General features: G+C 71.1%; 52 protein-coding genes (2 of these 52 running past the window's edge). 23 read left to right on the forward strand and 29 right to left on the reverse strand.

Translation table 11 applies throughout. The features are described 5' to 3' along the window. Positions 1-245: the 5' end (the start) of an NADP-dependent oxidoreductase gene (locus tag GGQ91_RS21565; RefSeq protein ID WP_182592816.1), read on the reverse strand. Its footprint begins 775 nt before the window's first position; only the first 245 of its 1,020 coding nucleotides appear in the window; it begins with the start codon at positions 243-245; its stop codon lies beyond the left edge, outside the window. Positions 246-369: 124 nt separating this feature from the next. Between GGQ91_RS21565 and GGQ91_RS21570 the strand changes: the two genes are divergently transcribed. Both GGQ91_RS21570 and GGQ91_RS21575 read left to right on the forward strand, forming a co-directional pair. Continuing rightward, positions 370-768 carry a DUF4174 domain-containing protein gene (locus GGQ91_RS21570; RefSeq protein WP_075380813.1) on the forward strand — a complete coding sequence of 133 codons (399 nt, stop codon included), beginning with the start codon at positions 370-372 and terminating at the stop codon, positions 766-768. Between the two features lie 137 nt (positions 769-905). Further along, positions 906-1,082 carry a hypothetical protein gene (locus GGQ91_RS21575; protein WP_164706367.1) on the forward strand — a complete coding sequence of 59 codons (177 nt, stop codon included), beginning with the start codon at positions 906-908 and terminating at the stop codon, positions 1,080-1,082. A 12-nt stretch (positions 1,083-1,094) separates the two neighbouring features. Here the strand turns inward: GGQ91_RS21575 and GGQ91_RS21580 are convergent, their stop codons facing one another. The 3 genes from GGQ91_RS21580 to GGQ91_RS21590 all read right to left on the reverse strand — a co-directional run bounded on the left by GGQ91_RS21580 (position 1,095) and on the right by GGQ91_RS21590 (position 2,973). Beyond that, positions 1,095-1,469 carry a hypothetical protein gene (locus GGQ91_RS21580; protein WP_139231556.1) on the reverse strand — a complete coding sequence of 125 codons (375 nt, stop codon included), beginning with the start codon at positions 1,467-1,469 and terminating at the stop codon, positions 1,095-1,097. Between the two features lie 110 nt (positions 1,470-1,579). Continuing rightward, complete coding sequence (locus GGQ91_RS21585) at positions 1,580-1,975, reverse strand: hypothetical protein (RefSeq protein WP_043385158.1); 396 nt, start codon at positions 1,973-1,975, stop codon at positions 1,580-1,582. 68 nt (positions 1,976-2,043) lie between these two features. Beyond that, positions 2,044-2,973: a protein-methionine-sulfoxide reductase heme-binding subunit MsrQ gene (locus tag GGQ91_RS21590; RefSeq protein WP_052083662.1), complete on the reverse strand. Its 930-nt coding sequence runs from the start codon at positions 2,971-2,973 to the stop codon at positions 2,044-2,046. A gap of 209 nt (positions 2,974-3,182) precedes the next feature. On the opposite strand from GGQ91_RS21590, the gene GGQ91_RS21595 reads away from it, so the two are divergent. The 10 genes from GGQ91_RS21595 to GGQ91_RS21640 all read left to right on the forward strand — a co-directional run bounded on the left by GGQ91_RS21595 (position 3,183) and on the right by GGQ91_RS21640 (position 17,208). Continuing rightward, the gene (locus tag GGQ91_RS21595) at positions 3,183-4,193 is read left to right on the forward strand and encodes an aldo/keto reductase (protein WP_182592817.1); all 1,011 of its coding nucleotides are present in this window, start codon (positions 3,183-3,185) and stop codon (positions 4,191-4,193) included. A 367-nt stretch (positions 4,194-4,560) separates the two neighbouring features. Continuing rightward, the gene (rimP, locus tag GGQ91_RS21600; protein ID WP_182592818.1) at positions 4,561-5,325 is read left to right on the forward strand and encodes a ribosome maturation factor RimP; all 765 of its coding nucleotides are present in this window, start codon (positions 4,561-4,563) and stop codon (positions 5,323-5,325) included. 64 nt (positions 5,326-5,389) lie between these two features. Further along, positions 5,390-7,033 carry a transcription termination factor NusA gene (nusA, locus tag GGQ91_RS21605; protein WP_043354656.1) on the forward strand — a complete coding sequence of 548 codons (1,644 nt, stop codon included), beginning with the start codon at positions 5,390-5,392 and terminating at the stop codon, positions 7,031-7,033. Between the two features lie 25 nt (positions 7,034-7,058). Then, positions 7,059-7,781, forward strand: coding sequence for an RNA-binding protein (locus GGQ91_RS21610; RefSeq protein WP_043354654.1), 723 nt, complete (start codon positions 7,059-7,061; stop codon positions 7,779-7,781). 76 nt (positions 7,782-7,857) lie between these two features. Next, positions 7,858-10,782 carry a translation initiation factor IF-2 gene (infB, locus tag GGQ91_RS21615; RefSeq protein WP_182592819.1) on the forward strand — a complete coding sequence of 975 codons (2,925 nt, stop codon included), beginning with the start codon at positions 7,858-7,860 and terminating at the stop codon, positions 10,780-10,782. A gap of 103 nt (positions 10,783-10,885) precedes the next feature. Then, on the forward strand, positions 10,886-11,314 hold the full coding sequence (rbfA, locus tag GGQ91_RS21620) for a 30S ribosome-binding factor RbfA (protein WP_043354641.1): 429 nt from the start codon (positions 10,886-10,888) through the stop codon (positions 11,312-11,314). Positions 11,315-11,381: 67 nt separating this feature from the next. Then, positions 11,382-12,398 (forward strand): tRNA pseudouridine(55) synthase TruB, encoded by a 1,017-nt coding sequence (gene truB / locus GGQ91_RS21625; RefSeq protein WP_051044951.1) that lies wholly within the window; start codon positions 11,382-11,384, stop codon positions 12,396-12,398. Positions 12,399-12,532: 134 nt separating this feature from the next. Beyond that, complete coding sequence (locus tag GGQ91_RS21630; protein ID WP_182592820.1) at positions 12,533-13,918, forward strand: dihydrolipoyl dehydrogenase; 1,386 nt, start codon at positions 12,533-12,535, stop codon at positions 13,916-13,918. A gap of 84 nt (positions 13,919-14,002) precedes the next feature. Beyond that, entirely contained in the window at positions 14,003-16,618 is a 2,616-nt protein-coding gene (locus GGQ91_RS21635) for a histidine kinase dimerization/phosphoacceptor domain -containing protein (protein ID WP_043354636.1), read from the forward strand. Beyond that, positions 16,615-17,208, forward strand: a complete 594-nt coding sequence (locus tag GGQ91_RS21640) for a biliverdin-producing heme oxygenase (RefSeq protein ID WP_182592821.1) — start codon at positions 16,615-16,617, stop codon at positions 17,206-17,208. Before GGQ91_RS21635 ends, GGQ91_RS21640 begins: the two co-directional genes overlap by 4 nt. 5 nt (positions 17,209-17,213) lie before the next feature. Here the strand turns inward: GGQ91_RS21640 and GGQ91_RS21645 are convergent, their stop codons facing one another. Then, on the reverse strand, positions 17,214-18,107 hold the full coding sequence (locus GGQ91_RS21645) for a LysR family transcriptional regulator (protein WP_182592822.1): 894 nt from the start codon (positions 18,105-18,107) through the stop codon (positions 17,214-17,216). Positions 18,108-18,207: 100 nt separating this feature from the next. Between GGQ91_RS21645 and GGQ91_RS21650 the strand changes: the two genes are divergently transcribed. Continuing rightward, on the forward strand, positions 18,208-18,654 hold the full coding sequence (locus GGQ91_RS21650; RefSeq protein ID WP_075380808.1) for a DMT family transporter: 447 nt from the start codon (positions 18,208-18,210) through the stop codon (positions 18,652-18,654). Between the two features lie 13 nt (positions 18,655-18,667). On the opposite strand, the gene gmk is transcribed toward GGQ91_RS21650, so the two are convergent. Continuing rightward, positions 18,668-19,330, reverse strand: coding sequence for a guanylate kinase (gmk, locus tag GGQ91_RS21655; RefSeq protein WP_182592823.1), 663 nt, complete (start codon positions 19,328-19,330; stop codon positions 18,668-18,670). Between the two features lie 52 nt (positions 19,331-19,382). Then, the gene (locus tag GGQ91_RS21660; protein WP_182592894.1) at positions 19,383-20,240 is read right to left on the reverse strand and encodes a YicC/YloC family endoribonuclease; all 858 of its coding nucleotides are present in this window, start codon (positions 20,238-20,240) and stop codon (positions 19,383-19,385) included. 255 nt (positions 20,241-20,495) lie between these two features. Here GGQ91_RS21660 and GGQ91_RS21665 point away from each other — a divergent pair, with 255 nt between their 5' ends. Continuing rightward, entirely contained in the window at positions 20,496-21,119 is a 624-nt protein-coding gene (locus tag GGQ91_RS21665; RefSeq protein ID WP_343066832.1) for a PAS domain-containing protein, read from the forward strand. 71 nt (positions 21,120-21,190) lie between these two features. Here GGQ91_RS21665 and mltG read toward each other — a convergent pair whose 3' ends face one another. The 5 genes from mltG to GGQ91_RS21690 form a co-directional block, all read right to left on the reverse strand. Then, a complete protein-coding gene (gene mltG / locus GGQ91_RS21670) occupies positions 21,191-22,606 on the reverse strand; it encodes an endolytic transglycosylase MltG (protein WP_043759011.1) in 1,416 nt (471 codons plus the stop codon). A 163-nt stretch (positions 22,607-22,769) separates the two neighbouring features. Continuing rightward, the gene (mutM, locus tag GGQ91_RS21675; RefSeq protein WP_043354623.1) at positions 22,770-23,660 is read right to left on the reverse strand and encodes a bifunctional DNA-formamidopyrimidine glycosylase/DNA-(apurinic or apyrimidinic site) lyase; all 891 of its coding nucleotides are present in this window, start codon (positions 23,658-23,660) and stop codon (positions 22,770-22,772) included. A 162-nt stretch (positions 23,661-23,822) separates the two neighbouring features. Next, positions 23,823-24,458 (reverse strand): Smr/MutS family protein, encoded by a 636-nt coding sequence (locus tag GGQ91_RS21680; protein WP_043354621.1) that lies wholly within the window; start codon positions 24,456-24,458, stop codon positions 23,823-23,825. Then, complete coding sequence (gene mltA, locus GGQ91_RS21685; protein WP_182592825.1) at positions 24,455-25,651, reverse strand: MltA domain-containing protein; 1,197 nt, start codon at positions 25,649-25,651, stop codon at positions 24,455-24,457. Before mltA ends, GGQ91_RS21680 begins: the two co-directional genes overlap by 4 nt. A 32-nt stretch (positions 25,652-25,683) precedes the next feature. Continuing rightward, positions 25,684-26,397 carry a Tim44/TimA family putative adaptor protein gene (locus GGQ91_RS21690; RefSeq protein WP_043354619.1) on the reverse strand — a complete coding sequence of 238 codons (714 nt, stop codon included), beginning with the start codon at positions 26,395-26,397 and terminating at the stop codon, positions 25,684-25,686. A 349-nt stretch (positions 26,398-26,746) separates the two neighbouring features. Between GGQ91_RS21690 and secB the strand changes: the two genes are divergently transcribed. Both secB and GGQ91_RS21700 read left to right on the forward strand, forming a co-directional pair. Beyond that, entirely contained in the window at positions 26,747-27,247 is a 501-nt protein-coding gene (gene secB, locus GGQ91_RS21695; protein ID WP_012320646.1) for a protein-export chaperone SecB, read from the forward strand. Positions 27,248-27,653: 406 nt separating this feature from the next. Continuing rightward, positions 27,654-28,886: an MFS transporter gene (locus tag GGQ91_RS21700; protein WP_043354617.1), complete on the forward strand. Its 1,233-nt coding sequence runs from the start codon at positions 27,654-27,656 to the stop codon at positions 28,884-28,886. Positions 28,887-29,092: 206 nt separating this feature from the next. Here GGQ91_RS21700 and GGQ91_RS21705 read toward each other — a convergent pair whose 3' ends face one another. From GGQ91_RS21705 to GGQ91_RS21740, 8 genes are all read right to left on the reverse strand, one after another. Continuing rightward, positions 29,093-29,968, reverse strand: coding sequence for an RNA polymerase factor sigma-32 (locus GGQ91_RS21705; RefSeq protein ID WP_012320644.1), 876 nt, complete (start codon positions 29,966-29,968; stop codon positions 29,093-29,095). 319 nt (positions 29,969-30,287) lie between these two features. Further along, positions 30,288-30,893: a CarD family transcriptional regulator gene (locus GGQ91_RS21710; RefSeq protein WP_043354614.1), complete on the reverse strand. Its 606-nt coding sequence runs from the start codon at positions 30,891-30,893 to the stop codon at positions 30,288-30,290. Positions 30,894-31,399: 506 nt separating this feature from the next. Beyond that, positions 31,400-31,738 carry a ferredoxin FdxA gene (gene fdxA, locus GGQ91_RS21715; protein ID WP_043354612.1) on the reverse strand — a complete coding sequence of 113 codons (339 nt, stop codon included), beginning with the start codon at positions 31,736-31,738 and terminating at the stop codon, positions 31,400-31,402. 219 nt (positions 31,739-31,957) lie between these two features. Continuing rightward, positions 31,958-32,251, reverse strand: a complete 294-nt coding sequence (locus GGQ91_RS21720) for an RNA-binding S4 domain-containing protein (RefSeq protein WP_043385109.1) — start codon at positions 32,249-32,251, stop codon at positions 31,958-31,960. 12 nt (positions 32,252-32,263) lie between these two features. After that, positions 32,264-35,740, reverse strand: a complete 3,477-nt coding sequence (locus GGQ91_RS21725; protein ID WP_403091503.1) for a helicase-related protein — start codon at positions 35,738-35,740, stop codon at positions 32,264-32,266. Continuing rightward, the gene (locus GGQ91_RS21730) at positions 35,706-36,023 is read right to left on the reverse strand and encodes a hypothetical protein (RefSeq protein ID WP_043351171.1); all 318 of its coding nucleotides are present in this window, start codon (positions 36,021-36,023) and stop codon (positions 35,706-35,708) included. Before GGQ91_RS21730 ends, GGQ91_RS21725 begins: the two co-directional genes overlap by 35 nt. 192 nt (positions 36,024-36,215) lie before the next feature. Beyond that, positions 36,216-36,506, reverse strand: coding sequence for a DUF1330 domain-containing protein (locus GGQ91_RS21735; RefSeq protein ID WP_043351173.1), 291 nt, complete (start codon positions 36,504-36,506; stop codon positions 36,216-36,218). Positions 36,507-36,578: 72 nt separating this feature from the next. Then, the gene (locus GGQ91_RS21740) at positions 36,579-37,520 is read right to left on the reverse strand and encodes a DUF3108 domain-containing protein (protein WP_396652030.1); all 942 of its coding nucleotides are present in this window, start codon (positions 37,518-37,520) and stop codon (positions 36,579-36,581) included. Between the two features lie 352 nt (positions 37,521-37,872). Here GGQ91_RS21740 and rpmB point away from each other — a divergent pair, with 352 nt between their 5' ends. Beyond that, the gene (gene rpmB, locus GGQ91_RS21745) at positions 37,873-38,175 is read left to right on the forward strand and encodes a 50S ribosomal protein L28 (RefSeq protein ID WP_091778228.1); all 303 of its coding nucleotides are present in this window, start codon (positions 37,873-37,875) and stop codon (positions 38,173-38,175) included. Positions 38,176-38,451: 276 nt separating this feature from the next. Here the strand turns inward: rpmB and cobT are convergent, their stop codons facing one another. From cobT to GGQ91_RS21765, 4 genes are all read right to left on the reverse strand, one after another. Next, positions 38,452-40,359 carry a cobaltochelatase subunit CobT gene (cobT, locus tag GGQ91_RS21750; protein WP_043385115.1) on the reverse strand — a complete coding sequence of 636 codons (1,908 nt, stop codon included), beginning with the start codon at positions 40,357-40,359 and terminating at the stop codon, positions 38,452-38,454. 5 nt (positions 40,360-40,364) lie between these two features. Next, a complete protein-coding gene (locus GGQ91_RS21755; protein WP_182592826.1) occupies positions 40,365-40,859 on the reverse strand; it encodes a DUF29 domain-containing protein in 495 nt (164 codons plus the stop codon). A 17-nt stretch (positions 40,860-40,876) separates the two neighbouring features. After that, positions 40,877-41,860 (reverse strand): cobaltochelatase subunit CobS, encoded by a 984-nt coding sequence (gene cobS / locus GGQ91_RS21760; protein WP_043358054.1) that lies wholly within the window; start codon positions 41,858-41,860, stop codon positions 40,877-40,879. A gap of 208 nt (positions 41,861-42,068) precedes the next feature. Further along, a complete protein-coding gene (locus GGQ91_RS21765) occupies positions 42,069-42,695 on the reverse strand; it encodes a J domain-containing protein (RefSeq protein WP_043358056.1) in 627 nt (208 codons plus the stop codon). Between the two features lie 109 nt (positions 42,696-42,804). Here GGQ91_RS21765 and GGQ91_RS21770 point away from each other — a divergent pair, with 109 nt between their 5' ends. Together GGQ91_RS21770 and arfB are read left to right on the forward strand one after the other, a co-directional pair. After that, a complete protein-coding gene (locus GGQ91_RS21770) occupies positions 42,805-43,101 on the forward strand; it encodes a BolA family protein (RefSeq protein WP_043385118.1) in 297 nt (98 codons plus the stop codon). Between the two features lie 169 nt (positions 43,102-43,270). Further along, positions 43,271-43,702, forward strand: coding sequence for an alternative ribosome rescue aminoacyl-tRNA hydrolase ArfB (gene arfB, locus GGQ91_RS21775; protein ID WP_182592827.1), 432 nt, complete (start codon positions 43,271-43,273; stop codon positions 43,700-43,702). Positions 43,703-43,726: 24 nt separating this feature from the next. On the opposite strand, the gene GGQ91_RS21780 is transcribed toward arfB, so the two are convergent. Further along, the gene (locus tag GGQ91_RS21780; RefSeq protein ID WP_043358073.1) at positions 43,727-44,521 is read right to left on the reverse strand and encodes a YoaK family protein; all 795 of its coding nucleotides are present in this window, start codon (positions 44,519-44,521) and stop codon (positions 43,727-43,729) included. Between the two features lie 69 nt (positions 44,522-44,590). Next, entirely contained in the window at positions 44,591-45,538 is a 948-nt protein-coding gene (locus GGQ91_RS21785) for a methyltransferase domain-containing protein (RefSeq protein WP_043358061.1), read from the reverse strand. A 68-nt stretch (positions 45,539-45,606) separates the two neighbouring features. Here GGQ91_RS21785 and GGQ91_RS21790 point away from each other — a divergent pair, with 68 nt between their 5' ends. The 4 genes from GGQ91_RS21790 (at position 45,607) to GGQ91_RS21805 (ending at position 49,877) form a co-directional block, all read left to right on the forward strand. Continuing rightward, on the forward strand, positions 45,607-46,665 hold the full coding sequence (locus GGQ91_RS21790; protein WP_182592828.1) for a ligase-associated DNA damage response exonuclease: 1,059 nt from the start codon (positions 45,607-45,609) through the stop codon (positions 46,663-46,665). Then, on the forward strand, positions 46,662-48,395 hold the full coding sequence (locus tag GGQ91_RS21795; RefSeq protein WP_043358064.1) for a cisplatin damage response ATP-dependent DNA ligase: 1,734 nt from the start codon (positions 46,662-46,664) through the stop codon (positions 48,393-48,395). The genes GGQ91_RS21790 and GGQ91_RS21795 overlap by 4 nt, the downstream gene beginning before the upstream one ends. Then, the gene (locus GGQ91_RS21800) at positions 48,392-48,874 is read left to right on the forward strand and encodes a secondary thiamine-phosphate synthase enzyme YjbQ (protein WP_043358066.1); all 483 of its coding nucleotides are present in this window, start codon (positions 48,392-48,394) and stop codon (positions 48,872-48,874) included. Before GGQ91_RS21795 ends, GGQ91_RS21800 begins: the two co-directional genes overlap by 4 nt. A gap of 211 nt (positions 48,875-49,085) precedes the next feature. Beyond that, on the forward strand, positions 49,086-49,877 hold the full coding sequence (locus GGQ91_RS21805; protein WP_043358075.1) for a flagellar hook basal-body protein: 792 nt from the start codon (positions 49,086-49,088) through the stop codon (positions 49,875-49,877). A gap of 100 nt (positions 49,878-49,977) precedes the next feature. Here the strand turns inward: GGQ91_RS21805 and GGQ91_RS21810 are convergent, their stop codons facing one another. From GGQ91_RS21810 to GGQ91_RS21820, 3 genes are all read right to left on the reverse strand, one after another. Next, positions 49,978-51,513 carry an efflux transporter outer membrane subunit gene (locus GGQ91_RS21810; RefSeq protein ID WP_182592829.1) on the reverse strand — a complete coding sequence of 512 codons (1,536 nt, stop codon included), beginning with the start codon at positions 51,511-51,513 and terminating at the stop codon, positions 49,978-49,980. Between the two features lie 143 nt (positions 51,514-51,656). Continuing rightward, positions 51,657-54,806: an efflux RND transporter permease subunit gene (locus tag GGQ91_RS21815; protein ID WP_043758984.1), complete on the reverse strand. Its 3,150-nt coding sequence runs from the start codon at positions 54,804-54,806 to the stop codon at positions 51,657-51,659. Between the two features lie 16 nt (positions 54,807-54,822). Further along, positions 54,823-55,743: the 3' portion of an efflux RND transporter periplasmic adaptor subunit gene (locus GGQ91_RS21820; protein WP_182592830.1), read on the reverse strand. 402 nt of this gene lie beyond the right edge of the window; the window shows 921 of its 1,323 coding nt (coding positions 403-1,323); its start codon lies off the right edge, out of view; the stop codon is at positions 54,823-54,825.

The following is a 55,743-nucleotide window of genomic DNA, read 5'->3' on the forward strand; positions in this document are numbered from 1 at the left end:
GCGACCACCTCGCCCACCGTCTCGGCGGTGATCGGCGCGCCGATCTCGACGGGCGCCGCGTAGGATTTCGCGTCGCTCATCCGGCCGCGCATATAGGGATCCAGGGACAGCCAGCGGGTGCGCAGGAGGACCTGGCCGGGTCCGGGCTGCGGCACCGGCACCTCCTCCAGGCGGAAGTTCTCGGGCCGCGGCTCACCGTGCGGGCGCGAGGCCAGGACGATGCGTCGGTTCATGTCGGTGGTCATGGCGAACTCCCGGTTATTGCCTGTCGCCTCCGATCTGGGGCGCCGGACCGTGGAGGCAAAGGCGCGGCTGTGATCTCCCGGCCGGCTCGCGCGTTGTCCCGTCTCGGGAGCGCGGAGCGGCGGCATGCGGGGAACGGCACTGGGATTCGGGCTGGCGGCGATGGCGACAGGGGCCGCCCTGGCCGGTCCCCTCGACGCCTATCGGGACCGCGCGCGGGTGCTGGTCCTGTCGGCGCCCGAGGCCGGGGACGCGGATCTCCGGGCGCAGCGGGCGGCCCTGGGTTCGGCCCGCACCGGTCTCGCCGACCGCGACCTCGTGGTGCTGGAAGCGGTCGGGTCCGGGGCGCAGGCGCAGGCCCTGCGCACCCGGCTCGGCCTGCCCGCGGACAGCTTCCGCGCCGTTCTGATCGGCAAGGACGGCGGCGCCAAGCTCACCGCCAAGGAGCCGATCGCCCCGCAGGCGCTGTTCGCCACGATCGACGCGATGCCGATGCGCCGCGCCGAGATGCGCGAGCGCCGCTAGGGCCGGATCCCCTGTGAACCGACGGGGTGCGGACACCAACGGTTAAGCCTACCGGCCTATCACCGAAACGTGTCGACGGCCGCGTATCGGCCGTCCGTTGAGGCCCGCCAGGACGCTCGGACGAGACGCTCGAATCGATGACCCGACAACAAGTCGCCACCGCCATCCGCCGCCTCGTCGACCTGCAGGTCGAGGATATCGAGCGCGCGGTTCGCGACGGCCATAAGACCATCGCGCTGAACGAGCTGGCGGATCTGAACCGCCAGCTCAAGGCCTTCGCGGCCGCCCTCAAGAAGGCGCCGGCCCGCATCTGAGCCGGCGCGACCCTACCAGCGCGGTCCGCCCCAGCGACGGGGCGGAATGTCCTCCGGCGGCGGAGGCGGCGGGGGCGGCCCGCGGTCGACGACCGGCTCGTCGCAGACCCGCACCCGGCGCAAAACCGGCGCGCCATCCGGATCGAACCGACGCCGCACGAATTCCCGGCACGCTTCGGGGGGCGCCGCCGTGAAGCGTGGGCCGCGGAACGCGGCCTCGGGACGTGGCGGCGGCGGCGGTCGGCGCTCCGGCTCCTCCTCCTGAGCGGGATCGCCATAGCCATGAGGAGGCGCGTAGGGACCGTCGAAATCGGCGGCCAGCGCCGGGCCCGTGGCGAGGAGCAGGGCGCAGAAAGCTGTGCGGACGAGGGAACGACGAGCGGGCACGGGGGCCTCGGCGTGATCGGGCGCGCGGGGATCGCGGCCATCATCACCGGAGCTAGCGCCAATGCGCCTGAACCCTCCCCGTGTGGTGCTGTCAGTTGCCGTTCAGCCGGCTATTTCTGCATCGCGTTGACTTCGCACTGGGCGTAGTCCGCGCTCGCCTTCACGTAGGCGTTGAGCTTCTGCAGGTAGGCCTCGGCGATCGGCCGGAACGCCTGCGCCTGCAGGTTATAGGCCTTGATCGCGTCGTTGTAGCTGTAGCCCTCCCAGCCCGGGCAGCCCTCCTTGGCGTCGAGGCAGGCGGGCTTCTGCGGCAGCGCCGGCTTGGTCGGGCGGGCCGAGGCCGGCGGCGGCTCGGGCGCCGTGCAGGCTGCGACGGCCTGTGCCGCGGCCGCCGGGGGCGGCGCGGCGGGAGCCGCCTTGGCGGCCGGCTTCGCGGGTGCGGGCGGCGTCGCGAGGGCGACCGTCGGCGCGAGCAAGCCCGCGATCAGGAGAAGCGTGCCGCGCATGGCGTCTTGAAAGCTCCGCTGGGCCCGGGGCCGCCGGCGGCGGAGGACCGGGAGCGGGTTCTGCTGCATCAGGCCCGCGGCGACAAGGGCTCCCGGACCGGATCCCGGCGGGGCGTGGCGGCCGGCCGCCTCGTCGGCGCCGGGCCGGCGGCGCGCGCCTTCGGACGGCGCACCAGCGCCAGGAGCGGCAGCGACAGACCGACCGCCAGCACCCACCAGGCCGGCCGGATCGGCCCGGAGAAGTCCAGGTTGGCGGCGAGCACGAGGCTGGCCGGGACGCCGCTGGCGAGCCCGTACCAGGCGGCTTCGAGACCCGCGGTGGCGAGGCCGGCGAGGATCGCGAGCAGCAGGAGCGACCAGGGCCGCTCCGGCCATTTGAACCGCCGCATCACCCGCCAGCCCATCAGCAGCAGGAACAGGCCGGCCGAGAAGACCGGATCGGTGACGTCGATCTTGGACTGCAGGAAGTAATGGACCAGGGCCAGGACGGCGATCGTGTAGACGAGGCGGTGCAGCCGGTTCCAGTTCGGGCCGAGGTTCCGGATCGCCGCATCCGTGGAGGTCAGACCGAGGGCGATCAGGCCGATCAGCGCCACGAAGCCGATCGTCAGGTAGAGCCGCAGGGCGATCTCCGAGACGACCTTGGTGAGGATCAGGTTCTGGTCGACGGCGTAGAGGGTGAGATGGGCCACCGCGTAGGCCATCACGGTGATGCCGAGCATCCGCCGCACCGCGATGACCTTCGCCCAGTCGGCGATGCGGCGGAGCGGCGAGATCGCCAGGGAAAACAGCAGGAAGCGCACCGCCCACTCGCCGGTGGCGTGGATCAGCGCGGTGATCGGCTTCGCGCCCAGCGCGTCGAGCCGGTAGGCGGCCGCGAGGTACAGGGCCGGGGCGATGCAGGCCAGGAAGACCGCGAGCTTCAGCCACGAGAGGCGACCGGCCCGGTCGAGCCAGGGGCGGGGGATGGCGGGGAGAACGGCCGAGCGGTCGATCATGGGTCTCGGACAGGCTCTTTTTCGGTGAGGGACGGCGGCGACCCGCCAGCGACATGCGCCACGGCGAGAACGGCCGCCCCCGGGCTCCGGTGCCGGCACGGGTCGGTTCGCCGCGGCCGGGCGCAGGTTACACGGGCCTGTCGCCCGGCACGGTTGACCTCGGCCGCGCCGCGGCGAGATAGCGGGGCGACGGACACCGGATGGATCCCATGCAGTACCGCAAACTCGGCCGCTCCGGCCTCAAGGTCTCGCCGATCTGCCTCGGCACGATGATGTTCGGCGGCCCCACCGACGAGGCCACCGCCGGCCGCATCGTCGGCAGCGCCCGGGAGGCGGGGATCAACTTCATCGACACGGCCAACGTCTACACGGAGGGCCGCTCGGAGGAGATCACCGGCCGGGCGATCAAGGGCGACCGCGCCGCCTGGATCCTGGCCACCAAGGTCGCCAACCCGACGGGCGAGGGCGTCAACGACCGCGGCCTGTCGCGGGTCCACGTGATGAAGGCCGCCGAGGACAGCCTGCGCCGCCTCGGCACCGATGTCATCGACATCTACTACCTGCACAAGGAAGACCACGATACGCCGCTCGCCGAGACGGTCCGGGCGATGGCCGACCTCGTGCGGGCGGGCAAGATCCGCCATTTCGGCGTCTCGAACCACCGCTCCTGGCGGGTCGCCGAGATCTGCCGGCTCTGCGACGAGCTGGGGATCGACCGGCCGGTGGTGAGCCAGCCTTACTACAACGCCTTCAACCGCATGCCCGAGACCGAGCACCTGCCGGCCTGCGCCCATTACGGGCTCGGCGTCGTGCCGTACTCGCCGCTCGCCCGCGGCGTGCTCACCGGCAAGTACGACCCGGATGCCCCGCCGCCGGCCGAATCCCGCGCCGGCCGCCAGGACACCCGGATGATGCAGACCGAGTGGCGTCCGGAATCCCTGCGCATCGCCCGGACCCTGAAGGCGCACGCCGAGGCGCGGGGCATCACGGCCGGCCAGTTCGCCACCGCCTGGGTGCTGAACAACCGCCTCGTCACCGGCGTCATCGCCGGGCCGCGCACCGAGGCGCAATGGCAGGAATATCTCGGCGCCCTCGACTACGCCTTCACCCCGGAGGACGAGGCGCTGGTGGACGGGTTCGTGGCCGCGGGCCATCCGACCACGCCGGGCTACAACGATCCCGCCTATCCGCTGGAGGGGCGGGTGCCGCGGGGTTGCTGAAAGGCAGCCGATCCCCAACCCCCTCATCCTGAGGTGCGCGCGCCTCGAAGGAGCCCTCCGGACAGCGCGCGATCCCTGGAGACCGCCTTCGAGGCCTCCTTCGAGGCCGCCGCGACGCTCCGGCACCTCAGGATGAGGCCGAGACCGGGACGAACAGGGCTGCGTCGTGCGCCTGATCCGTCTTGCGCTCCCGGCCGAGGGTCGCTATCTAGCTCTCAACAGTTCTGATGGCAGTCGAGAGGCTGCGGTTCGGGAGTGGGCCCCACCGGGTCCGCTCTTTTTTTTCGCCGCAGAGCCTCTCGCCGCACAAGGCCGCACGCCGCGGGCGGGCCACGCAGAACGCCGCGAAGGTTGCGCGCTCAAACCCATGTCGTCCGAGATCGAAGCGGATCTGTCCGAAAAGCGCCTCGTCCGCGAGGCCGGTGTCGCCGCGCGCGTCGCGCAGGCGATCGAGGGGCCGCTCCAAGGCCTCGGCTTCCGGCTGGTCCGGGTGAAGATGTCCAACATCAACGGCTGCACCGTGCAGATCATGGCGGAGCGGCCGGACGGCTCCTTCACCATCGACGATTGCGAGGCGGTGAGCCGCGCGATCTCGCCGATCCTCGACGTCGACGACCCGGTGGGCGGCGCCTACAACCTGGAAGTGTCCTCGCCGGGGATCGACCGGCCGCTGGTGCGGATCTCGGACTTCGCCCGCTGGGTCGGCTACGAGGCCAAGGTCGAGCTGAGCCCGCCGCTCGACGGGCGCAAGCGCTTCCGCGGCATCCTCGGCGCGCCGGATCTGGACAGGCAGACGGTCCCCATCGAACTGCCCGACGTGAAGGAAGGGCTGCCGAGCCGCATCGACCTGCCGCTCAAGGACCTCGCCGAGGCCCATCTCGTCCTCACCGACGACTTGATCCGCGAATCGCTCCGCCGCGGCGGACCGCCCCCCGCGGACGAGGCCGAGGAGACGGATGACGCGGAGCCCGCCGAGGAGCGCGCGGCGCCGCCGGCGCGCAGCCCCTTCCAGCCGAAGGGGCCCCGGAAGGCCAGCCCCGCGGCCAAGCTCCAGAAGCCGGCGCGGACCGGTCCGAAGAAGCCGGTCGTGACCAAGGCGTCCCGGCTGAAGGACCGCGATTCGCTGCATTGAGACCCCAATGTCGGCCGCCCGGCGGCCGGCTCGAAGATTTGACGGAAGAGAAGGACCGACACCGATGGCCGTCGTCAGCGCCAACAGGCTCGAACTCCTCCAGATCGCCGATGCGGTCGCCCGCGAGAAGGTGATCGACCGCTCCATCGTCATCGACGCGATGGAGGAGGCGATCGCCAAGGCCGCGCGCTCCCGCTACGGCGCCGAGACCGACGTTCACGCCGAGATCGACCCGAAGACGGGGGCTTTGCGCCTCTCGCGCCACCTCCTGGTCGTCGATCAGGTGGAGAACGACGCCCGCGAGATCACCCTGGACCAGGCCCGCCGCTACAACCCGGGGGCGCTGGTCGGCGACGTCATCTCCGACACCCTGCCGCCCTTCGATTTCGGCCGCGTGGCCGCCCAGTCGGCCAAGCAGGTCATCGTCCAGAAGGTGCGCGACGCCGAGCGCGCCCGCCAGTTCGACGAGTACAAGGACCGCATCGGCGAGATCCTCAACGGCATCGTGAAGCGGGTCGAGTACGGCAACGTCATCGTCGATCTCGGCCGCGGCGAGGGCATCGTGCGCCGGGACGAGATGATCCCGCGCGAGACCTTCCGGCCGGGCGACCGCATCCGCTCCTACCTGTTCGACGTGCGCTCGGAAGTGCGCGGGCCGCAGATCTTCCTGTCGCGCTCGCACCCGCAGTTCATGGCCAAGCTGTTCGGCCAGGAAGTGCCCGAGATCTACGACGGCATCGTCGAGGTGAAGGCTGTGGCCCGCGACCCGGGCTCCCGCGCCAAGATCGCGGTGATCTCCCGTGACGGCAGCATCGACCCGGTGGGCGCCTGCGTCGGCATGCGCGGCTCGCGCGTGCAGGCCGTGGTCGGCGAGCTGCAGGGCGAGAAGATCGACATCATCCCGTGGTCCGAGGACGAGGCGACCTTCATCGTCAACGCCCTCCAGCCCGCCGAGGTGGTGAAGGTGGTGCTCGACGAGGAGGCCGACCGCATCGAGGTGGTGGTGCCGGACGACCAGCTGTCGCTGGCCATCGGCCGCCGCGGCCAGAACGTGCGCCTCGCCTCCCAGCTCACCGGCTGGGACATCGACATCCTCACCGAGGCCGAGGAGTCGGAGCGCCGCCAGAAGGAGTTCGCCGAGCGGACCCAGGTCTTCATGGAGGCGCTGGACGTCGACGAGACCGTCGGCCAGCTGCTCGCGGCGGAAGGCTTCCGCAACGTCGAGGAGATCGCCTACGTCGACATCCAGGAGCTCTCCGGCATCCAGGGTCTCGACGAGGAGACCGGCACCGAGATCCAGGCCCGCGCCCAGGACCACCTCGCCCGGATCGAGCAGGCTCACGACGCCCGCCGCACCGAGCTCGGCGTCGCCGACGAGCTCCGCGAGATCGAGGGCATCACCACGCCCATGATGGTCGCCCTCGGCGAGAACGACGTGAAGAGCGTCGAGGATCTGGCGGGCTGCGCCACCGATGATCTCGTCGGCTACACGGAAGGCCGCGGCCCCGAAGCGGTGCGTCATGCGGGCTACCTCGACGGCTTCGACCTGTCCCGCGCCGAGGCGGAAGCTCTGATCATGGCCGCCCGCCTCAAGGCCGGCTGGATCGAGGCGCTGCCGGAGCCGGAAGGCGAAGACGGTGCCGAGGAAGGGGCCGAGGAAGGGGCCGAGGCGGCCGAGGGCGAAGAAGCCGCCCGGGCCGAGGGCTGAGCCGAAGGCCGGCGGCGGAAACGCGATGGTCGCGGACGACACGACCCTGCCCGAGGACGGGCTGGCTGCCGGGGGGCTCGATGCCGGCCCTGGCCGCCGCGCGCCCGAGCGGACCTGCCTCGTCACGCGCGTCGCCCAGGCGCCGGAGGCGATGATCCGGTTCGTGCGCGGGCCGGACGGCAGCGTCGTCCCCGACCTGCGCGCCAAGCTCCCGGGGCGCGGCGCCTGGATCAGCGCCCGGCGCGAGGCGGTCGCCACCGCCGTGCGCAAGAATCTTTTCTCGCGGGCCTTCAAGGGGCCGACCCCGGCCGCGCCCGATCTGCCGGACCGGATCGCCGCGGGGCTCCGGGAGGATCTGCGGCAGGCCATCGCGCTCGCCAACAAGGCGGGCTGCATCGTCGCGGGCTTCTCGAAGGTCGAGGCGGCGATCGGCGGCCAGCCCGGTGCCATCGCGGTGATCCACGCCGCCGAGGCGAGCCCGGATGGCCGGCGGAAGATCGCGTCGGCCTTGCACAGGCGCCATGGCGAGGCCATGTCAAGGATCCCGATCATCGATGACCTGTTCGAAGACGAATTGGACATGGCTTTAGGTCGGGGTCATGTGATACACGCTGCGCTCGTCGCAGGAGCCGGAGCCGCCGGCTGCCTGTCGCGTTGGCGTCGGCTACGCTCCTTCGAGGGCGCCGCCGCGGCGACCGGGGAGCCCGATCCAGCCCGAATCGGCGGGATCGATGAAGCCTCACGTTGACGACGCAGGACGGATTTGGCCGGCGCCACCGGGCGTCGGTTCACGGGACGATGGAAACCCTCAGGGTTCAGGCTGAATGAGCGATACGAATAACCCGGGCGACAAGACTCTGAATCGGACTTCCCCGAAGCCGCTTTCCCTCAAGCGGCCGATCGAGGCGGGCACCGTGCGTCAGAGCTTCTCCCATGGCCGCTCCAAGCAGGTCGTGGTCGAGACGGTGAAGCGCCGCGTGATCGGCGCGGCTCCGGCCGCTCCTGCCCGTGAGCCTGCACCCGCACCGCGTCCGGCACCGGCCGCGCCCGCGGCCGCGGCCCCCCGTCCGGCCCAGCGGCCGGCCTCGGGTGTGGTCCTGCGCACGCTGAGCGAACAGGAGAGCGCCGCCCGCGCGGCAGCCCTCGCCGACGCGCAGCGCCGTGAGGCCGAGGCCCGCCGCAAGGCCGAGGCCGAGGCCGAGGCGCGCCGCCGCGAAGCCGAGGAGCAGGCCCGCCGCGAACGCGAGGCCGCCGAGGCCCGCCGCCGCGAGGAGGAGGAGCGCAAGGCCGCGGCTGCGGCAGCCGCCGCTGCGGCGGCTGAGGCCGCCAAGGCTGCTGAAAAGGCAGCCGAAGCCCAGGCAGCCGCACCCGCTCCCGCCCCCACCGCCGCCGCGCCTGCCGCCGCTGCACCTGCCCGTCCGGCCGAAGCGCCTGCCGCGCCGCCGGCCGCTGCCCGTCCGGCCGCGGCTGCGCCCGCGCGCCCGGCCGCTGCGCCGGCCCGTCCGGCCGCCGCGCGTCCGGCTGCGCCCGCCTCGGCTCCGGCCGCGCCGCGCCCCCCGCTGACGCCCCGACCCTCCACGGGCGAGCCGCGCAAGACGATCACGGCCGATTCGCGCAAGCCGCGCGATCTCAACTTCATGGCCAAGCCCGCTCCGGCGCCCGAGCCCGAGAAGAGCGCGACGCCGGCGACCGCCGCCCGTCCCGCCGGTGCCGGTGCCGCGGCGCGGCCGGCCGGTCGCGGTGCCCAGACCAACGACGACGAGTCCGAGACCAAGCGGGTCATCCGCCGTCCCGGCATGCCGCTCAAGATCATCACGCCGCCCAAGACGCCGAAGTCTCCGGGCGGTGACCGCAACCGCGGTCGCCTGACCATCGCCAACGCCACCTCGGGCGAGGACGAGCGGACACGCTCGGTCGCCTCGTTCCGCCGCCGCCAGCAGCGCATGAGCGGCCGCGGTCAGGTGGAGCAGAAGGAGAAGCTGTCCCGCGAGGTGACAATCCCCGAGACGATCACGATCCAGGAACTCGCCAACCGCATGTCGGAGCGGGCCGTCGACGTGATCCGCATGCTGATGAAGCAGGGCCAGATCCACAAGATCACCGACGTGATCGATTCGGACACCGCCCAGCTCATCGCCGAGGAGCTCGGTCACACGGTCCGTCGCGTCGCCGAATCCGATGTCGAGGAGGGCCTGTCGTCCGACGAGCCGGATCTGGAGGAGGATCTCGATCCCCGTCCGCCGGTGGTCACCATCATGGGCCACGTCGATCACGGCAAGACGTCGCTGCTCGACGCGATCCGCAAGGCGAACGTGGTCGAGGGCGAGGCCGGCGGCATCACCCAGCACATCGGCGCCTATCAGGTCGCGTCGCCGTCCGGCGACATGATCACCTTCATCGACACCCCGGGCCACGCGGCGTTCACGTCGATGCGCGCCCGCGGCGCCAAGGTCACCGACATCGTCGTGGTCGTGGTCGCGGCCGATGACGGCGTCATGCCCCAGACCATCGAGGCCATCCAGCACGCCAAGGCGGCCGGTGTCCCGCTGATCATCGCGGTCAACAAAATCGACAAGCCGGATGCCAAGCCGGAGCGGGTTCGCACCGAGCTGCTGCAGCACGACATCCAGGTCGAGTCGATGGGCGGTGAGACCCTCGAGTTCGAGGTCTCGGCCAAGACCGGCGAAGGACTGCCGGAGCTTCTGGAGGGTATCCAGATCCAGGCCGAGATCATGAACCTGCGCGCCAACGAGAAGCGCGACGGCGAGGGGACGGTCATCGAGGCGCAGCTCGACCGCGGTCGCGGCCCCGTGGCCACGGTCCTGGTCCAGCGCGGTACCCTGTTCACCGGCGACATCGTCGTGGCGGGCGCCGAGTGGGGCCGCGTGCGCGCCCTGATCGACGACCTCGGCGAGAACGTCCAGTACGCCGGGCCTTCGGTCCCCGTGGAGGTGCTGGGCTTCAACGGCACGCCGGACGCCGGCGACCGCGTGACCGTGGTGCCGAGCGAGGCCCGCGCCCGCGAGGTTACCGAGTACCGCGCCCGCCAGAAGCGCGAGCGTCAGAACGCCCGGACCGGCGGCGCCAACCGGTCGCTCGTCGATATGATGCGCGACCTCAAGGAAGGCGCCGGCCGGAAGGAACTGCCGGTCGTCATCAAGGGCGACGTGCAGGGCTCGGTCGAGGCGATCTCGGGCGCGCTGGAGAAGCTCGGCAACGACGAGGTCGCGGCCCGCATCCTCCTGGCGGGTGTCGGCGGCATCACCGAGTCGGACATCACCCTGGCGCAGGCCTCCAAGGCGGTGGTTATCGGCTTCAACGTGCGCGCCCTCAAGGAGGCCCGCGAGGCCGCCGAGCGGGCCGGCATCGAGATCCGGTACTACAACATCATCTACGACCTCGTGGACGACATCAAAGCCACGCTGTCGGGGATGCTGCCGCCGACGCTCCGCGAGGAGCGCCTGGGCGAGGCCGTCATCCAGGAGGTCTTCGAGGTCTCGAAGGTCGGCAAGGTCGCGGGTTGCCGCGTCCAGGACGGCATCGTCGAGCGCGGCGCCCATGTCCGCCTGATCCGCGACAGCGTCGTGATCCACGAGGGCAAGCTGAAGACCCTCAAGCGCTTCAAGGACGATGCGAAGGAAGTCACCTCCGGCCAGGAGTGCGGCATGGCCTTCGAGAACTTCGAGAACATGCGCGCCGGCGATGTGATCGAGTGCTACCGGGTCGAGGAGATCCGCCGCACCCTCTGACACGCCGGACTCATCCGGACAGGGCGGCCGCGGCACCTGCCGCGGCCGTCTTTTCGTTTTCAGGACGTGAGCCGTCCGCTCCGGCGGAAAGGCCCGAGACAGAATGGCCCAGAAACCGACTTCCACCGGCCCCTCGCAGCGCCAGCAGCGCGTGGCCGAACTCGTGCGCCACGCGCTCGCCGAGGTGCTCCAGCGCGGCGACATCCAAGATCCGGTGCTCGGCACGCATGTCGTGACCGTCCCGGAGGTGCGGATGTCGCCCGACCTGAAGCTCGCCACCGCCTACGTGATGCCGCTCGGCGGTCTCGACGAGGCGCCGGTGATCGCCGCCCTGGAGCGTCACCGGAAGGTGCTGCGCCAGGAGGTGGCGCGGCGGGTGAACCTGAAATTCGCCCCGGAGCTGCGGTTCCGACGGGACGAGACCTTCGACGAGGCGGCCCGCATCGACAAGCTGCTGCGGGACGAGCGGGTCCAGCGCGACCTTGAGACCGGGCACGAGGACGACGAACCGGAGACCGGGACGGGGCATTGAGTCCCGATACCCAACAGAAAGGGACGGGGCATCGACCCCGGGGGACAACGCGGACATGACGGTTTCCATGGAAGATCTTCCGCCGGCCGAGCACCAGGCTCCCGTGCCGGGCGCTGAGCGTCGTGGCCCGGAGGGCCGCCGTCCGCAGCGCGGGCCGCGTCCCGACCGCCCGAAGCGCCGGGACGTCTCGGGCTGGGTGATCCTCGACAAGCATGTCGGCATGACCTCGACCCATGCGGTCGCGGTGGTGAAGCGCGCCTTCAACGCCAAGAAGGCGGGCCATGCCGGCACCCTCGATCCGCTGGCCTCCGGCATCCTGCCGATCGCCCTCGGCGAGGCGACCAAGACCGTCCCGTTCGTGATGGACGGCCGGAAGGCCTATCGGTTCACCGTGCAGTGGGGCATCGAGACCGATACCGACGATGCCGAGGGGCGTCCCGTGGCCACCAGCGAGACCCGCCCGGACCGTGCGGCGGTCGAGGCCGCGCTCCCAGCCTTCGTGGGCGCCATCGAGCAGGTGCCGCCGCGCTACTCGGCGATCAAGATCCAGGGCGAGCGCGCCTACGACCTCGCCCGCGAGGGCGAGGTGGTGGAACTCGTGGCCCGGCCGGTGCAGATCGACCGGCTCGCGGTGGTCGAGCATGACGGCGAGCGCACCGTGATCGAGGCGGAGTGCGGCAAGGGCACCTACGTGCGGGCGCTGGCCCGCGACCTCGGCCGGATGCTCGGCTGCTACGGCCATGTGGCGGCCCTGCGCCGGACCCGTGTCGGTCCCTTCTCCGAGGCCGAGGCCTGCCCGGTCTCGGCCCTGACCGACGGCAGCCCGGAGGCGGCGCTCGCCTATCTGCGTCCGGTGGAGACGGCCCTCGATGCCATCCCGGAAGTCGCGGTCTCCCGTGATCTGGGCCTGCGCCTGATGCGGGGCCAGCCGGTGATCCTGCGGGGCCGGGACGCCCCCGTCGAGGGCAAGGCCTTCGCAACCTGTGCTGGCATTCTGGTCGCCGTCGGCGATGTGGAGCGCGGCGAACTGATCCCCCACCGGGTGTTCCACCTCGGCGGCACGGCTCCTGGCCGCAGCGCCTGAAACGCCGGCTCCGCACCGCCCGGTCCGGCGCGTGCGGAGCCCCGCCCGGTCCGTGCCGCCCTGAGACGTGATCGCGCAGGCGGAACGAACCTCGGCCGTACCGCTTTGGCTCCGGCGAACGGTCCGGGATGCTCATGCGCGAACTCGACTACGACGTGGCGGTGATCGGTGCCGGCACAGCCGGCATCGCCGCCCATCGCGCCGCTTCGGCCGCGGGGGCGCGGTCGGTGCTGATCGAGCGCGGGCCCGGCGGGACGACCTGCGCGCGCGTCGGCTGCATGCCGTCGAAGCTCCTGATCGCCGCGGGCGCTGCCGCCCACGCGGCCCGCACCACCGGGCTGTTCGGCATCCGGGTCTCCGGCGTCACGGTGGACGGGCCTGCGGTGCTGCGGCGTCTCCGGTCGGAGCGCGACCGGTTCGTCGCCAGCGTCGTCGACGGTCTCGCGGATCTCCCCGAGGGCGAACGCCTCGGCGGCACCGCCCGATTCGAGAGCGACCGCACGCTGGTGATCGGAGACGCCATCCGGATCCGCTTCCGGGCGGCGGTCATCGCCACCGGGTCGAGCCCGATCGTGCCGGAAGCCCTGCAGGGTCTCGGCGCGCGCGTCCTGACCACCGATACCCTCTTCGAAATCCCCGATCTCCCGGATTCGCTGGCCATTCTCGGGGCCGGGCCCGTGGGAATCGAGATCGCCCAGGCGATGGCGCGGCTCGGTGTCGCCGTCACGGTGATCGATGCGGGTGACACCGTCGCCGGCTTGAGCGAGCCGGAACTCGCCCGGCAGGCCGCCGCGATCTTCGGCGCGGACCTGGATCTTCACCTCGGTGCCGCGGTTCGGACGGCAGCGCCGGACGGCGACGGCGTATCCCTGCACTGGATCGACCGTGACGGGCGCGAACAGGTCACGCGGGCGTCGCGGGTGCTGGCCGCCACCGGCCGGGCCCCCAACTTGGATGCCTTGCGGCTTGAGGCGGCGGGCCTCCGCCGCGACGAAGACGGAGTGCCGGAATTCGACCGGCGCAGCCTCGTCTGCGCGGGCGCGCCGATCCTGATCGCGGGCGATGCCGATGGCTGGCGCCCTGTCCTGCACGAGGCCAGCCGCCAGGGCAGGATCGCGGGGGGTAACGCTGCCGCCCTGGCCGCGGGCCGCCCGGTCGCGGCCCCCGCCCCCTGGACCCGCCTCGCCATGGTTTTTACCCATCCTCAGGCGGCGGTGATCGGCGCCCCCTACGATCCGGAGAATGCGGGACGGGTCGTCGGCACGATGGACTTCTCGGATCAGGGCCGCGCCCGCGTCGAGGGGACGAATCGCGGCGGCATCCGGCTCTGGGCCGACCGGTCGGGGCACCTCCTCGGCGGCGAGATGCTCGGACCGTCCGTAGAGCACCTCGCGCACCTGCTCACCTACGCAGTCGCGCACAAGCAGACCGCCGAGACCCTGCACGATCAGCCAGTGTACCACCCTACGGTTGAGGAAGGGCTGTTCAGGGCGATGTCTAAGATCGTACAGAGCACTTGAGGTTTTGATCTTGCTGACATCACAAGCATTGCGCTCGGCCCATCCCGTCGCCATACCCAGTTGAATGAGCCGGTTTCGCTCCTGATGCCGCCCAGCCAGGCCCCCAATACCGACGTCGATCTCGACGCCATCGCGCCGGACGCGCTCGACCGCCTGGACCAGGGCGTGATCGGGCTCGATTCGGCTGGCACCGTCGTGGCCTTCAGCGAGGGCGCGAGCGCCATCTCGGGCCTTTCGCGCGAGGCCGTGCTGGGGCGGGACTATTTCCGCGACGTGATGCCGGGCACCAACGTGCCGAATTTCCGGGGCCGGTTTCTGGCAGGGGCCCGCCGCGGGACGCTGGACGAGACCTTCGACTACGTCTTCGGCCGGCTGCCGCAGCCTCTGCGGGCCCGGATCCATATGCGCCATGGCCAGATCGCCGGGGGCAGCCCGGTGACATGGCTGACCATCGATCCGGTGGAGAGCCTGGGGGCCGACCACTCGCGCGAGGCCGTCATGGCGGCGATCGGCCGGCGGGTGCGCGCCGAGCCGGTGGATGCCAGCCTGTGCGAGCGTGAGCCCATCCACATCCCGGGCTCGATCCAGCCCAATGCCGTGATGCTCGCCGCCGACGCCGGGACGCTCCTGGTGGTCGCCTATTCGGCCAATGTCGGCGAGATCGTCGATCCGATCGAGCCGCCTCTGGCGGGGCGCCCCCTCGCGGACGTGCTGCCGGCGGATTTCGTGGCGGCGATCCGCGCCCGTCTGGCGCGCGGGACCCTCCATGACGGCGCGTCCCTGCGCCGGACCCTGGCATTCCCGGGCCGCGGGACCGCCTATCACGCCGTCGCCCATGCCCATGCCGGCCGCCTCATCGTGGAGATGGAGCTGGAGCCCGATTCGGCCGACGATTTCGCCACCGCCAGTCAGGCCGATACCGAACTCGCCGTCGGCCGCCTGCGCGAGGCCGGGACCCTGGCGGATATCGCCCGGATCGCAGCCCTCGAGATCCGGGCGCTCACCGGCTTCGAGGCGGTCTTGGTCTACCGCTTCGACACGGACTGGAACGGCGAGGCCGTGGCCGAGGACAAGGTGCCCGACTGGTCGCGCAGCCTGCTGGGCCTGCGCTTCCCCGCCTCCGACATCCCCGCCCAGGCCCGGGCCCTCTACACCAAGGCCAAGAGCCGCTTCGTCATCGATCGGGACAGCGTGCCCGTCGGGCTGGTCTCGGCGCCCGGCGCCGGCAACGGCCCGATCGACCTGACCTTCGCTCAGCACCGCACGCTGTCGCCGATCCACCTGGAGTACCAGCGCAATCTCGGCGTGAACGGCTCCATGTCGATCTCGATCATGGTCGAGGGGCGGCTCTGGGGCCTGATGATCGGGCACCATCGCCGCCCGCACTACGTCACGCCGGAGACCCGCGCGGCCGCCACGGTGCTGACCGACGCCTTCGCCATGCGGGTGCAGGAGATCGAATCGCGCCGGCTCTGGGCCGAGCGGCAGGCCCATCTCGACGTCGAGGGGCGTCTCGTGCGCGGCCTGACCCGATCCGACGATTTCGTGGCAGCCCTGACCGGCGGCACGACGACGCTGCTCGACCTGTTCGGCGCCACCGGCGCCGGCATCGTTTCAGGCGACCGGGTCACGGGGATCGGGCGGACGCCGCCGGTCGACATGGTGGCGGCGATCGCGGGCTGGCTGCGGGCGGGCGTGCCGGCGGGCGAGGTCGCCTACAGCAGCGACAGCTTCACCGCGGATTATCCGGAGGCGGGCCCGCATCGGGAGATCGCCAGCGGCCTGCTCGCCGTCTTCGTCGATGCCTCGCGCGAGAACCTGCTGCTGTGGTTCCGGCCGGAGGTGCCCAGCACGGTGACCTGGGGTGGCGACCCGCGCAAGCCCGTCCTCGCCGGCAGCGGCCCCGTGGCGGTGCTGCCCCGCCGCTCCTTCGAGCGCTGGGTCGAGGAGCGCACCGGCTTCGCCGCGCCCTGGGCGGAATGGCAGGTCCACCTCGCCGGCTCCCTGGCGGAGGCCGTCGAGGGCGTGGTGCTGCGCCAACGCCGCAAGATCGACGAGCTCACCGGCCTGCTCGCCGAGAAGGAGCGCCTCCTCGAGCAGAAGGATCTGCTCACCCGGGAGATCGACCACCGGGTGAAGAACTCCCTGCAGATCGTCTCGGCCTTCCTGCAGATGCAGCGGCGCCAGATCGCCGACGGCGAGGCGCGGCAGGCCTTCGCCGACACCTCCGCGCGGGTGATGAGCGTCGCGCGGGTGCATGACAGCCTGTACCAGGCCGACCGGTTCGACGAGGTGGATCTCGGCCAGACCATCGAGAGCCTGTGCAACGACCTCGCGGGGCTGGCAGGCGACGGGCATGCCGTCGATCTCTCGGCGGAGCCGGGCCTGATGGTGCCCTATCGCAAGGCGGTGGCGCTCTCGCTGATCGCGACGGAACTCGTCACCAACGCCTTCAAGTATGCGGCCAACCCGACAGGCGGTGGCCGTGTCGAGGTCAGCGTCTCGGCATCGGGCCCCGGCGAGGTCCAGTTGCGGGTCTGCGACGACGGATCGGGCCTGCCCGACGACTGGGCGGACGCCAAGGCGCGGAGCAAGGGATCGGGACTGGGTATGAAGCTGATCCGGGCGATGCTCGATCAGATCAACGCCAAGCTCACCGTCGCCAACAATCCCGGCGCCTGCTTCACGATCACCGCGTGAGAACCCGCGACGGCCTGCATGCGCGGCTGCGTGCCGCGACCGATCCGGCTCACCGGGCGCTGGAGGCGTCCCTGGACTGGCAGGCGCGGGTCGCGACCCTGAGCGGCTATCGCGACCTGCTGGGGCGTCTCTACGGGTTCCACGCGGTCTGGGAATCCGCCATCGGGTCCGGGCTCGCCGATGAGGTTTTCCTGGCGCCGCGCCGCCGTCTCACGCGCCTCGCCGCCGATCTCGACCATCTCGGCCTGACGCCCTCCGCGGTCGCGGCGCTCCCGCGACCGACTTCCCTGGTCTTCGACGGACCGGCCGCCGCCATGGGCGCGCTCTACGTGCTGGAAGGCTCGACATTGGGCGGCCAGCTGATCGGCCGCCACATCGCCGGCCTGCACGGCTTCTCCGGCGCTGGCCTCGCCTATTACCGGGCGCACGGGCCCGCCGCGGGGGCGATGTGGGCGGCCTTCCGGACGCGCCTGGAGATCTTCGGCGAGGACCCGGCCGCGGAGGCTGCGCTCACCGGCGCGGCCGTGTCGACCTTCTCGGCGATGGGCGCGTGGCTCGGTCCCGGTCCGGAGACTCCGGTCGCCGCCTGAGCCGATCAGCGTGCGCCGAGGGCCTCACGCTCCGCCGCCAGATGGACCATCAGCCGCTCGGCGAGGCGCCCCGGCGGCCGTCCCGCCGGCCGCACCAGCACGGTCTCGATGGGGATCTCGGGCCGGAACGGCCGCAGCACGACGGGACATCCGCCGAGAGCCCGGGCCGGAACCGGGTCGACGATGGCGACTCCGAGACCCTCGGCGACGAGGCCGCAGCGCGCCGCGGTGTACTCGGCCATCAGGGCGAAATGCGGGGTCACGCCGGCCTGCGCGAAGGCCGCCTCGGTCGCCGCCTGCACGGGACTCGATCCGGCCGCGATCAACGGCACATCGGCGAGATCCGCCGCCGTGATGGCCCGTCGGCGGGCCAGGGCATGCCCGCGGGGCAGCACGCACACGGCGGCGACCCGCAGGAATGTCTCGGCGATCACGCCCGCATGGCCGGACCGCGGCCGGGCCAGTCCGAGATCGCATTGGCCCGAGGCGGCCCAGGACCAGATCGTGTCCGGGCTCGGGACGTGGACGGAAATGCGGAGACCGGGGCATTCCGCGTCGAGCCGCCGGATCGCGCGGGGCAGCAGCCCGGCGGCCAGGGAAGGCTGACAGGCAACGCGGAGACCGCCGGTGCCGCGCTCGCGGATGCGGCACGCGGCTTGTCGCAGGTGATCCAGCCCGGCGAACGTCTGCGCAACCTCGTGGGCGAAGGCCTCGCCTTCCGGGGTCGGGAGGGCGCTGCCGTGGCCGCGCACGAACAGCGTGAAGCCGAGTGTCGCCTCGAGCTGTGCGATGGCACGACTGATGTGGGGTTGACCGATCCCCAGGACCTCGGCGGCACGCGTCATGCCGCCGTGACGCATCACAGCGCGGAAGAGGTCGAGATGCGCGGGGTTGATCATGCCGAACGTGCATGGAATCGGGTCTTGGCGGCATTTGACGGCATCGACCGTGCCGGTTGTCAATGAGGCCCGGCACCCTGACCCGAGAGGCCCGTTCTCGATGCTCGCCTTCGCACTCTCCGCCCTGCTCGCCGTCCTGGCGGGCGCCGGACTCGTCCTGCAGCAGATCCTGAACGCCAACCTGCGCGCGGGCCTCGACTCGGCGTCCTGGGCTGGCGTCTCCAGCTACGCGGTCGGTCTCGCCTGCATGGCTCTGCTCGCCGTAGCCCTGCGCGACCCCGCCCCGGCCGTAAGCGTGGCCGGGCGGATCCCGTGGTGGACTTGGAGCGGCGGCCTGTTCGGCGCGCTGTTCATCGGGCTCGCCATCCTGCTCGTCCCGAAGCTCGGCGCCGCGACCTTCTTCGCCCTTCTGGTCACGGGCCAGATGCTCGCCTCGCTGCTGTTCGATCAGGTCGGCCTGCTCGGCCTGGCGCAACGGCCCGTCGATCTGCCCCGCCTCTTCGGGGTCGCGCTCCTGATCGGCGGCGTCGTGCTGATCCGCCGGTAGAGCCGGGTCCGCGTCACGGCGTCTCCGCCAGCAACCCCTCGACGAAGGTGGTGAGGCCGGTGCGGCGCGTCCGCCGGAGCCGCTCCGCCGCCAGGATGCCCTGTAGGGCCTGGAAGGCGTTCTGCAGGTCGTCGTTGACGATGACGTAGTCGTACTCGACCCAGCGTTGGATCTCGGTCCGGGCATTGGCGAGACGCTTCTCGATCGTCTCGGCCGAATCCTCCGCCCGGCGCTCCAGGCGCTGGCGCAGCTCGGCCATGCTGGGCGGCAGGATGAAGACCGTCACCACGTCCTGGGCGAGCTTGGAGCGCACCTGCCGCGTGCCCTGGTAGTCGATGTCGAAGATCATGTCCCGGCCGGAGCCGAGCACCTTTTCCACCGGCCGCCGGGGCGTGCCGTAGAAATTGCCATGGACCTCCGCCCATTCGAGCAGGTCGTCCCGGTTGCGCAGGTCGTCGAAGGCCTCGCGATCGATGAAGTGGTAGTGTCGCCCGTCGATCTCGGAGGGGCGGCGCCCCCGCGTGGTCACGGAGATCGACAGGTCCAGCGCCCAGCTCGGATCCTGGGCGATCGCCCGCGTCAGGGTCGTCTTCCCCGCCCCGGAGGGCGAGGAGAGGATCAGGATCAACCCCCGCCGCGCGATGGAATCGGAGACGCTCCCACCCTGCTCGGTCATGCGCGTGGCTCCCCGACGTTTCGCATCCGTACTCTCACATCCTGATCCGGCATCATTCGATGTTCTGGACCTGCTCGCGGAACTGCTCGACCACGGCCTTCAGGTCCAGGCCGATCCGCGACAGGCTGATGTCGTTGGCCTTGGCGCACAGCGTGTTGGACTCGCGGCCGAACTCCTGGGCGATGAAGTCCAGGCGCCGGCCGATCGCGCCGCCGGCCGCCAGCAGCTCCCGGGCGCTCGTCACATGGGCCCGAAGCCGGTCCAGTTCCTCGCGCACGTCCGCCTTGCCGGCGAGCAGCATCGCCTCCTGATGCAGACGGTCCGGATCGAGGCCGCTGCCGCCCAGCGCCGCGACGGCCGCCTCCAGACGCTCCCGCACGGCCTCGGGCTGACGCGCGGGATTCGCCTCCGCGGCCTCGGTCAGCGCGGCGATCCGGTCGACCTGGCCGATGACGACCTGTTCGAGCTGCCGCCCCTCCGCGCGGCGGGCCTCGACGAGATCCGCGACCAGCTGGACCACGCCTGCGGCCAGATCCCGGGCGAGGGCGTCGGTGTCCGCCGCCTCGTCCTCGACCTCGATCACGCCGCGGACGCCGAGCAGCCCGTCCATCGTGGCGGGGGCCACGCCCTCGGGGACCGGCACCCGGGCCACCGCCTGGGCGAGACTCGCCAGCAGCGTCTCGTTGATCCGCACCCGCGCGGTGGTCTCCGGCTTGGTGAGCGTCAGGGTCAGCTGGCACTGGCCGCGGGTCAGGGTCTTCTGCAGGGCGGTGCGGGCGGTCTCGCCGAGCCCGTCATAGCCGGCCGGCACACGGGTGCGCACGTCGAGGCTGCGCCCGTTGACGCTGCGGACCTCCCAGACCCAGTGGACCGGTCCGGTACTGCCGGCCGCCCGGGCGAAACCGGTCATGCTCGTGATCTGGGCCACGCCGACCCCCGTCCCCGTGAAGATCGGGGCCTGTAGCACGGATCTCTCCACGGGGAAGAGGCCGGTCCCTGCGACGGACCCATCCCGGCCCGCGCGCGGGTCCCGTCGCCCCCGCGCCACCGAGGACGTCACGGATCGACTTTCGTACGACGCCGTCAACATTGCATTTCAAGATCAAGTTGTGTTCGTAGGTCCGGGTCGTTTTCACAAGAACCCGGATGGCGCATGCCACGATCAGTGTTGACCAGGTCCGCGCTCACGCCGTTCGGCATGTCCGCGCTGGGCGTCGGCATGTGGGAGGACGTGCCGCATCTGGGACGCGTGCGCGGGGATGCGACGATGGCCCGGATCTTCGGGCTGACCGAGGCCGAGGCGGCGCAGGGCGTGAGCTGGGAGCAGCTCTCCGCGCTCTTCCATCCGGAGGACCTCGCCCGGGACCAGATTCAGCGCCGCCGTGTCCGCGACGAGGGCGGCCTCTTCGCGTGGGAGCATCGCATCGTGCCCGCCCCCGGGCTCGTACGCTGGGTGCTGGCGCGCGGCCGGTTCGAGCGCCGCGCGGACGGGCAGATCTATGGCCGTGGGATCGTGATCGACATCACCGACAGCCGGACCGAGGGGCCGTTCGAGCCCCCGGCGGGCTTTCTCGGGGCGCCGGCCGAGCAGGGCTCCGTCGTCGAGCAGATGGCGGATGGCGCGATGCGTCTGTGGGAGCGCCTTGGCGATCTCGGGCTCGACGAGGCGAAGCGGGTGCAGCCGCTGCTGGAGGCCCTGCTGTATGAGCTGGGACGCCAGATCGCTGCGTCCCTGTCGGGCCCTCCTCCGAACGGGCAGGGGCGCCCGCGAAACCCGAATGCGCATTGAGCCCGGCGTGAGCCCGGCGCGGCTGCATCACGTCCGACGACGCGTCGCAGCAGTCCGGCCGGAGCCGGTCCCTAGCGCCGGCCCCGGGGCGCCGGGGCCGGTTCGCTCAGGGCCGGCACCGTCTTGGGCGAGCCCAGGTCGTAGCTGCGGTTCTTCAGGGGATCGAGGCGCGTGCCCTCGGAGGCGTCGAAGGCCCGCGAACCCGGCGTGCCCGTATCCGCGGCGAAGGCCGCGTTGGTGTTGATCCCGTTGGCCGCAGGCGCACCGCCCGGCGCGTAGGCCGAGGCGCGCCCCGGCGTCGCCGGATCCGGACCCGGCTCGACCTTGTCGACGGCGTCCGGCGGCGCCTGCCGGCTCTTCTCCACGGCCCGCCAGCGGGCGACGTTGCGCTGATGCGCCTCGAGGGAGTCGGCGAAGGCGTGGCCGCCGGTGCCGTCCGCCACGAAGTAGAGGTCCTTCGTCCGGGAGGGGTTGGCCACCGCCTCCAGGGCGGCCCGGCCGGGATTGGCGATCGGCCCCGGCGGCAGGCCCTCGATGACGTAGGTGTTGTAGGGCGTCGGCCGGTCGATCTCCGACCGGAGGATGCCGCGCCCGAGGGTGCCGCGGCCCCCCACGAGGCCGTAGACGATCGTCGGGTCGGATTGCAGCTTCATCCGCTTGTTCAGGCGGTTGATGAAGACGCCGGCCACCCGGGGCCGCTCGTCGGCACGGCCGGTCTCCTTCTCCACGATGGAGGCGAGAGTGACCATCTCGGCCGGGGTCCGCACCGGCACGTCGGCGCTGCGCCGCAGCCAGATCTGGTTCAGAACCTCGCGCTGCTTGGCCTTCATCAGGTTGACGATCTGCTGACGGGTGGCCCCGCGCTCGAACTTGTAGGTGTCGGGCAGGAGCGAACCTTCCGGGGGGATCTCGTTGATCTCGCCGGTGAGCACGTCATTGTCGTTGAGGCGGCTGACGATCTGCTCGGAGGTCAGGCCCTCCGGGAAGGTGATGGCGTGCTGGACCTGCCGGCCGGTGGCGATGGTGTCGAGGGCGTCTGAGATGCTCGCATGCGCCTTGAACACGTATTCCCCGGCCCGGAGCGCCGGCCGGCCGCCGAAGCGGGCGGCGAACTCGAACAGGCCGGTATGGTCAATCACGCCCTCGCGCTTCAGGGTCTCGGCGATCTCCGCCGTTCCGCTGTGGGTCGGGATCACAACGACCTTGTCGGCCGCGAGCGGCCCCGGCTCGCGCACCTGCCGCTGGAACAGCGTGATCCCGATCATCGCCGCGATGGCGATGACGACCGCGAAGGTCAGGGCTCCGCTGATGAGGCCCACGAGGCCGCTCCGCTCGCGCTCGGGCTTCTCCGGGGGCGGGGGCGCGACCGTCGGCTTGATCGCCTCGCCGGGGGAGCGCGGCGAGAGCCGCTGCGGTAGGGCGGGCTCGCCCGTCGGATCCTGCGCGGTGGTTTCGGGCGCGGGCGTCTTTGAGCGGCGGAAGAACATCGGGATCCTGTCTGGGCCCGCGCGACCCGTCACGCGTTGCGGGCCGGGATCGGCTGCCCGCAACCGGGTGCGCACGTCGAGGCGCTAGACCCTAGCCGGGTTTGTGGCGAAATTGCCGTTTCGCGGCGCAGTGACGCACGGTTCGACGCACGGTTCGTTGCGGTCAGTCCGGGGGCTGGCAGGTCGCGCAGAAGAAGGTCGAGCGGTTCGCCTGGACGATGCGGGTGATGGAACCGCCGCATCCCGGCCGGCTGCAGGACAATCCGACCCGATCGTAAACCCGGAAGGCGTGCTGGAACGCCCCCGCGCTGCCATCCGTGTGGGCGTAGTCGCGCAGGGTCGAGCCGCCGGCCTCCACGGCCTCCTGCAGGACCTTCACGATCGCCTTGGCGAGGGCGTTGGCCTTGGGCGTCGGGCGCCCGTCGGGCCGGACGAGGCTCCCGGCCGGGGCCTCGGGGTGCAGGCGCGCCCGGTGCAGCGCCTCGCACACGTAGATGTTGCCGAGGCCCGCGATCAGGCGCTGGTCGAGCAGGGCGGCCTTCAGCGGCGCGATCTTGTGGCGGAAGAGCTGCGCGATCACCGCCCCCGTCAGACCATCGAGGGGCTCGATGCCCATCCTGGCGAAGTGGCGGCAGCCGGCGAGATCCGCGCTCGGGACCAGATCCATGAAGCCGAAGCGGCGGGCGTCGTTGTAGGTCACCGTGGCGCCGGTGCTCATCGCCATGACCACATGGTCGTGCTTGGGCGTGCCCTGGGCCCCTTCGAGGTAGAAATCCCCCGGCGACAGGTTGCTGCCGTCCGGCAGGGCCACGTCGAACCGGCCACTCATGCCGAGATGCATGACCAGGGTCTCGCCCGAGTCGAGCGCGGCGGTGAGGTATTTCGCCCGGCGCGCGAGGTCCGTGACGGTCCGCCCTTCCAGCCGGGCGGCGAAGCGATCCGGGAAGGGGAAGCGCAGGTTGGCCCGGCGCAGGGTGACACGGCTGAAGCGGGCTCCGACCAGGGCGGGCGCCAGGCCCCGCCGCACCGTCTCGACTTCGGGAAGCTCCGGCATCTCTCTCGCGACTTTGCGTGCGTGGCGCCTCATGCGCCGGCTCCGGATATCGGCGGGATCGGTCCGGGCCGCAACCGCGCGGCTCCGGCGCGGTTTGCCGCGCAGGCTGCGGACACCGGTGAACAGGCCGCTGCGCGCCGTGCGGCGCCGGGTTCCGGACCCCTATCGGCGCCGCAGACGGACGTAGAGCGCGCCGCCGCCGCCATGGTGGCGGGCGGCCTCCTCGAAGCCGAGGACGATGCCGCGCAGTTCCGGCCCCCGCAGCCAGTGCGGCACGCTGCGGCGGAGCACCCCGCGCTCGGCGAAGGCCTCCGCGTAATCCGGTCCGCCCTTGCCGGTGACGACCAGCACGTAGGAATGCCCGGCGGCCCGCGCCCGGAGCAGGAAGCCCGTCAGCGCGGCATGGGCCTCCGTCTGCACCATCCCGTGCAGGTCGATCCGCGCCTCGATCGCCAGTCGTCCGCGGCGCAGGCCGACCTTGGCGGTCCGCTCCAGGCTGGTGCTCGGGCTGTGGCGCTGCGGCGGCGGCTGATACGGCGCGGCGGTTGCCGGACGCGGCGGCTCCGGTGCCGGTTTCGGCGGATGCTTCGCCCGCGGCCTCTTGGCGGTTGGCGGCGCACTGGGCTTCAGGATCGGGGCCGACAGGGGCGGCATGGCGGCGGTCGGGGGCGCCGGCGGTCGGGGAAGCTCGGGGGTCGGGGACGCGCGGCCCGGCAACGGCGTCACCAGCTTGGCGATCGCGTCCCAGAGGCGGGCCTCGCCCGCGGTCAGGCGGCGCCCGCGGCGCGGGGGCCTCACGGCGCGGCTCCGGGCGCAGCGGCGCGGCGCGGCAGCAGGACCACGAATCCGATGGCGTCGCGGAGGTTTCCGGCGACCACGCCGGCCGCAGGACCGGTGCCGACGAAGAGGTCGCCGCGGGCAGGGCCGACGATCGCCGATCCGGTATCGGCGGCGATGACGAGGCGCCCGGGCGCGTCCGGGGCTCCGTCCTGCGCCGCGCCGGGCAGCGGCCCTGCGAGCCAGAACGGCAGGCCGTACCGCCAGAGGGTCGAATCGACCGCCAGGCTGCGGCCCGGGCTGAGCGGCGCGTTCGCGGCGCCGGGCGGCCCGAGGGCCGGATCCGCGACCGGGGCGAGGCGGAAGAAGATGTAGGAGGCGTTGGTGCGGATCAGGCGCTTGGCGATCTCGGGATGCGCGCGCAGCCAGCCGGTCCAGCGGGCGAGCGTCAGGCCCTCGAGCGGCAGATGCCCCTCCTGGACGATCAGCTTGGCCACCGCCGTATAGGGGCGCCCGTTGCGGCCGTCGTACAGCACCCGCACCGCGCGACCGTCCGGTAGCCGGACGCGCCCGGAGCCCTGGACCTGCAGGACCAGCAGATCGACCGCGTCGCGCAGCCACAGGATCGGCTTCGCATGCGCCCCAAGGGCTCCGTCGTCGATGGCGGCGCGGTCGGGATAGGGGGCAAATCCGTCCGCGGTGGCCCGCGCGGCGCGCAGGGTCGGATCGAGCCCCGGACGGGTTTCGCCGGGGGCGAGGGAGATCAGGTCGTCGGGACGGGCGAGCACCGGCGTCGGAAAATCCGGCCCGGGCGCGAGGGAGCCCGTGAGCTCCGGCTCGAAATAGCCGGTCAGGAAGCCGGGCCGATCCGCGCCGGGCCGATCGATGCGGAAGGCGTCGAACCGCTCGCGGAAGAACGCGGCGGCGTCCGGCACGGGGCCGGCCGCGGCCGTGCAGGCCTCGGCGAGGGCGGCCGGATCGCCCGCGACGCCGTCCGGCTGGGGCTGGGCAGGCGCCGGTGCCGCGCAGACCCGCCGGAAGGCGTCGAGCGCCGCTTCCGCCTGCGCACCGGGAAAGCCCGGCAGGTCCGCCGAGGCGACAGGGCTCAGGACCGCACCGCCGACCGCCGTCGGCGCGGCGGACACGGATGGACTCAACAGGAACGCGAGGAGGGCGGCCGGGACTGCTCCGGACCGGGCATGGGGAATCGGCACGGCAAGATCGTCACGGCACGCCTGTCACGGGCTCAGGCGCCGGCCTCGGTGGCCACGAGCTGCCAGTTCGGGTCCCGCGAGCCGAGGGTGCGGGAGAAGGTCCAGACATCCGGAACCTCGACCACCGTCTCGGCACTGCCGTCCACCACCTTGCCGTCCGCGTTGCGGGTGGCGGTGATGAGGTTCGACAGGAAACGCACGGTGACGTGAGCCACCCGGTTGCGCACCTCGACGGCCACGATCTCAGCCTTGTCGATGGAGACGAAGGTGGTTTCCAGGGTCTGCCGGTTGCGCTCCCGCTCGGCGATCGCGCGTTCGAAGGCCTCGCCGACCTCCTTGGACAGCAGGCCGCGCAGGGTCTTCCGATCGCCCTTGGCGAAGGCGATCATGATGGCTTCGTAGGCGGATTTCGCGCCCTCGACGAAGGCGCGCGGGTCGAACCCGGGCTCCGCCTGGACGCAGGCCTCGAGGCCGCGGGCGACCTCGGATCCCGGCTCGGCGATCCCCCGCCAGTCCCGCGGCGCGGCGGCGGTCGGCGGCGCGGCCTGCACCCGGTCGGCACCCGGCAGCCGGACGACGTTGTCGCCGTCGGAACGCGCCTGCGGTTCGGTGCGGCTGCGGTCGACCGGCTTGAACGGCGAGCGTTCGGCGCCTGTCTTCTGACCGAGCACGGAGCGCAGACGCCAGATCACGAAGACGGCCAGCGCCAGGAAGATGATCGTCGTTACGTCGAAACTGTCCTGCATCACCGATCCGATGGTGGCCGCGGCGAGACCCTGTGCCCCTTGCTCAGGTCATGCCCGGTGCGGCGCCGGCTAAGCGCGCATAGGTATGGCCGACTCATATCCGACCAACGCGCCGGGAGCGAGCCGGTTGTATCGTCGGGGTCAACTGGTCCCGCACGCAATCGCGATATGGGTTGCCGGTGCCGCCGGCGCCAGCGCCCCGTCACCTCGCCTGTCACTTCGCTTGTCCAGGCCCGGCGCGCGTGTTAGCGGCCCTGCCGTTTGGGTAGTTCCGCGGCGTGATCCAGCGGCTCCCGCCGCGACAACAACCCGCGCCGGCCCCGCCGGTCGATCGAGAAGGATGATCCGCATGGCCGATTCCCCGGCAGCGAACGGCAACGGCGGCGGCATGCCGCAGGGCGATGTGCCGACCATCAATGCCCTGGCGCAGTACACGAAGGATCTCTCCTTCGAGAATCCGAACGCCCCGCGCTCCCTTCAGCCCAAGGAGGGCCAGGGGCCGCAGATCAACATCCAGGTGAACGTCAACGCGCAGCAGCTCTCCGAGACCGATTTCGAGGTCGAGCTGAAGCTCGAGGGCGACGCCAAGATCCAGAACGAAGTGCTGTTCGCCTTCGAGGTGACCTATGCCGGCGTGTTCCGGCTGCTCAACATCCCGGCCGACCAGATCCATCCGGCGGTGATGATCGAGTGCCCGCGCCTGCTCTTCCCCTTCGCCCGCCAGATCGTGGCCGAGGCGGTGCGCAACGGCGGCTTCCCGCCCCTGTACATCGACCCGATCGATTTCGTCGGCCTTTACCGGCAGAAGGTGATGGAGCAGCAGGGCGCCCAGGGCCCGCTCGCCTCCTGAGGTGACGACCGGCGGCCGCGCGGCGGCCGCCGGGACCCCGAGAGGCCGCCGCCCGCGCGCACAGGGCGTCCGCTCAGGAGCGCGGCGCTCAGTGCGACGAAGCTGCCCGGCAGGTCTGGCAGCCCGAACCGGCCGCCGACCTTCCCGGCGCCTTCGGGTGCCGTGCTGGGCGCTAGGGCTGCCACCGCGAGCCTGCCCATCGCCGCCGCCGACGAGGGCCCCGGTCCCGGTCAGGGCGGCCGCGCCGCGGACCGTGCAGGGTTTCGCCCGCTCTCTCGCCGAAGACGCCGCACGTCGCCCCGCATGAGGGTGTCGCCGCCCTGCTCCGCGACGGAGGCTGCGTTCCGGGCTTGACCGTTCCGGGGTCCCCGTTCACGTCCGGGGCCCGAAACGGCTCCAGGATCGCATGGCCCCCACCACAAACCTCGCCTTGATCAACCTGTTCATCGGGGACATCCAGGGCGGCCTCGGCCCCTTTCTGGGAACCTGGCTGGCGGAATCCGCCTCGTGGAGTCCCGCCCGGGTCGGCTTCGTCGTCACGCTGGTGGGGTTCGGCACGCTGTTCCTGAGCGGCCCGTTCGGTGCCCTGGTGGATCGGTTCCCCCGGCCACGCCTGCTGATCGCCCTGGCCTGCGGGGCGATCCTCGCGGGCACGCTGCTGCTCCTCCCGGCGCGCAGCTTTCCGGCGGTCCTGTGCGCGCAGCTGCTCGCCGCGGCCGGCGGCACCCTGCTGTTGCCGGCGGTCGCGTCGCTGACCCTGGGCATCGTCGGGAAGGACCGCTTCCCCGCCCAGCAGGGCCGCAACCAGGCCTTCAACCACATCGGCATCCTGGTCGCGGCGGGGGGCATCAGCCTCGGCACCGGCTATTTCGGGCCTGCGATCGCCTTCTGGGTCCTCGGCGGCATGGCTGTGGCGGCGATCGGCGCCACGCTGACGACGCCCGCCGGCGCCTGGAACCGGCGCCGCGCTGTCGGTTGGAAGGAGGACGACGCGGACGAACCCGAGCGCAGCGGCCTGCGTCAGGTTCTCGGCAACCGCCGTCTGCTGGTGCTGACCGTGGCGCTGACCCTGTTCAACCTGGGGAACGGCGGCATGCTCTCGCTGCTCGGGCAGAAGCTCGTGGCGACCGCGGCCGACGCCACCACGTGGACGGCGCGCTACGTCATGGTGGCGCAACTCGTCATGGTGCCCGTGGCTCTGTTTGCCGGTTCGCTGGCCGACAGGCGCGGACGCCGTCAATTGCTGATGGTGGCCTTCGCCGTGCTGCCGGTGCGCGCGCTCATGTCCGGATTGATCGACGATCCGGTGTGGCTGATCGCCGCCGAGGTCCTGGACGGCGTGGCCTCCGGCATCGTCGGGGTGGCGGTGCCCGTGGTGGTGGCGGACCTGACCTGGGGATCGGGCCGGACCCAGACGGCGCTCGGCAGCGTCAACGCGGTGCAGGGCGTGGGCGGCGCGCTCTCGAGTTGGTACGGCGGCCTGTCATACGGGCTGTTCGGCTGGACCGGTGCCTTCCTGGCCCTCGGCGTGCCGGCGCTCGTCGCCCTGGCGCTCGTGATCTGGCTCGACGCCACCCCTGAGGCCGGCCGCCGCCGGCGCCGGCGGGAGCGGCGCAGCCCCGTTGTTCAGGAGGCGTAACGGGCGCGCGGCGATATCCCGCTCGCGACCACGGCACCGGCCCCCGTCATCGCACGCGCAGGCAGGTATATCCGCAGGCACACCCGCTGCGCCGGAGATGTCGGGCAGCCGGCCCGACCACGGCGGCCCGTCGCATGGGCGACCCTTCTGAAACACGAAAGCCCGGCCGCCGGGCCGGGCTTCGTGACGATGCCGCTGCGTGCCGCTCAGCCGATATGGGGGCTGCCCGTGGCGGCGGGAAAGCGGTCGGCGAGCGCACGGCGCAGCTTTTCCAGGGCCCGGTTCTCGATCTGGCGGACCCGCTCCTTGGAGATGCCGAGCCGCTGGCCCAGGGCTTCGAGGGTCGCCTGATCCTCGGCGAGGCGGCGCTCGCGCAGGATGCGCAGCTCACGCTCGGAGAGGACGGTCAGAGCCTGCTGCAGCCAGCTGAGGCGGCGCTCGCCGTCGACCGTGGCGCTCACGGTCTCGTCCGGCAGGTCGGCCCCGTCGACCAGGAAATCCATCCGCTCCGACGACGCGTCGCTGTCCTCGCCCACGGGGGCGTTGAGGGACATGTCGGGGCCGGACAGGCGTGCATCCATCAGGGCGACGTCGTCACGGGACACCCCGATCGCGCTGGCGATGCGGCGATGGATCTCGTCGCCGACATGTTCCTCGGTGGATTGCATCAACCGGGCGCGCAGCCGGCGCAGATTGAAGAACAGGGCCTTCTGCGCCGAGGAGGTCCCGCCGCGCACGATCGACCAGTTGCGCAGGATGTAATCCTGGATCGAGGCGCGGATCCACCACGTCGCATAGGTGGAGAAGCGGACGTCCCGCTCCGGCTCGAACCGGGCCGCGGCCTCCATCAGGCCGACATGCCCTTCCTGGACGAGGTCGGCCATGGGCAGGCCGTAGTGACGAAAACGCCCCGCCAGGGCGATGACGAGGCGCATATGGGCCGAGATCAGACGGTGGAGGGCCCGCTCGTCGCGCTCGTCCTTCCATCGGACGGCGAGGCCCCGCTCTTCTTCCCGGGCCAGGAAGGGCGCCTCCATGGCAGTCCGTATGAACTGCCGTCGAATTCCCGCGATCTCAGCCATCCGCCTGCCTCTTGTTGCCGAGTGCTGTTGCGGCGTCGGACCCAAGGGCCCGACGCGCAGGCGCCACCGGGGGGTGACGCCAGGCAACCGACAACGGAAGGCAAAACGGGAAAGTTCCGTCCCGATGCCCCACAATGCGACAACGCAGCGGCCACGAATTCGTGTTCCGTCGGGAAGACATGGGATCCCGCCCCGCGCCGTCCAGCCCAGGCCTTCGCGAACGGTCAGGGCCGTCGGGGGGAGCCGGCCGCGCGGACGCAAGAAAAAACCCGGCCACCAGGGCCGGGTTGAATGTCGTTGTCGCGATGCGATGCGCGCCTCAGGCGGCTTCCTCCTGAAGGTCGTCGCCCTCGCTGTCCCCCTCGGCCTCGGCCTCGGGCTCGGCCTCGTTCTTCGCCCGGCGGGGCGACTTGGCGAGGCTCTGCTCGATCAGCTTCAGCGCCTCGGTCTCGGTGATGCGGTTGACCGAAGAGATCTCGCGCACGATCCGGTCCAGAGCCGCCTCGTACAATTGGCGCTCGGAATAGGATTGCTCGGGCTGGGCCTCGGAGCGGAACAGGTCGCGCACGACCTCGGTGACGGAGAGCAGATCACCCGAGTTGATCTTGGCCTCGTATTCCTGCGCGCGGCGCGACCACATGGTGCGCTTGATCCGGGCGCGGCCGGTCAAAAGGTCGAGAGCCTTCTTCACCAGTTCTGGCTCGGCGAGCTTGCGCATGCCGACGCTGTTGGCCTTCGCCGTGGGGACGCGCAGGACCATCTTGTCCTTCTCGAACGAGACCACGAACAGCTCAAGCTTGTAGCCCGCGATTTCCTGCTCCTCGATCGCGGTGATGCGACCGACGCCGTGGGCCGGATACACGACAGCCTCGCCGGTCTTGAAGCCCTGCCGGCCTGTGGTCGTCGTCTTCTTGGCTGTGGTCATGCGAGAAGGGCCTCCACTGGCGCGCAGCGTTCGGCGCCGCGCGAAACCGTGTTCTTCCGGGCGGGACACCCGGTCTGCCTCGCCGCTCCCGAAACCCCCGCGCCCAGCGCGACGATCCCGGTCATTCCCCGGCGCGGCCGTGCAAGCACCTGGCGCGTCCGCCGAAGTCTCCTTCGGCGGCCGATCGCGTACTACTCCTAACAACCGAAAATCGAAGGCGTTTCAGCCGGAGGGAGCACGTCAGGCGCAAGCGACGGCAGGCGGATTGTCTACCACAATCCGGCGCGCAGATCAAAGCATCCCTGAAGACGCACGCGCGGACCACGCGCGGCGTCAAAGAGTTTTACACTGGTGCCATGGGACAGGAATGACCTGGCCGCGTATCTGGGCTTCGTATGACGCAGCCCCGAGGAGGCCTTCAGCGAAGCGGCGGGGCTGAAAAAACTTCCCGCCCACTGGAAAGCCGCGGGCGCATGCGCGTCAGATCCTGTGAATTCGCCCCGAGCTCAGTCGCCAGATCCAGGATTCGGCGAGAAATGCGCCTCCAGCTTTCCGGCCTTTCCGTCCCACTCCTTGGCGTCGGCCGGAGCTTCCTTCTTCTGCGTGATGTTCGGCCAGGTTTTGGCGTAGTCGGCGTTCAGCTTCAGCCACGTGTCCAGATTCGACTCCGTGTCGGGCTTGATCGCTTCGGCCGGGCATTCCGGCTCGCACACGCCGCAATCGATGCACTCATCCGGATGAATGACGAGCATGTTCTCGCCCTCATAGAAACAATCCACCGGACAGACCTCGACGCAGTCCGTGTATTTGCACTTGATGCAATTGTCGGTGACGACGTAGGTCATCGGATGTCTTCGTCCTAAAACTCGACTTGGCCCGGGCAGAGCCTGGGGACGGCCTGCGCGCGCCAGCGGGCGCTGCGAGGGGAACGCCGGTGAGGCCCGGCGCGGAGCCGGGCTTCGGAGGCCAACGGCTCTAGACCCTGCCTCCCGGGCTGACAAGCGCGTGTGCGCCGCATGCGGTCCGCGACGGCCCGCTCGCGCGGGGGCTGTGGCAAAGCCTCATCACTCGTGCGTCTCGACCGGCGGCCCGCCGCCGGACAGATCGTCGTACAGCAGCCGCGCTTCCGGGGCGGGGCCGCGCCGTACGCCGAGGCCGAGGACCCTTACAGCCAGGGTCGCGTGCGGCGCGGCCACCGTCACCACGTCACCGATGCCGATCGCCCGCGCCGGGTTCTCGGCCCGGCTGCCGTTCACCCGGACGAACCCGTCGGAGGCCAGCCGCGCTGCCAGGGACCGGGTCCGCGCGAAGCGCGCGAACCACAGCCATTTGTCGAGGCGCTGCCGGTCCTCCCGCATCCGCGGTGAAGGTCAGCGCTTCCCGCCGTCGCCGGCCTCGAGCTGCGCCTTCAGCGCGGCGAGCTTGGCGAAGGGCGAATCCGGATCGGGCGCCCGCTCGCGCCGGGGCGGCCGCTGGTCGGGCCGCGGGCCGGCATGGCGCTGCTCCGCATTGCGCTGATCGTCGCGGCGTTCCGGCCGACCACCCTCGAACCGGTCGCGGCGTGGACCGCGATCCCGTCCCGGCCGCGGGCCGCCGTCGCCACCTTCGGCGCGACGATGCTCCGGCCGGCCGCCATCCGCGCGTCCCTGGCCCGGGTTCTGGCCCGGCTGGCCCGCATCCCGGCCGCGTCCCGCGCCGCGGGGGCGATTCTGCGGACGCTGGTGCGCTGGGCGCTGATGCCGCTGCAGGCGCCAGACGTCGATCTGCGGAACCTCCGCGGCGGGTTCGCCCTCCGCGGCCGTGCCTTCGGCCGCATCGGCCGCAGCGGGCTCCGCCTCGGCCGTGCCGGGCGCGGCCTCCTCGGTGGCGGAGACCGGCTCGGCGACCGGCGCAGCCTCCTGGGGAGCCTGGTCTGGTTGCTCCGATCCGGCGCCGGTCGCCTCCGCGTGCGGCGCATCGCCCGCGGGCTCCTCGGCCTGCTCTCCGGCGGTCGCATCGGCTGCGAGGTCCGACGCCTGATCCTCGGTCGGGGACGCCTCGACCTCGACGGCCGGGACCTCATCCCCCGGGGAGGCGTGTTCCGCGGCGGTCTCGCCGTCCTCCGCGGCCGGAGCCTCGTCGCCGGCCGGCTCCGCGGCATCCGCCTGCGCGGCAATGGCCTCGTCGGAAGACGCCTCGGCCGGGGCGGCCTGTGCGGCCGGCGCCGTGGCCGCGGCGGGGACGAGCGGCACCGTGATGGCGGGGCCCGGACGCGTCTCCACGTTGTAGCCCAGGGACTTCAGGATCGAGGCGAAATCCTCGCCCGAGCAGCCGACCAGGGAGGTCATGCCGACGGTGGCCACGAAGCCGTCGCCGTCGGCCGTTCCGTCCGGCGGGGCGCCCGGGGTGGTGCCGGGGCGATAGGCGATGGCCGGGCGGATCAGGTCGGCGAGCCGCTCCAGGATGTCGACGCGCACCGCGCGCTCGCCGCTGACCCGGAAGCCGGCGGCGCGGTACAGCCCCTTGGCGATCTCGCGGTCCACCTTGATCGAGGTGCGGCCGGAGCCGGCCAGATGCGCGATCTCGTCGAGGCCGCGCTGGTCGAGGCCGCCGTTGCGCAGGGCCCAGAGTTGCGCCGCGAGCGTCCGCGGCGCCGGCTTGAGCAGGGCCGGCAGGAAGATGTGGTAGGCGCCGAAGCGGACGCCGTGGCGGCGCAGCGCCCCGCGGCCGTCCTGATCGAGGCTGCGCATCTCGTGCGCCACCTTCGAGCGTTCCAGCACGCCCAGCGCCTCGACGACCTGGTAGCCGATGCCCTTGGCGAGACCCGTGAGGTCCGCCGCGGTCTCGATCTCCATCAGAGGGCCGAGCAGGCGCACGATGTAGGCTTTCAGCCACGCATCCAGGCGGGCCTCCACCTTCTCGCGGTGCGCGCCGGTCAGGCTGTCGTCCGCCAGCAGACGGATCTGCGGGGCGAACAGCTTCTCGCCGGGGGTGAGCTTGGCCACCGGCGCGCCGGTCCACCGGATCGTGCCGTCATGCGAGAGCACGAGGGTCGAATCGGCGGTCGCGGCGAATCGTTCGGCCCGCGCCTCGATCTCGCCCGCGAGCGCCTTCTCGGCGGCGCTCCTCAGGGTCTTGGCCTCGTGCCCTTCGGCGCTGGCATCGGGAACGAACAGGAATCCGTGAAGGTGGCCGACATGCTGACCCTCGACGGTGACGTCACCGTCGGCGGTGATCTGGGCTTCGAGCATCGTGTTCTCTCTCAGGCGCCGCATCAGGACGCTGGTGCGCCGGTCGACGAAGCGGCTCGCGAGGCGTTCGTGCAGGGCGTCGGACAGTCTGTCCTCTACCCGACGTGTCTCGCCCTGCCAATGTTCCGGGTCGCGCAGCCAGTCGGGTCTGTTGGCGACGAAGGTCCAGGTGCGTCCCTGGGCGATCCGACGGGACAGCGTGTCGATGTCGCCGTCGGTCCGATCGATCATGGCCACCTGCTCGGCGAACCACGTGTCGGGGATGCGGCCGGCCATCCCCTTCATGAGGAATCGGTAGAGCTGGGCCACCAGATCGGCGTGCACCTGCGGGTGGACCTTGCGGTAGTCCGGCACGCCGCAGACGTCCCAGAGCCGCCTCACCGTGGCGGCGCTGCGCGCCATGTCGCGGATGTCGTCCTCCTTCATGAGGATCTCGAGCGCCTGCTGATCCTCGCCCATGGGGGCGCGGGTCAGCCCCGATTCGCGCGGGTGCTCGTCGAGGCTCGCCTGCAAGCCCTCCAGGCTGCCGAAGCGCAGGTCCGGATTGCGCCATTGCAGGATGCGGAGGGGATCGAAGTCGTGGCTCTCGAGCCGCTCCACCAGCTCGGCCTCGAAGGTCGGGCAGCGCCCGGTGGAGCCGAAGGTGCCGTCGGCGAGGTGGCGCCCGGCGCGGCCGGCGATCTGGCCCATCTCGGCGGGGGTGAGCTTGCGGAAGCGGGTGCCGTCGTACTTCCAGTTCGCCGCGAAGGCGACGTGGTCGACGTCGAGGTTGAGGCCCATCCCGACGGCATCGGTCGCGACGAGGTAGTCCACGTCGCCCGCCTGGTACATCTCGACCTGGGCGTTGCGGGTCCGGGGGGAGAGCGCGCCGAGCACCACTGCGGCGCCCCCGCGCTGACGCCGGATCAGCTCGGCAATGGCGTAGACCTCCTCGGCCGAGAACGCGACGATCGCGGTGCGCCGGGGCAGGCGCGACAGCCGCTTCTCCCCCGCGAAGGTCAGTTGCGACAGCCGCGGCCGGGTCGTGGTGTGGACGTTGGGGATCAGGTCCTGAACCAAAGGCAGCATGGTCGAGGAGCCGATCAGGAGGGTTTCCTCCCGGCCGCGGACGTAGAGCAGGCGGTCGGTGAAGACGTGGCCGCGGTCCATGTCGGCGGCGAGCTGGATCTCGTCGATGGCCACGAAGGCCACGTCGAGGTCGCGAGGCATCGCCTCGATGGTGCAGATCCAGTAGCGCGGCCGGTCCGGCTTGATCTTCTCCTCGCCGGTGACCAGCGCGACCTTCTCGGGGCCGACCTTGGCGACGACGCGCAGGTAGACCTCCCGGGCGAGAAGCCGCAGGGGCAACCCGATCATCCCGGTCGGGTGCGCGAGCATCCGCTCGATGGCGAGATGCGTCTTGCCGGTGTTGGTCGGCCCGAGGACCGCGGTGACGCCGCGGGCGCGGGCATCGCGGGACAGCGAGCGGCTGGGCGAGGGGCGGAGCAGCGCGTCGATGGTCGGCGGTTCCTTCGGACGGGAAGGCCGTCGCGGCGCCGTCGCGGCGCGGGCGGGGAGGCGGGTTCGACCGGCCGGCCGCGTCTCAGGGACGGTAGGGCCGGGACGGTCCGCCCTCATATGGGATGCCGCCCCCGCCAGGTCCAATCTGGGGCGTGATCATCGGGAAGATGTCGATCTGCGTCGTCGGCGTGCCCGGCTGCGGTGCCACGTCGGCGCAGAGCGTGTCGGGCACCGCCACGAGGGGGCCGCGCCGCGGCGGCCGGTGCTCGACGACTTCGGCCGACGAGAAGGCGTCGCCGCCGCAGCCCGGATCGGCGGTGCCGGCGCTCAGGGGCTGCGCGGCCGCCGGGCCGGTGACGACGGCCAAGGCGAGGGCGATTCGGAGAGCAAGCGGGCGCATCCGCCGATTATCGCCGGGAACGTGAAGATTTCCTCCACCTCCGGCCGCGCGCTCCGGAGCCGCCTCCTCTGGGCCCGCAGGCACCTGAGGGAGAGCGCCACGGTTTCAGGCCTCGCGCTGCCCGAGGGCACGGCGCTCCGGGCTGAGGGCGGCGCGGGCTGCATCGACCGCGGTCTCCGAACGCCAGGCGGATCAGTCGACGCCTTCGACGAGGACCACCTCGCCGATCCCCGCCGGCCGGCGCTTGGCGACGGCGGCCTGGTACTCGGGCGAGAAATAGTAGGCGCGCGCCGCCTCGTAGGACTCGAACTCCAGCACGACGTTGCGCGGACGGGCCTCGCCCTCCAGCGCCTCGCAGCGGCCGCCGCGCACCAGCGGCGTGCAGCCGTACTTGCGCATGGCCTCGGAGGCCATGGCGGCGTAGTCCTTGTAGGTCTCCGGATCGGTGACCGTCATCCGGACGATGATGTAGCCCTTGGGCATTGGCTGACCTCCCTGGCGCGGCTGTCGCGCCGCGCGGACGTGCCGGGAAAGCCGCGGGCGGTCAAACCGCCGCTACTGCCCGGGCAGGCTCGCCTGTGCGACGCTGGTGCCGGCGGCGCCGGCCGTCCCGGTCGTGCCCGCATTGCCGCCCTGGCTCCAGCGCGTCGCCTCGATGATGTTGGTGCCGATCGTGGTGAGCACCGAGATGCGCAGCGGGATCAGGACCCGCGTCCCCTCGACGGGGGCGAGCCAGACCGACATCTCGCGGTTCTCCTCCATGAACTTCACCCCCGGCCGGTCCGGGCGGTGGCCGGCCACCGCCTGGTAGCGGGCGTTGCAGACGAGCACCGGGCCGGCATAGCCGGGCTTCTGAACCGGGCGCGTCTCGGCGTAGCTCAGCACCACGTTGAAGCGGGTGGCGCCATCGAAGACCGGCAGGGTGCGGTTGCAGTTTTCCGGATCGAGGGGCTCGCCGCGTCCCTGAGTCGGCATCAGCAGGGCGCTGACCGGGTCGATGATGCCGCGCTTGTTGGAGGCTGTGACCGGGACGCGGTCCTGCATGTCGACGAGGGGCGGCGTGATCTCGGCCTGGACCACGTTGCCGTGCGCCAGGGCCATGCGCACCGCGATGCCGGAACTGGCCGTCTGGGTCGCGATGGCGAAGGCGCCGGGCTGCGGTGCCGCCGCGAAGCTTCCGGAGGCCCGGGCCGAGCCCTTGCCGCCGGTGATCGCGCCGACGAGGCCCGTGAGCACCGCCGACACGTCCATGAGGTAGCGGTCGCGGTCGAACGAACCGGCCAGCCGCGCCGTGCCGATCGGCAGGCCGGCGAGGTTGATGCCGTAATCGACCGCCACGGTCGCGGCAGCACCCGCGGCCCGCTTCGCGCGCGACGCCCGCGAGGCGGCATCGGCCGGAGCCATGAGGGCGGCGAGGGCGAGGAGGCTGCCCGCGAGGCGCCCGGCAGCGTGCTTTGTCACAGGCTTGATCATCCGACGGATTGGCGTGGCGCTCATGATCCGGATCGCATCCCAGGGCGGGCGGCCCAAGACACGCGCTCGGACACACCCTCTCGAACACCCCCGCGCGTCGGACGCCTCTCGAGGCCCGGAGCCGGGAGAGGCACCTTCCTGCAGGTGGAAGAAGGCTATATCCCGGCATCGTGGTTAACAGACCGTTGGGCGGCCCTGGCGGCTCTGCGGTCGGCGGGCACCTTGACGCGGCGCGCCTTCGTCGCCTATAGGCTCGCGCCTTCAACAGGACTCCGCCGGACCTGGAACACGCAATGGGCGCCGCCTGCTGCGACGATGATCGCGCCGGTCGCGATCGGGTCTATTCGGGCGGAACGAGACGGGATCGTTTTTTATCATGGCGCGCCGCTGCGAACTCACCGGCAAGGCCGTTCAGGTCGGCCACCTCGTGAGCCACTCGAACCGCAAGACCAAGTGCCGGTTCCTGCCGAACCTGTGCAACGTCACCCTCCAGTCCGACGCGCTCGGCAAGCGCGTCCGTCTGCGGGTCACCGCGCACGCCCTGCGCTCCGTGGAGCACCGCGGTGGGCTCGACGCCTTCCTGATCAAGGCTGGCGAGGGCGACCTGTCGCAGACCGCCCGCCTCCTGAAGCGCGAGATCCACAAGAAGCTCGCCGAGGCCCCGGCCGCCGCGGCCTGAGTCTCCGGGCTTCACGCCATCCTTCATCGGACGGTTCGAACCGCCGTGGCCCTCGAGGCCGCGGCGGTTTCCGCTTGCGCGCAACAGGCACAGTGATCCGGAAAATCCCGTCCATGACCGCATCCTGAGGGGCCCGCGTCAGCGGGCCGCCAAGGAGGGCTCCAGGGATCGGGCGGCCTGACGGAGGTTTCCTTCGCGGCCTCCGCGGCGCTCCGGCATCTCAGGATGAGAGGCCGGAGCGGATGGGCCTCGAGGCCGAAGAAGGCCCGCGGACGGTCAGCGCCGCCCGCCCGCCGCGCGCAGCATCCGGCCGGTCGGTGCCGGCGTGCCGTTCTCTTCGAACAGCTCCGCGAGCTTCTCGGTCATTGCCCCGCCGAGTTCCTCGGCGTCGATGATCGTCACGGCGCGGCGGTAGTACCGCGTCACGTCGTGGCCGATGCCGATGGCGAGCAGTTCCACCGGCGAGCGCGTCTCGATCTCCTCGATCATCCAGCGCAGGTGCCGTTCGAGGTAGTTGCCGGCATTGACCGACAGAGTCGAATCGTCCACCGGCGCGCCGTCCGAGATCACCATCAGAATCTTGCGCTGTTCCGGCCGGCCGAGCAGGCGCTTGTGCGCCCAATCCAGCGCCTCGCCGTCGATATTTTCCTTGAGCAGACCTTCGCGCATCATCAGGCCGAGGTTCTTGCGCGCCCGCCGCCAGGGGGCGTCGGCCGATTTGTAGACGATGTGGCGCAGGTCGTTCAGGCGGCCGGGATTCGGCGGCTTGCCGGCGGCGAGCCACGCCTCGCGGCTCTGGCCGCCCTTCCAGGCCCGGGTGGTGAAGCCCAGGATCTCCACTTTCACGCCGCAGCGCTCCAGTGTCCGCGCCAGGATGTCGGCGCAGGTCGCCGCCACGGTGATCGGCCGGCCGCGCATCGACCCGGAATTGTCGAGGAGCAGCGTGACGACCGTGTCGCGGAAGTTCGTATCCTTCTCCTGCTTGAAGGAGAGGGGCTGGTAGGGATCGATGACCACGCGCACGAGCCGCGCCGGATCGAGCTGACCTTCTTCCAGGTCGAAGTCCCAGGCGCGGTTCTGTTGGGCGAGGAGGCGGCGCTGAAGCCGGTTGGCGAGGCGGCCGACCACCCCCTGCAGATGGGAGAGCTGCTTGTCGAGGTAGGAGCGCAGGCGCGCCAGCTCGTCGGCGTCGCACAGCTCCTCGGCGTGGATGACCTCGTCGAACCGGGGGTTGAACACCCGGTATTCGGGTCCACGCGCCTCGTTGCCCTGCCGCTGGGGCGGCCGCGAGGCCTCCGAGGCCTCCTCGGATTCCGCATCCTCCGCCTCCTCGGGCAGCTCGCCCGAGGGCGCATCGGCGGATTCCTGGGCGCCGTCCTCGATCTCGTCGGAGGCTTCCTCGGAGGTCTCGATCTCGGCGCGCTCGCCCTGGCTCTTCTCCTCCGAATCGCCCTCGCTCGGGTTCTGCTCCTCGTCCTGGGCGTCGTTCTCGTCGTCGTTCTCGTCATCCTCGGCGTCGAACGGCGTCTCGTCCGACATGTCGAGGGAGGTGAGGAGATCGCGCACCGAGCGGGCGAACTTGCGCTGGTCCTCGATCGAGCCGATCAGCCCGTCGAGATTCGGGCCGGCCTTGGACTCGATATGCTCGCGCCACAGTTCGACGATCTTGGTGGCAGCCTCGGGCGGCTTCTGGCCGGTCAGGCGCTCGCGCACCATCAGGGCGACCGCGTCCTCCATGGGGGCGTCGGCCCGGTCGGTGATGGTCTCGTACTTGCCGCCGCGGTGGTAGCGGTCCTCCAGCATCGCCGAGATGTTGCTGGCGACGCCCGCCATCCGGCGCGAGCCGATCGCCTCGACCCGGGCCTGCTCGACCGCGTCGTAGACTGCCCGGGCGGCGGCGTTCTCGGGGGCGAGGCGGCGATGGACGGCGACGTCGTGGCAGCCGAGCCGCAGCGCCATGGCGTCGGCATTGCCGCGCAGCACTGCGACGTCCTGCGCCGAGAGCTTGCGCGGCGGCTCGGGCAGCCGGGCCTTGTCGCCGGTGAGCGCCGGCCGGTCGGTGGCGTAGGTGACCTCGACCTCAGAGCGCCGGGCGATGGCGCGCAGGCAGCCGGCCACCGAGCGCTTCAGGGGCTCGGCCACGGGTTCGCGGCGCTCGCCGGGCTTGCGGTTGGAGATGGACATGCGGGCTACCGGTCGACGTCGACTTCGAAGGGGCGATTCAGGATGTCGTCCCAGCTGTAGGGACACTCCGCGGGCAGGGTTTTGGGCGAGCGCCTCATCTGCCGGGCCGCCCCGAGGCGACCGAGGCGGAACCCGTCGCGCTGCGCCTCGTCCAGGCTGGATCTCAACCCGGGGCTCTTCCGCAGCGGGATCAGGATGCGCTCACGGTGCTCGGCGATGCTGAGCGTCCAGCTGCGGCTGCGACGTTCCGGCTGGTGATCCCATTTCAGCATGTGGAGCAGGACGATCTCCACAGCGCTGGTGAGCCGGTGATATTCGCTCAAGCCCACGTCGCTCAGCTCCTCGGCGATGTTGTCGAGGTCGAGGGCGTCCACCCGGCCGGCGCGGAGCAACGCCACCTGCTCCTGAACCCAGCTATAGAGATCATCCGCGTAGCGCGTCCGCCCCTCGGCATGCGGAGCCGCCGGAGCGTCCTCGCGGGTCGGGGCCGGATGCGCCATCGCGTCCTCCATGCAGATCAGCTCAGCGCGACGTTCACCGCGCTCTCGGGCAGCTCCTTGCCGAAGGCGCGCTGGTAGAACTCGGCCACCAGGGTCCGCTCCAGCTCGTCGCACTTGTTCAGGAAGGTCACCCGGAAGGCGAAGCCGATATCCTTGAAGATGTCGGCGTTCTCGGCCCAGGTGATCACCGTGCGCGGGCTCATGACGGTGGACAGATCGCCGTTCATGAAGGCGTTGCGCGTGAGATCCGCCACCCGAACCATCCGGTTGACGATGTCGCGGCCCTGGTCGCTCCGGTAATGCGTGGCCTTCGAGAGCACGATGTCGACCTCGCGGTCGTGGGGCAGATAGTTCAGCGTCGTGACGATCGACCAGCGGTCCATCTGACCCTGGTTGATCTGCTGGGTGCCGTGATAGAGGCCCGAGGTGTCCCCCAGTCCCACGGTGTTGGCCGTGGCGAACAGCCGGAAGGCCGGGTGCGGGCGGATCACGCGCTTCTGATCGAGGAGCGTCAGGCGGCCCGAGAGTTCCAGCACGCGCTGGATCACGAACATCACGTCCGGGCGGCCGGCATCGTACTCATCGAACACGAGGGCCACGTTGTTCTGCAGCGCCCAGGGCAGGATGCCGTCCTGAAAGGCGGTGACCTGCTTGCCGTCCTTCAGGACGATGGCGTCCTTGCCGACGAGGTCGATGCGCGAGACGTGGCTGTCGAGGTTGATGCGGATGCACGGCCAGTTCAGCCGGGCGGCCACCTGCTCGATATGGGTCGATTTGCCGGTACCGTGATAGCCGGTGACCATCACGCGGCGGTTGCGCGCGAAGCCCGCCAGGATCGCGAGCGTCGTCTCCCGGTCGAAGATGTAGTCCGGATCGAGATCCGGCACGTGCTCCTCGGGCTCGGCATAGGCCGGGACCTTGAGGTCGAGGTCGATGCCGAAGACATCGCGGACGGAGACGGTGCGGTCGGGCAGCGCGGCGGGCGTATCGTCAGAGAGCATTCGGAACCTCGTGAGGCGCGGTCGCTCCACTCCCTAGCAGTGGAACATCCGCGCGAAAGGACGTCGAGCCGGGCCTCCGCGGCGGGGCGAAGCCATCCTTAGACGGCGACGCGCCCGGGCGCCACCGACCGGCATCGACCCCATATAGGGTCGCGCCGTGCGGATTGCCCTATCCCGGATGCGAACCGGCGTGCAGGGTTCGTGCCGGTCAGCAGAGTCCGGCCCCACGCAGCACGTCGTGAGCCCGAATGATGTCGCGCAGCCGCTCCTCGAACGACCGGTCGCCGCCGTTGGCGTCGGGGTGGAAGCGCTTCACCAGGATCTTGTACTGCGCCTTGATGGCGGCCGAATCCGCGCCTTCCTCAAGGCCCATCACGTCGAGGGCCCGGCGGACCGTGGCCGAGTGGCGGGGCTTGCGCGGCTCCTCGGGCTGACGCGCGCGCCGGCGGGCATCGCCGACGCCCTCGCCGCGCAGGATGCCCAGCGGATCGACATAGGCCCAGTCGCGGGCCGGCTCGTCCGCCGGTTTCGCCTGGCCGGTCCGGTTCACGCCCATCGCCCAGGTCGGGCGATGCCCGATGATCGCGTCCTTCTGATAGGCCTGGACGGCGGCATCGTTCATGCCGTCGAAGTAGTTGTAGGTCGCGTTGTAGGCGCGGACGTGGTCCATGCAGAAGCGCCAGTACTGGCCCTCCGCCTTCCGGCCCTTGGGCGCCCGGTACAGACCCGGATGGGTGCAGCCCGGACTCTCGCAGACGCCCTCGGCCGCGGCTTTCGGCTCGTCGCAGGACGGTTTGATCCGGATGCTGTCGAACAGGCGCGAGTTGAGATCCATGACGGGCCGATTATGAGGGGGCAGACCTGAGACACAAGGGCACCGGGCCTGATGACGCATGCGCGGGATCGGGCTTGACGGCAGCCCACGAACGCGACGCGAGGGCAGGATGACGGATGGTGCGGGCGCGGGGGGCACCCTGCGGGACTGGATGGAGACGCGGCTGCGGGAGCAACTCGCGCCGGCGCGCCTCGACGTGATCGACGAGTCGCATCTGCATGCCGGTCATGCGGGGGCACGGCCGGGGGGCGAGACCCACTACCGGCTCGACATCGTCGCGTCGGCGTTCGAGGGCAAGAGCCGCGTGGAGCGACACCGCTTGGTGAACGCAGTCCTGGACGATGCGTTCAAGCGCGGTCTCCACGCCCTCGCCGTGCGCGCCCGCACGCCGGCCGAGGCCGCCTGACCCGGCCGCGCGGCCGCCCGCGGGCAGCCCTCGGTCCGCCCGGGTCGGTGGCGTGGGCGGGGCAGCGGATTGAGGGGAATGTGGTTATGGGGATACCCCTCTGCATCCTCCGCCCCGCGCCCGATACGCGGGCGCGGCGGCCGTTGACGATCCTGTCGGAGAGGCCGCCATGTCCCTGCGGGTGACGCCGCGCATCGCCATCGCGGAGGACGAGATCACCTTGTCCTTCATGCGTGCTTCGGGCGCGGGCGGCCAGAACGTCAACAAGGTCGAGACGGCGGTCCAGCTCCGCTGGCCGGTCCTGAATTCGCCCTCCGTGGATGACCGCGTGAAGGCGAACGTGGTGCGGCTCGCGGGGCGGCGCATGACCAAGGACGGCGTCCTGGTCCTCATCGGGCAGCGGCACCGGACGCAGGAGCGCAACAGGGCCGAGATCCTGCAGCGCCTCGTCGACCTCGTGGCCGAGGCCGCCAAGCCGCCGCCCCCGATCCGCCGGGCGACGAAGCCCACGAAGGGCTCCAAGGAACGGCGGATCGTCGCCAAGAAGAGCCGTGCCGTGATCAAGCAGGGCCGGGGCAGCTACCGGGATTCCGACGGCTGATCCCGCGCCCGCCCCGGTGGGATCTCAGTGGATGGCGTCGATGACCTCGGCCTTCGGGCTGGCGTCGGGCGCCGGAGAGGAGCCCGCCACCAGCGTGCTGCCCGGCTTGGCGATGGTCAGCACGATCGCGATCAGCGCCAGGATGGCGGCGAGCGCCGCCGGGAACAGGAAGGCCGATTCGCCGTAGCGGATGTCGAGCAGGCCGCCCACCACCGCGCCGGTGCTGAGACCGGCCCAGAGCGGCGCCTGGATCCAGAAGGAGGGCGCCACCGTGCCGAGCAGCAGGTTGGCGCAGCCGGTGCCGAAACGCACCACGGCGCCGGTGACGTAGGTGAGCGCCAGGGAGCGGCCGCCCTCGTCCTGCAGCGTCGCGTTCTGAAGGCCCAGCGCCAGGACGATGGGATAGGCGTGCAGCGGATAGGCGAAGGTGCCCCACGGCATCAGCAGGCCGCCGGCGAGCAGCAGGGCCTGGAGCGTCAGCAGCACGGCGAGGCGCCAGCGCCCGACCCAGGCGGCGATCAAAGTCCCCAGGAAGGCGCCGAAGCAGAACATGCAGATGGTGCTGGCGACGCGGGTGACGTTCTCCCAGTCGCCATTGGCCACCGCCACGCCGAAGCGGGTGGTGTTGCCCGACATGAACGACATGAACAGCTGCGAGAATTCCAGGAAGCCGATGGAATCGGCGCAGCCCGCGAGCGCGGCCAACGCGATCGCGAACGGGATGCGGGTTCGCGGATCGGCCGGAAAGGACTTGTCGGCCGGCGGTTCTGGCTTCCGCTCCGGTGTCGCGCGGCCTGTCCTGTTTCCGTAATCCGCCATGCTGATCCCCCGATCGAGCGGCCGCGCCCATTCGCGGCCGACAAACAATGGACGAAGAGCCAAGCGGTTTCATGCCGATGTGCGGCGCAGCACAACGACGCGCCCCGGCACCGGCCGCCCACCCTCGCGCCGGATGTGGGCGGGACGCAGAGTCAGGATCTCCAGTCCGGCGCCGGCGGCCGTCGCCGCGATGTGGGCATCGGCATGGGCATAGCGTCCGTCCTTGCCCAGGACCGAGCCGGCACCGTCGTGGGATTGCACCGTGACGGCGCCGAGCCCGCCCGGTCGCAGGACCCGGCCGATCCCCGTCAGGAACGCGGCGAGGTCCGCCACGTAGATCAGGACGTCCGCGGCGAGGCAGAGATCGGCGCAGGCCTCCGGCAGGTCCGCCAGGGCGGCGGAGAGGTCGCCTTCGATCAGGCGGTCGTAGAGCGGCCGATCCCGCCACGTCTTGGCCCGCGCCATTGCCAGCATCCCGGGGGAGAGGTCGATCCCGGTGAGATGATCGACCCGGTCGCGCAGAACGGTGCCCATCAGCCCCGTGCCGCAGCCGAGATCGAGCGCGACCGGGAAGCGCTCCGGGACGCCCGGCAGGGCGTCGCGGACGCGTTGCGGGCCGACATAGCCCAGGCCCTCCACGAGGTGGTGCTCGAAACGCGGCGCGTAGTCGTCGAACAGAGCCCGGACATAGGCGGGCGACAGGACCGGGAGGCCGTCGCCGACACCCAGGCGGACGAGATGCGTGCGCACGCCCAGCCTGTCCTCCGGATCGATCTCGAGGGCGCTGGCATAGGCCCGTGCCGCCGCGGCACGCAGGGCCGGATCGGCGCCGGAGGCCGCCAGCCCCTCCCGCGCCCGGCCCAGCAGGAGCCAGGCGGGCGCGTAGCGCGGAGCAAGGTCCAGGACCTGCTCGGCGAGGTCGGCGGCGCCCGCATGGTCGCCGTCGGCCAAGCAGGCCTCCGCGTAGCGATAGCGGCGATCGGCGAGGAGGTCGCCGGAACTGAGCTGCGAGGCCATGCGTCTGCCGGGTCGGGGGCGCCTATATATCGGGGCCACCGGCGGACTCCACCGGCTGCACGGACCCGATGCCGATACGCGCCAGCGATCTCCTCACCCTGACCCGCGAGGGTCTCTATTGCCCGCTCGGGCGCTTCCACGTCGATCCGACCTGGCCGGTGGAGCGCGCGCTGATCACCCACGGGCACGCCGACCATGCCCGCGCCGGCCACGGACAGGTTCTGGCGACGCCCGAGACCCTGCGGATCATGGCGGTGCGCTACGGCGCGGAGTTCTGCCGCCAGCGGCAGGAGGCGCCGCTCGGTGCGGCGCTCCGCGTCGGCGACGTCACCGTGCGCTTCGCGCCGGCGGGCCACGTGCTCGGCTCGGCGCAGATCGCCATCGAACGGGACGGGGTCCGGGTCGTGGTCTCGGGCGACTACAAGCGGGCGCCGGATCCGACCTGCCTGCCCTTCGAGGTGGTACCCTGCGACGTGTTCATCACCGAGGCGACCTTCGGCTTGCCGGTCTTCACGCATCCCGACACGCGGGGCGAGGTCCGCAAGCTCCTCGACTCGGCGCGGCTTTTTACCGAACGCGCCCACATCGTCGGCGCCTACGCGCTTGGCAAGGCGCAGCGGGTGATGGCGCTTCTCCGGGAGGAGGGCTGGGACCGCCCGATCCACCTGCACGGCGCCATGGAGAAATTGACGACGCTGTACAAGGAGGAGGGGGTGCCGCTGGGCGACACGCCCAAGGTCGTGGCTGCCGAGCGCAAGGACCTGCAGGGGGCGATCGTGATCTGCCCACCCTCGTCGATCCAGGATCTGTGGTCCCGGAAGTTCCCCGATCCCGTGACCTGCTTCGCCTCGGGCTGGATGCGGGTGCGCGCCCGCGCCCGCCAGAAGGGCGTCGAGCTGCCGCTGGTGATCTCCGACCATTCCGACTGGCCGGACCTGTGCCGCACCATCCGCGACACCGGTGCCGGCGAGGTCTGGGTCACGCACGGTCAGGAGGATGCGCTGGTCCATTGGTGCGGGACGCAGGGCATCAAGGCCAAGCCCCTCCACCTGCTCGGCTACGGCGATGACGGCGAGGCCGAGCCGGGCTCCGTCGAGGCCGGCTCCGGGACGGAGGCGGCGGCGTGAACGCATTCGCCCACCTCCTCGACCGCCTCGCCTACGAGCCGCGCCGCAACGCCAAGTTGCGGATGCTGCAGGACTACTTTTCGCGCACCCCCGATCCTGAACGCGGCTACGCGCTCGGCGCCATGACCGGCACGCTGAGCTTCCGCGAGGCCAAGCCGGCGCTGATCCGCGGACTCGTCGAGGAGCGGATCGACCCGGTCCTGTTCCGGCTGTCGCATAACTACGTCGGGGATCTCGCCGAGACGACGGCGCTGATCTGGCCCGTCCCATCTCTCTCCCCCCCCGCAGAGGCGGGAGGGGATGGGGCCGCCGGGATCGGCCACAACAACCCGCCGCCACCGAGTCTGGCCGAAGTCGTCGAGACGCTCAGCACGATCCCCAAGCGCGAGCTCTCCCGTCACCTCGCCGGCTGGCTCGATGCCCTCGACGAGACCGGGCGCTGGGCGCTCCTGAAGCTCGTCACCGGCAACCTGCGGGTCGGCGTCTCGGCGCGGCTCGCCAAGACGGCCGTCGGCGCCTTGGGCGGCCACGAGGCCGATGCCGTGGAGGAGGTCTGGCACGGGCTGACCCCGCCCTTCGCGACCCTGTTCGCCTGGGTCGAGGGCCGGGCCGAGCGGCCCGAGACCCTGAATCCCGCCCCGTTCCGGCCGCCGATGCTGTCGCACCCGATCGAGGAGGAGGCCGACCTCGAGAAGCTGGAGCCCGAGGCCTTCTCGGCCGAGTGGAAGTGGGACGGCATCCGCGTCCAGCTCGTCGGCGGCCCCGACCGGGCGGGTCAGCAAGTCGGAAAGGTCTATTCCCGCACCGGCGAGGACATCACCGGGGCGTTCCCGGATCTCGCCGAGGCCATCACCTTCACGGGGGCGATCGACGGCGAATTGCTGATCCTGCGCGAGCGGCGCGTGCAGAGCTTCAACGTCCTCCAGCAGCGCCTGAACCGGAAGGCGGTGACGGCCAAGCTCCTGGAGGAGTTTCCCGCCCATGTCCGGGCCTACGACCTCCTCACCCTCGCGGGCGAGGACCTGCGGGCCGAACCCTTCGAGGCCCGGCGGGAGAAGCTGGAGGCGCTGGTCACCCGCCTCGACCACGCGCGGATCGACATCTCGCCCCGTGTGCCCTTCGCGGATTGGGCGGCGCTGGCAGCCGCCCGGGCGGATCCGGCCTCGGTGGGGGCGGGCGAGGATGCCGACGCCATCGAGGGCGTGATGCTCAAGCGCCGGAACAGCCCCTACCTGCCGGGCCGTCCCAAGGGACCGTGGTGGAAGTGGAAGCGCGAGCCGCACATCGTCGACGCCGTGATGATGTACGCCCAGCGCGGGCACGGGAAGCGCTCGTCCTTCTACTCGGACTACACGTTCGGGGTCTGGCGGGCGGCGCCCGAGGGCGGCGACGAGCTGGTGCCGGTGGGCAAGGCCTATCACGGCTTCACCGACGCGGAACTCGCCAAGCTCGACCGCTACGTCCGCAACAACACCACCAAGCGCTTCGGCCCGGTGCGCGAGGTCGCCCATGGACGCGACGCCGGGCTGGTGCTGGAGATCGCCTTCGAGGGCGTCCAGCGTTCGACCCGGCACAAATCGGGGGTGGCGATGCGCTTCCCCCGGGTCAGCCGCATCCGCTGGGACAAGCCGCCCGCCGAGGCCGACCGGATCGACGTGCTGGAACGGATCCTCGCTCGCGGCGAGCGCGAGATCGCGCCGGGGGCGACCCTGATGGAGGAGACCGGATGAGACGGGGAAACACCAGGGCCGGCACGATCGGTCCGGTCGAGGCGCTGGCCTCCGGCGCCGTTGAGCGCCACGCGAGCGGGCGCCTCACCATCGCAACCGCGGGGCCGGGCTTCACGGATTTCACCGCCGCGGTGGCGGCCTTCGTGCGCGGCAGCGGCATCCGGGACGGTCTCGTCACGGTGTTCTGCCGGCACACCTCGGCCTCGCTCACCATCCAGGAGAATGCCGACCCCGACGTCCAGACCGACCTGATGACCGCGCTGGACGGGTTCGCGCCGCGGCAGGCCGGCTACGTCCACGGCGCCGAGGGACCGGACGACATGCCGGCCCATATCCGCACCCTGGTCACCGATTCGGCCCTCACCATCCCGCTGGTCGACGGAACGCTGGCGCTCGGCACGTGGCAGGGGATCTACCTGATCGAGCACCGCGACCGGCCGCATCGGCGGGAGATCGTGCTGAGCGCCCTCGGGGCCTGACGCCTCCACGGTCGCCGCAGGTGGAGCGAAGCGACCCGGGCCAGTGCGACCGGATCGGGCTCGGCGCGGCGGGATTGCGGCGCCCCGCTACCCCCGACGCCCCCGGGCCGGCTCAGCAACATGTGTAAACACACCGTCGGTTAACCATAGTGCACGCCTATGGGTCGTCGTCGGATCGGGAGCCGTGCCGCTCCGGCGAATGGAGACCCCGATGGGCCTTTTCACCGCGCTCTCGAATTCGATTTCCGGCGCCTCGGCGCAGTCGCTGGCCCTGAACAACATCTCGGGGAACATCGCCAACACCCAGACGGCGGGGTTCAAGTCCACCGAGACGAGCTTCGCCGACATGCTGGCCGAGACCGATCGCAGCACACAGCTGGCCGGCGGGGTGTCGCCGGGCACGCGCAACAGCCTGAACATCCAGGGTACGGTGCAGTCGACCGGCGTATCGACCAATCTCGCCATCTCGGGCAACGGCTATTTCATCGTCCGGAAGAACACCGGGACGACCCAGAGCCCGAGCTTCACCGGGGATACCGGCTACACGCGACGCGGCGACTTCGCTCCGGACGCCAGCGGCTATCTCAGCAACGGTGCGGGCTACTACCTGTTCGCCGGCCCGTCGGCGACCGCGCCCGTCCAAGTCCCCACCGGCGCCAATACCCTGTCGAGCCTCACGGTCTCGCCGGCCGGCACGCTCACCGGCACGGCCGCGGATGGCAGCTCCGTGGCGCTCGGCTCGCTGCAGCTGGCGCAGTTCGGACTGCAGGACAATCTCGCTTCCCTCGACGGGGGGACCTACGTGGCGACGGGTCAGTCGGGCACGCCGAGCTACGGCCTCAACGGCGCGACCATCGCCGCCGGCTCCGTGGAGCAGTCGAACGCCAGCATCTCGGATCAGTTCTCGAAGATGATCGAGACCCAGCAGGCCTATACCGCCAACACCAAGGTCATGAGCACCACCGACCAGATGCTGCAGGACGCCATCGCGATGTACACCTGACGCGGTAGCGGGGCGGCCCGAGCGGTCGTCCAGGATCAGGGTGGCCCCCGGGACGGGGGCGAATGTCAGGACGCGGTCGGTCACGACACGGGGCAACCGGTCACAGGAACTTCAGCGGGTCCTTCTCGGGCGGGGGCGGCGCCACGTCGGCGCGGTTCCACCAGCCGCCGCCCAGGGCCACGAACAGGGCGGCGGTGTCGGCGTACTGCGTGGCGCGCGCCGCGGCCGAGGTGACCAGCGCCGAGAGGTAACCCTGCTGGGCGATCAGCACCTGCGAGGAGGTGATCGCCCCCGCCGTGTATTGCTTGCGGATCAGCCCCAGGCTCTGGTTCGTGGCGCTCACCGCCGCGTCGGCGGCGGCCACGGCCTTCGCGTCGGCCTGGAGCGCCCGCAGCGCGTCGGCGACGTTCTGGAAGGCGGTGATCACCGTCGCCTTGTACTGCGCCTGCGCCACCGTCAGCGATTCCTCGGCGGCGCGCTGCCGCCGGAACAGGGTGCCGGCATCGAAGATCGGCGCCGTCGCCTGCCCGATGATCGTGAAGAACGCCGCCCCCGGACTTGTGACCTGAGCGATCCGGGTGGCGCTGGAGCCGCCCGTGGCGGTCAGGCTGAATTGCGGCAGGCGGTTCGCCACCGCGACGCCCACCGTGGCGCTCGCCTGCTGCACCAGGGCCTCCGCCGCCTTCACGTCGGGCCGCTGCTGCACGAGCCGCGAGGGCAGGCTCACCGGGAGCCGCGTCGGCAGGCGCAGGGCGGCGAGGTCGAAGGTCTCGGAGACCTCGTCCGAGGGCAGGCGCCCGGCCAGCGCGGTGAGCAGGTTGCGCTGCTGCGCGAGCGCCTTCTCCAGCGGAGGCAGCAGCTGCTGCGACAGCGCCAGCGCCGCCTGCTGCTGCACCACGTCGGCCCCGGCAATCTGCCCCAGGGAGAGCTGCTTGTTGTAGAGCTGCAGCACCTCGGTCTGCGCCTGGATCACCTTGCGGGTCGCGTCGATCTGCGCCCGCAGGGACGCCTCCTGGATCGCGGCGGCGACCACGTTGGCGGTCAGGCTCAGATAGGCCGCCTCCAGCTGGAAGCGCTGGTTCTCGGTGGTGGCCTCCAGGGCCTCGATCTGCCGGCGGTTCCCGCCGAACACATCCGGATTGTACGAGACCACCGCCTGCGGCGTGGAGAGGCTGTAGAGATACTGGTTCTGGTTGTTGAGGGGCGATTGCAGGTCGAGGCCGGGCGCCTGGGCGCCCTGGATCTGCGGGGTCGCGGTCAGGCTCGGATAGAGCGTGCCCTTCTGGGCCAGCACGTTCTGCTGCGCCACCCGCAGGGAGGCCTGCGCGGCCTCCAGCGTCGGGTTGTTGGCGAGGGCCTGCTCCACGAGGCGGTTCAGCGCCTTCGAATGGAACAGGGTCCACCACTGGCCGGGGATGTCGGCGCCGGAGACGAAGCTCTGGTCGGCCGAGCCGCCCTGCCGGGTCCGGATCTTGTCGGCCGCGGAGGGATTCTGCAGCGGCTCCTTGGTGTAGCGGCCGACCGGCGGGTCCTCGGGCGGCACGAAGTTCGGGCCGACCGCGCAGGCCGACAGGCACAGGGAGGCCGCCAGCACAGCGGCTGCCCGTCTGCACCGTCCCGGCGCAAAGTCCACCATCCCGCCCCCGAAAACCCCACCTCGGTAGAGCGGCGCGGACCGCATCCAAGTCAATGCAACTGTCCCCTGTTGGCGCCCGCGGGGATGCCGTTGTGGCGCCCCTGCAACGGGCAGAGCCCCCGCCCGTGCGGTCGTGAACCGGCTCACGCGGCGGCCCGATGCGCGGACCGGGCCTGTGCGTCCGGGTTCGGGTGCCGTCGGGAGAACAGGGAGATCAGCACCGGCACGACCACGAGGATCAGGTTCGGCGCCAGGATGATGCCGCCCACCACCACGAGCGCCAGCGGCTTCTGCACCTGCGAGCCGATGCCGGTGGAGACCGCCGCCGGCAGCAGGCCGACGCAGGCCGCCACGCAGGTCATCATCACCGGGCGCATGCGCACCACGGCGGCGTGCCAGACCGCCTCCTGCCGCTTCCAGCCTTCGTCGAGCAGCTGGTTGTAGTAGGCGAGCAGGATCACGCCCTCCATGGTCGAGATCCCGAACAGCGCGATGAAGCCGATCGCCGCCGAGATCGAGAACGGCGTGCCGGTCAGCGCCAGGGCGAAGATGCCGCCGATCATCGCCATCGGGATCACCGACAGGGTCAGCAGCATGTCGGCCACCGACGAGAAGTTGATGTAGAGGAGCAGCGCGATCAGCAGCAGCGTGATCGGCACCACGAGGCTGAGCCGGGTGGCCGCCTCCTTCAGGTTGGTGAACTGCCCGACCCATTCCAGCCGGTAGCCCGGCGGCAGGTCCACCGCGTCGGCGACCTTGCGCTGCGCCTCGATCACCGCGCTGCCGAGGTCGCGGCCGCGCACCGAGAACTTCACCGGGATGTAGCGCTCCTGGTCCTCGCGGTAGATGAACGAGGCCCCCGAGACGAGGTCGACATCGGCGATCTCGGAGAGCGGCACCTGGATGACGCCGCCGTTGGGGTTCTGGGCACCGACCGCGATGTTGCGGATGCCGGCCAGCGACGAGCGGTACTCCTTGGCGAGCCGCACCCGCATCGGGAAGTGACGGTCCGAGCCGTACTCGTAGAGGTCGCCCGCGGTCTGGCCGCCGATCGCCGCCTGGATGGTGGTGTTCACGTCGCTGATCGAGAGGCCGTAGCGGGCGGCCTTGTGGCGGTCGACATCGATCCGCACCGTCGGCTGGCCGAGGGATTCGAAGACCGACAGGTCGGTGACGCCCGGGACGCTGGCGAGGGCTGCCTTCACGGCATTGGCGGTCTTGGTGAGCTGGGTGAGGTCGTTGCCGTAGATCTTGACCGAGTTCTCGCCCTTCACGCCCGAGGCGGCCTCCTGGACGTTGTCCTCGATATACTGCGAGAAGTTGAACTCGATGCCGGGAAACTCCGCCTCCAGCTTCTTGCTCAGGTCCTGGATCAGCGTCTCCTTGTCGAGGCCCTTGCGCCACTGGTCGATGGGCTTGAGCGGCGCCAGGATCTCGACGTTGAAGAAGCCCGTGGCGTCGGTCCCGTCGTTCGGGCGGCCCTGGTGCGACAGGACGGTGGTGACCTCCGGGACCTCCTGGAAGATCTTGCGCATGCGCTGGACGTAGGCGTTGCCGGCCTCCAGCGAGATCGAGGCCGGCATCGTCCCGCGCACGTAGAGATTGCCCTCCTCGAGCCGCGGCAGGAATTCGAGGCCGAGGTTGCGGGCCGTGAGCCCCGAGACCAGCAGCACCGCCAGCATCACGGCAAGCGCCAGGACGCGGTTGCGCAGGCCGAAGGCCAGCGCGCGTTCGTGGCCGACGCGCAGCACCCGCACGATGAGCGTATCGCGCTCCTCGAGCTTCTTCGGCAGCATCAGGGCCGAGAGCGCAGGCGAGACCGTGAAGGTGGCGAGCAGGCCGCCGAGCAGCGCGTACGCGTAGGTCTTGGCCATCGGGCCGAAGATGTGGCCCTCGACGCCGGTCATCGTGAACAGCGGCAGGAAGCCGACGATGATGATCGTCGCCGAGAAGAAGATCGCCCGGTTCACCTCGCGCCCGGCGACCGCGATGGTGCCGAGCCGGCCCGTCAGGCCGTCGGGCGGCGTCTCGCCCTTCACGTGGTCGGGCTCGGCGATGTGGCGGAAGACGTTCTCCACCATGATCACGGTGGCGTCGACGATCAGACCGAAATCGATAGCGCCCAGCGACAGGAGGTTCGCCGAATCGCCGCGCACCACCAGGATCAGGATCGCGAAGCCGAGGGCGAACGGGATCGTCGCCGCCACGATGATCGCGCTGGTGAGCGAGCCCAGGAACAGCCACTGCACGACGAAGACCAGCACCACGCCGAAGACGAGGTTGTGCATCACCGTGTGGGTGGTGGTGTGGATCAGGCCCGAGCGGTCGTAGATCCGCTCGATCTTCACGTCGGGCGGCAGGATCGTGGAGCTGTTGATCTTGTCGATCTCGGCCTCGACCCGTTCCAGCGTCGGCAGGCTCTTGCCGCCGCGGGTCATGAGCACGATGCCCTCGACGATGTCGGGCTGGTTGTCGTGGCCGACGATGCCGAGGCGCGGGGCGTTCGACACGCGCACCTCCGCCACGTCCCGCACCAGCACCGGGGTGCCGTTGACGAGGCTGATCATCGTGTCCTTGATGTCGTCCATGTCGCGGATCAGGCCAATGCCGCGCACCACCGCCGATTGCTGGCCGACGTTCAGCGTCTGGCCGCCGACGTTGATCGAGGCGTTGTTCAGCGCGTTGGTCAGCTGCACCAGGGTCAGGCCCTGGGCCTGGAGTCGGTTCAGGTCGACCGCGACCTCGTATTCCTTGGCCTTGCCGCCGAAGGCCGTGACGTCCACGACGCCGGGGATCGCCTTGAACCGGCGCTGCAGAACCCAGTCCTGCAGGGTCTTCATGTCCATGGGCGAGTAGCCCGCCGGGCCGACGAGCTTGTAGCGCATGATCTCGCCCACCGGGCTCGTCGGCGAGATCTGCGGCGTCGCTCCGTTGGGCAGCGTCGGCGCCTGCGACAGGCGGTTGAGCACCCGCTGCAGCGCCTGCTCGTACGTGTATTCGTAGTTGAACTGGACCTTCACGTCCGAGAGGCCGAACAGCGAGATCGTCCGCACGACCTGGGCGTTGGGGATGCCGGCGAGCGCCACCTCCAGGGGGATGGTGATGTAGCGCTCGATCTCGTCGGCGGACTGGCCCGGGTTCTGGGTGATCACGTCGACCAGCGGCGGGACCGGGTCTGGATAGGCCTCGATGTTGAGCTGCGTGTAGGCGCCGTAGCCGACGCCGAGCATCACGACGAACAGCAGCACCACCAGCACGCGCTGGCGCAGCGAGAAGGTGATCAGGGCGTTCATCGGACCGGATCCCCGCTCAGGACGCCTTGTCGCCGGTGGCCGCCCGATCGATGAACAGGGCCCCCCGGGTGACCACCTGCTCGCCCGCGCGCAGGCCCTGGACGACCTGGGCATTGTCGCCGTTGATCAGGCCGAGCTTGACGTCGCGCGCCTCCACGGCTCCGTCGGGCCGCGCCACCCAGACATGGGTGCGGTCGCCCTCGTACACGATGGCGGCCACCGGCACGCTCGGGCTCGGCTCGCCCTTGCCGGTGATGATCGTGTAGGTGGCAAACATCTCCGGGCGCAGCACCCGGTCCGGGTTGTCGACCTCGCTGCGCACGGCCAGCCGCCGCGTCGCCGGGTCGAGGCTGGAGGCCATGTAGTTCACCCGGGCCTTGAACACCCGGGCGCCGAAGCCCGCCACCTTCGCCTCGACCTCCTGGCCGATGCGGATCTTCGGGATCTCGCTCTCGCGGACGTTGGCGACGAGCCACACCGTCGACAGGTCGCCGATCACGAAGACCGGGTCGCTGGAGGCGGAGAGGTACTGGCCGGTGCCGACCTTGCGCTGGACGATCGTGCCGGCGATCGGCGCCCGGATCTGCGTCTCGGCGCTCATCGTGCCCTTCTTCTCGAAGGCGGCCATCTCGGCGTCGGTCTTGCCCAGCATCCGCAGACGGTTCTTCACCGCGTCGAGGGCGCCCTCGGCGGTCTTCAGGTCGCTCTGGGCGGCGATGACGTCGTTCTGGGCCGATTGGTAGTCCTTCAGGGCCGTCGCGTGGGCCTGGAACAGCTCCTGCTGCCGCTGCGCGATGGTCTGGTCGAGCTTCAGAAGCGCCTGCTGCTTCTGGAGGTTGTTCACGGCCGCCTGATAGTCGTTCTGCGCCTGGACCATGTCGGTGGCCTCGAGCGTCAGCAGAACGTCGCCGGCCTTCACGTCGTCGCCGGCGCGGGC

The organism is Methylobacterium fujisawaense (assembly GCF_014138435.1).
Taxonomy (GTDB): domain Bacteria; phylum Pseudomonadota; class Alphaproteobacteria; order Rhizobiales; family Beijerinckiaceae; genus Methylobacterium; species Methylobacterium fujisawaense.

Excerpts from the sequence above, each read along its gene's own strand:
- GGQ91_RS21570 (WP_075380813.1), top strand. The coding sequence starts at position 370 with ATGCGGGGAACGGCACTGGGATTCGGGCTGGCGGCGATGGCGACAGGG.
- GGQ91_RS21575 (WP_164706367.1), top strand. The coding sequence starts at position 906 with ATGACCCGACAACAAGTCGCCACCGCCATCCGCCGCCTCGTCGACCTG.
- GGQ91_RS21585 (WP_043385158.1), bottom strand. The coding sequence starts at position 1,975 with ATGCGCGGCACGCTTCTCCTGATCGCGGGCTTGCTCGCGCCGACGGTC.
- GGQ91_RS21590 (WP_052083662.1), bottom strand. The coding sequence starts at position 2,973 with ATGATCGACCGCTCGGCCGTTCTCCCCGCCATCCCCCGCCCCTGGCTC.
- GGQ91_RS21595 (WP_182592817.1), top strand. The coding sequence starts at position 3,183 with ATGCAGTACCGCAAACTCGGCCGCTCCGGCCTCAAGGTCTCGCCGATC.
- rimP (WP_182592818.1), top strand. The coding sequence starts at position 4,561 with ATGTCGTCCGAGATCGAAGCGGATCTGTCCGAAAAGCGCCTCGTCCGC.
- nusA (WP_043354656.1), top strand. The coding sequence starts at position 5,390 with ATGGCCGTCGTCAGCGCCAACAGGCTCGAACTCCTCCAGATCGCCGAT.
- GGQ91_RS21610 (WP_043354654.1), top strand. The coding sequence starts at position 7,059 with ATGGTCGCGGACGACACGACCCTGCCCGAGGACGGGCTGGCTGCCGGG.
- infB (WP_182592819.1), top strand. The coding sequence starts at position 7,858 with ATGAGCGATACGAATAACCCGGGCGACAAGACTCTGAATCGGACTTCC.
- rbfA (WP_043354641.1), top strand. The coding sequence starts at position 10,886 with ATGGCCCAGAAACCGACTTCCACCGGCCCCTCGCAGCGCCAGCAGCGC.
- truB (WP_051044951.1), top strand. The coding sequence starts at position 11,382 with ATGGAAGATCTTCCGCCGGCCGAGCACCAGGCTCCCGTGCCGGGCGCT.
- GGQ91_RS21630 (WP_182592820.1), top strand. The coding sequence starts at position 12,533 with ATGCGCGAACTCGACTACGACGTGGCGGTGATCGGTGCCGGCACAGCC.
- GGQ91_RS21635 (WP_043354636.1), top strand. The coding sequence starts at position 14,003 with ATGCCGCCCAGCCAGGCCCCCAATACCGACGTCGATCTCGACGCCATC.
- GGQ91_RS21645 (WP_182592822.1), bottom strand. The coding sequence starts at position 18,107 with ATGATCAACCCCGCGCATCTCGACCTCTTCCGCGCTGTGATGCGTCAC.
- GGQ91_RS21650 (WP_075380808.1), top strand. The coding sequence starts at position 18,208 with ATGCTCGCCTTCGCACTCTCCGCCCTGCTCGCCGTCCTGGCGGGCGCC.
- gmk (WP_182592823.1), bottom strand. The coding sequence starts at position 19,330 with ATGACCGAGCAGGGTGGGAGCGTCTCCGATTCCATCGCGCGGCGGGGG.
- GGQ91_RS21660 (WP_182592894.1), bottom strand. The coding sequence starts at position 20,240 with ATGACCGGTTTCGCCCGGGCGGCCGGCAGTACCGGACCGGTCCACTGG.
- mltG (WP_043759011.1), bottom strand. The coding sequence starts at position 22,606 with ATGTTCTTCCGCCGCTCAAAGACGCCCGCGCCCGAAACCACCGCGCAG.
- mutM (WP_043354623.1), bottom strand. The coding sequence starts at position 23,660 with ATGCCGGAGCTTCCCGAAGTCGAGACGGTGCGGCGGGGCCTGGCGCCC.
- GGQ91_RS21690 (WP_043354619.1), bottom strand. The coding sequence starts at position 26,397 with ATGCAGGACAGTTTCGACGTAACGACGATCATCTTCCTGGCGCTGGCC.
- secB (WP_012320646.1), top strand. The coding sequence starts at position 26,747 with ATGGCCGATTCCCCGGCAGCGAACGGCAACGGCGGCGGCATGCCGCAG.
- GGQ91_RS21700 (WP_043354617.1), top strand. The coding sequence starts at position 27,654 with ATGGCCCCCACCACAAACCTCGCCTTGATCAACCTGTTCATCGGGGAC.
- GGQ91_RS21705 (WP_012320644.1), bottom strand. The coding sequence starts at position 29,968 with ATGGCTGAGATCGCGGGAATTCGACGGCAGTTCATACGGACTGCCATG.
- GGQ91_RS21710 (WP_043354614.1), bottom strand. The coding sequence starts at position 30,893 with ATGACCACAGCCAAGAAGACGACGACCACAGGCCGGCAGGGCTTCAAG.
- fdxA (WP_043354612.1), bottom strand. The coding sequence starts at position 31,738 with ATGACCTACGTCGTCACCGACAATTGCATCAAGTGCAAATACACGGAC.
- GGQ91_RS21720 (WP_043385109.1), bottom strand. The coding sequence starts at position 32,251 with ATGCGGGAGGACCGGCAGCGCCTCGACAAATGGCTGTGGTTCGCGCGC.
- GGQ91_RS21725 (WP_403091503.1), bottom strand. The coding sequence starts at position 35,740 with ATGAGGGCGGACCGTCCCGGCCCTACCGTCCCTGAGACGCGGCCGGCC.
- GGQ91_RS21730 (WP_043351171.1), bottom strand. The coding sequence starts at position 36,023 with ATGCGCCCGCTTGCTCTCCGAATCGCCCTCGCCTTGGCCGTCGTCACC.
- GGQ91_RS21735 (WP_043351173.1), bottom strand. The coding sequence starts at position 36,506 with ATGCCCAAGGGCTACATCATCGTCCGGATGACGGTCACCGATCCGGAG.
- GGQ91_RS21740 (WP_396652030.1), bottom strand. The coding sequence starts at position 37,520 with ATGAGCGCCACGCCAATCCGTCGGATGATCAAGCCTGTGACAAAGCAC.
- rpmB (WP_091778228.1), top strand. The coding sequence starts at position 37,873 with ATGGCGCGCCGCTGCGAACTCACCGGCAAGGCCGTTCAGGTCGGCCAC.
- cobT (WP_043385115.1), bottom strand. The coding sequence starts at position 40,359 with ATGTCCATCTCCAACCGCAAGCCCGGCGAGCGCCGCGAACCCGTGGCC.
- GGQ91_RS21755 (WP_182592826.1), bottom strand. The coding sequence starts at position 40,859 with ATGGCGCATCCGGCCCCGACCCGCGAGGACGCTCCGGCGGCTCCGCAT.
- cobS (WP_043358054.1), bottom strand. The coding sequence starts at position 41,860 with ATGCTCTCTGACGATACGCCCGCCGCGCTGCCCGACCGCACCGTCTCC.
- GGQ91_RS21765 (WP_043358056.1), bottom strand. The coding sequence starts at position 42,695 with ATGGATCTCAACTCGCGCCTGTTCGACAGCATCCGGATCAAACCGTCC.
- GGQ91_RS21770 (WP_043385118.1), top strand. The coding sequence starts at position 42,805 with ATGACGGATGGTGCGGGCGCGGGGGGCACCCTGCGGGACTGGATGGAG.
- arfB (WP_182592827.1), top strand. The coding sequence starts at position 43,271 with ATGTCCCTGCGGGTGACGCCGCGCATCGCCATCGCGGAGGACGAGATC.
- GGQ91_RS21780 (WP_043358073.1), bottom strand. The coding sequence starts at position 44,521 with ATGGCGGATTACGGAAACAGGACAGGCCGCGCGACACCGGAGCGGAAG.
- GGQ91_RS21785 (WP_043358061.1), bottom strand. The coding sequence starts at position 45,538 with ATGGCCTCGCAGCTCAGTTCCGGCGACCTCCTCGCCGATCGCCGCTAT.
- GGQ91_RS21790 (WP_182592828.1), top strand. The coding sequence starts at position 45,607 with ATGCCGATACGCGCCAGCGATCTCCTCACCCTGACCCGCGAGGGTCTC.
- GGQ91_RS21800 (WP_043358066.1), top strand. The coding sequence starts at position 48,392 with ATGAGACGGGGAAACACCAGGGCCGGCACGATCGGTCCGGTCGAGGCG.
- GGQ91_RS21805 (WP_043358075.1), top strand. The coding sequence starts at position 49,086 with ATGGGCCTTTTCACCGCGCTCTCGAATTCGATTTCCGGCGCCTCGGCG.
- GGQ91_RS21810 (WP_182592829.1), bottom strand. The coding sequence starts at position 51,513 with ATGGTGGACTTTGCGCCGGGACGGTGCAGACGGGCAGCCGCTGTGCTG.
- GGQ91_RS21815 (WP_043758984.1), bottom strand. The coding sequence starts at position 54,806 with ATGAACGCCCTGATCACCTTCTCGCTGCGCCAGCGCGTGCTGGTGGTG.